Below are 57,671 nucleotides of genomic sequence, written 5' to 3' on the forward strand. Positions count from 1 at the left end.
AGCGCCTCCAGGCTATGTAGGCTACGAAGAAGCTGGACAATTGACAGAAAAAGTCCGCCGCAATCCATACTCTCTTATCCTACTTGATGAAATTGAAAAAGCCCACCCAGATGTCATGCACATGTTCCTCCAAGTCCTTGATGACGGTCGCTTGACAGACGGACAAGGTCGCACTGTTAGCTTCAAAGATACCATTATCATCATGACCTCCAACGCTGGAACAGGTAAGGTCGAAGCCAGTGTCGGTTTCGGTGCTGCTCTTGAAGGACGAACCCAGTCTGTCCTCGGTCAGTTGAGCAACTTCTTCAGTCCAGAATTTATGAACCGCTTTGACGGCATTATCGAATTCCACGCCCTCAACAAGGAAAACCTCCTTCACATTGTGGATCTTATGCTCCTTGATGTGAACAAACGCTTGGAAACAACAGGACTTACTCTCCACGTGACCGATAAAGTCAAGGAAAAATTAGTCGATTTAGGCTACGATCCGAAAATGGGTGCTCGTCCGCTTCGCAGAACCATTCAAGAGTACATTGAAGACCCATTGACTGACTTCTATTTGGAACATCCTGAAGAAAAGAACCTTCGCGCTGTTTTAACCAGCAAGGGTACGATTTCTATCAAAGCAAAATGATACTCAATAAAAATCAAACACTGGCTAGGCAACGAAACCGAAGATAGAACTGGAGTTCATCAAGGTGAGTTAACAACGCCAGCGTTTGATTTTTGAAGAGTATCGGCTTTCTTTTTCCTATATTTGTGTTATAATTGAAAAAAATCATAGTTGAGGAAGACCAATGACACAGGCTACATTTGGTAAAAAAGAAACAGGAGTGACCTATCAGAATCGCTACGGCGTCTACGCTGTCATTCCCGATACAAAAAAAGAGCAGATTATTCTCGTGCAAGCTCCGAATGGCGCTTGGTTCCTTCCAGGAGGGGAGATTGAAGCTGGAGAAAATCATTTGACTGCTCTCAAGCGTGAATTAATAGAAGAACTGGGCTTTACAGCAGAAATTGGTGAATATTACGGTCAGGCTGATGAATACTTCTACTCCCGTCACCGTGACACCCACTACTACAATCCTGCCTATATCTACGAAGTGATCAGCTACCACGAAATTGGCCAGCCCCTCGAAGACTTTAACCACCTAGCTTGGTTTGACATCGATACAGCGATTGAAAAGCTCAAACGCGGCAGCCACAAATGGGGCATTGAGCAGTGGAAATTGGCTCATCAAGACAACTAATACTCGTCAAATGTTGATTTTTATCGAGTATACGGCTAGTCAAATCCCCCTAAGAGTGCTATAATAAATGCAAAGAATGATTGGAGGTCAAGCATGAAAATCATCAACACGACAAACAGTCAAGCACAGCTCGTGCAAAACCAATTAGCAAACACAGATGCCTTTTTGGTAGAGACCTACTCTGCTGGAAATACAGATGTCATCTTCACCCAAGCACCCCTTCACTACGAACTCTTGATTAGCAACAAATACCGCGCTGTTCAAATGCTAGAAATCGAACAAATTCGGGACTTCTTCCTCAAACGCAAGATTGATACCAAGATTATTAATCAAGCAGGTATCCAAACCATTCATACTGACCGCTTGATTGAAATGTCGATTCCGATTGTGAAATAAGATGAACGAGGCTGAGACAAAAATGTCCAGCCTCGCTTCTTTTATAGTTTGAACAGTTTGACGTATATCAATAGTCAGGGGAGTGACTATTGATACCCGAGCCTAAAAACTAGAAAGCGAAGATGACAAAATCGATTTCTACGACATAACGATTTTTGTCTCATGCCCGTTTTACATAAAGCAGTATTTCAGAGCAAGCAAAAAGCCGAGACTTCTCGGCTTTTCTCATTATCAACTAGACATCTAGTGCGGGGATTTTTTCCTCCTCGCCCACCTGTAAAGACTTACGTTTTGTGTAGCGTTGGCGGATGACATTGAGCTCCTTGAGAAGATCGCTGAGCTCTCGCCTATCGGGATAGGCAGAAGTCATGATTGCTGTAAAATCGACAAAGAAGTTATAGAGTTCAAATAGTTGTGCCCGCAAAATCTTCACCTGACTAGGCATTTGCCCTTTTTCTTCTTCCAAATGCAGCTTATAGATACGGTCAAATGTCGCTTGTGCCGCAACCAACTGTTCCAGATAGGTGGTTAAATAGAGGCTCGACAAGGCTTGTTGGCAGTCTTTCCTTGCGAGAACCTTGAGCAGTTGAGTGATTTTGACACTTTCTTTCTCATAGCTATCTGTAACACTCACCTTGTACTCTTTGAAGACCGTCGATAAGGTGTCATAGGCAGACTTAGTTGCAGGTTCTGTGACACGAGAAAAGGCTCGAATCAAGTTTGACAGGGTTAAGACTGTAGCATCTCGTGCTCTATCTGCCGTCTCCAAAGACTGGGCCGTTTTACTGCTAGTTTTGATGAGGGAGACTTTTTGAAAGGTGTCAAGTACAGTCGAAAATTCCTCTAGCTTTTTGGAATAGACAGCCTCCACCTTATACTCTTTAATAAAACTTGCAATCGCTTCTCTACTTTCGATCATCAATTGAAGAAAGCTAGCGCTATCTAACCCTCTTACTGCCAAATGTTTAATACCATACGTATAAATCATAAAACTCTCCTTTATATTTTTTATGGTTCGCTTTATCTATTCGTAACTTCCTTCAAAAAATAATCAAACGTAAACATTCGGAAGCAAATCTTCAATGAAAAATAGCAGAATTCAAATCGAGGGAGATTAGTTACAACGAAAATCGTCAGACTTGGAACCAAGAGAAAGCAAAAAAACCGAGAAATCTCGGTTTTTGCTGTATCGTTTTTCATTTTCCGTTAGTTGGACACGACCTAGAAAAGGTAATCACATTGATTATCTATTTCGCTTCAAATCCTTCTGCAACCGCTTCTGAGAAGTTTGCTTCAAGGACTGAGGCACAGTGGTCACAGACGGTTGCAAGATGTGGATTACTATTCGTTCCGACACTTGTATCAAGGCGGCGGCAACGCTCACAGACTTCTCCTGCTGCACGTTCAACGCTAAAGGCTACATCTTCAAAGGTTACGCTACCCTCTGGTGCTTCTCCGTCTGCAATTGTCAAGTCTGACACGATAAGAAGCTGCGCCACATCACTACCAATCGCGTTTAGTAGCACCTTGGTCTCTTCGTTTGGATAAACTGTCAAATGTGCCTCAAGAGATTTACCGATGACTTTTTCAGTACGTGCTTCTTCCAAGGCTTTTTGCGCTTTAGTTCGGAATTCCATAAAGGCTGCCCAAGTGTCCAAGATTTCGTCTTGGTTAGCAAAGGTTTCTGCGGCTGGCAATTCTGCTAGTTGGACGAAGTCTTCTGCTTCATGCTCCAAGTAAGACCAGATTTCCTCTGCTGTATGCGGCAGGATTGGAGTCAAGAGCTTGGTCAATTTGACCAACATGTCATAGAATACGGTCTGCATTTGACGGCGCTCCAGCGATTTTGCCCCTTCAATATAGACAACGTCTTTGGCAAAGTCTAGGTAGAAGGCTGACAAGTCAACCGTAACAAAGTTCACAATAGTCTTATAAATATCCAAGAATTTGAAATCCGCATAGGCTTCGCGAATGCTTGCGACCACTTGATTGAAGCGGATAGTCATATATTTGTCCACAGGACGCAAGTCCTCATAAGCTACGCTATCTGTTGCTGGGACAAAGTCTGAGGTATTGGCAATCAAGAAACGAAGGGTATTGCGGATTTTCCGGTAGGTTTCTGAAACTTGACTTAAAATATCCATCGAAATCCGTACATCATTGCTTGAATCAACACTGGTTACCCAAAGGCGCAAGATTTCCGCACCAAATTGTTTTTCCACATCACTTGGCAAGATGGTATTTCCAAGAGACTTAGACATCTTCTCCCCTTTTCCATCCAAGGCAAACCCTTGCGAAAGAATCTGCTTGTAAGGAGCAACTCCGTTTGAGGCAACAGAGGTGATGAGTGATGAGTTGAACCAACCGCGGTACTGGTCAGAGCCTTCCAAGTAGAGGTCTGCTGGATAGCTGAGTTCTGGACGGGTATTCAAGACACCATTCCATGACGAACCTGAATCAAACCATACGTCCATGATGTCAGTTTCCTTGGTAAATGCGCCGTTTGGAGATCCTGGGTGAGTAAAGCCTGATGGCAAGAGATCCTTGGCATCTCGTTCCCACCAGATGATGGAACCATGCTCTGCAAAGAGTTCTGCGACATGTTCAATCGTTTCTTCTGTCATAATTGGTGTTCCATCTTCTGCATAGAAAATTGGAAGTGGCACACCCCACGCACGCTGACGAGAGATGACCCAGTCACCACGGTCACGAATCATGTTGTAAAGACGAACTTTCCCCCATTCGGTATGGAATTTAACTTTTTCGATTTCATCAAGAATATCCTGACGGAATTTTGATACGGAAGCAAACCATTGTGGCACAGCACGCCAGATGATTGGTTTTTTAGTTCGCCAGTCAAATGGGTAGGAGTGAGAGATTTCTTCTTGGGCAAGGAGAAGGTCGCCTAATTTTTCGATAACGGTTGGCACAACCTTATCATAGAATTGTCCTTCAAAATCAACTCCAGCATTTTCCATCATGATACCGCGTTCATTGACAGTAACAGCGACTTCCAAGCCATATTTAACACCGACATTGTAGTCGTCCTCACCAAACCCAGGTGCGGTATGGACGATTCCTGTACCAGAGTCAAGGGTAACATGGTCACCATTCATGACCAATTCGTCTTGTGCTTCGTCCCATGGGTGTGCAGTCACGATGCGGTCCAATTCTTGACCCTTATAGCTTGCGACTACTTGTGGATTCTCCCAGCCGAAACGCTCTGCGAGGCTGTTCAATAATTCTCCTGCTACGACAAATTGACGATTGTCATTTTCAGGTTTCACAACCACATACTCAAAGTCAGGCCCCACAGTCAATCCACGAGAAGCGGTAATGGTAAATGGTGTTGTCGTCCAGACAACGATATAGGTATTGGTATCTAAGATTCCTTTACCGTCTTTGACACGGTTGGCATAGTAAAGAGAGGTTGAAACCAAGTCATGGTATTCGATTTCAGCTTCTGCAAGAGCTGACTCAGATGACCATGACCAGTAGACTGGCTTTGCACCACGGTAGATATAGCCTTTTTTAGCCATTTCACCAAAGACACGGATTTGAGCCGCTTCAAAGTCTGGTGTCAAGGTCACATAAGGATTATCCCAGTCACCAGACACACCGAGGCGTTTGAAATCCTCACGCTGCTTGTCTACTTGGCTAAGAGCATAATCACGGCAGAGTTTGAGGTATTCCACCAAGTCCATCTCCTTGCGTTTCACACCTTGCTTAGACAAGACTTGCTCGATTGGTAGACCATGCGTATCCCAACCTGGAATATAAGGCGCATAGAAGCCTGACATAGACTTAGAACGCACGATGATGTCTTTTGAAATCTTGTTCATAGCGTGTCCAACGTGGATATTCCCATTGGCGTACGGAGGGCCGTCATGCAAGATAAAGTGCGGTTTGCCTTCGTTTAATTCCTGACGTTTTTGGTAGAGCTTTGCCTCTTCCCATTCCTTTTGCCAAACTGGTTCTTTGGTTGGCAAGCCAGCACGCATTGGAAAGGCTGTTTTTCCAAGATTAAGGGTTTCTTTTAGTTTCATAAGTTCTCCTTTTTAAAATTCTAATGTCATTACGATTTCATTGGTGGCTAGGCCTGTCGATTGAAAGCCTAGACTGTCTAAAATCCCACGCATCTTGTGATTTCCGACCACATAGCTGGTGACTAGACGCTTGCAAGTAGAATCATTCTTTGCATAGCGAATGACCCACTTCAAGGCTTCTGTACCATAACCACGATTTTGATAGGCTTGGTCAATCATCAAGCGCCAAATCAGATAACTTTCCTCCTCTTGCTGTTTCATCAAGAGCAGAAAGCCCACCACCTGATTTCCTGCTAGAATCGCCAAGGGCTCAAGCTCGTCCTTTTCACGATAGAGCCAGGCTTGTGCTAGCGAGTAGAGATTAGAAGCCAGACGGCGCTCGTCTTTTTGGGCGACAGACAGCCCAAGGACTGCATCAAATGTTGTCTCATCTACTAGTTGTAATTTTATCATATCACTATAACAATAAAAAAACCTCCGTCAGAAAGGACGAAAGTTCGTGGTACCACCTTAGTTCAGACAGGCAGACTTTGCCTATCCCTCAATTGCTCGTTAACGGAAAGCAAACCGTTTTTCCTTACTGCTTTCAGGAAAAATCAAATAGAATGATGATGAGATAGCTAGGGAATGTAGGTCTTCCACCGTCACCTACTCGCTGAAAATATTGTTATCTTTTCGTGTTTCTATTATCTGTTTTATTCTTCTGTTGTTGCTTCGTAATCTTCAACTGATGCTGCTTCTTGCTCAAGAGCTTCTGCCTGTCTTGCTAATTCAGCCATTTCTTCTGCTGACATTTGACGTGTTACATCCAAATCATCTTCAGGTGTATCCACTGACTCAGCCAAGGCTTCTTCTAGAACTTCACGGAAAGCTTCATCACTCGTTTGCAAGTAAGAAGCTGTTGGACGTAAAATTTCCTCCCATTCAGGCGAATCAACCAAGGCCAACTGGCTCTCAATAGTTGATTTGAGACGTTGATGGAAGACACGTGTCTTGTTCTTCAACTCTTCTGTCTCAACGGCCACTTTTTTGGCATTATCCGTTGCAGTACGTAGAATTTCATTAGCCTTGTCCTTCGACACATTGAGCAAGGATTGGCTGTCGTATTCTGCTTGCTTGATAATGTTAGCTGCTTGTTCTTTCGCAGCAACCTTCACTTTCTCAGCTGTATCCTGGGCCAAAATAACAGATTGACTGAGTGATTCTTTCAATTCGTCAAAGTAAGCAAGACGATCTTTCAAAGATTTGATTTCGATTTCTTGCTCATGATTTTTCCGAACGAGTTCTTCATAATCATCGGTGACAATGTCCAAAAATTCGTCTACTTCTTCTGGATCATATCCTCTAAATTTAGTGCCAAATGTTTTATCTTTGAGCTCTAATGATGTAAGTGCCATAGTTCCCTACTTTCTAATAACTTCTAATTCTAATTTTACTTTACCGTGTTTGGTGTATCCGATGATTTCTTTGAGACGAATTCTGCCAAAACCCCTGACACTGACTAACTGTCCTACTTCTAGGTTTTTCCCGACTTGTGTAACAGGAGAATAATCGACCTTGACTTGCTTTGTTTCAACCAATTGACTGGCCTTCAAGCGCCCCATCCGAAAGACTGCTGAGACGACTTTATCGAGCCGTAAACTCGACACAAGAATCTGCTCCAGACTGGCGTCTGAAAGAGAACCGACTGTCACCGATTGGATGTCTCGTTCCTGGAAGTTGACTGGTGTCCGACTAATCTTTTCAATATCGCTCATCAGAATCGGAACAAAGCGCTTGTCTAAGAGGACATAGGTATGTTCTTCTTCTAGCAGAATATCGCCGATATACTCACGTTTCACACCCAAGCGATTGACCAGGGTTCCTAAAATCTGAGAATGGGTCAAGGTCGCATATTTTCGTGGATAGAGAACCTCGACCATGGCCATTTCAAAATCATTTTCATCCAAGACGTAGTAGTCTGGTGCGATGATGCCACGTGAGTATTCTGTCACAATCAGGCTGCGACTACTCCAATAGCTAAGCTGAAAATGAGCAGCGATAGACTGTGCCATCTCATCCTGCTTGGGATTCAAAAAAGGAGTCAGTCGATAAGAATAGGTCATGTCCACCTGCTGACAGAGATCGATGACCTTTTCAATAAATGCTTTTTCTTCTTTTGGAAAATGCTGGAATAAGTGCTGATAGGTTTGATTCATAGCTTAGCTCTACAACAAATTGATTAAGATTCTCGACAAGAGCTGAATCAAAAAGTATAGCAAAAAGATGGTGAAATCTAATCCAAAAAATTGCAACTTCAAGCGTCTAAAAGGTTCCAAAACTGGTCTGACCAGACTGGTAATGAAACGGCCAATCGAGCTATCATAAGCACTTGGAATCCAGGAAAGCAAGGCGTAAGCAACCAAAACATAGGAATAAATCTTCAAAGCTCTCAATAGGATAAAAATAACAAACGCCATTCGTTCCTACCGTTTCATATCAAAGTCAAAAGCTGCCTCTGATGTATAATGAGGAGCACTTGAGCGAAGTTCTTCCATATTGACTGTTACTTTTGCTGGAGTCAAGAGCCACATGGTATTTGACACCTTTTTCAAATTGCCTGAAAGGACTGAACGGGCTCCATCAAGATAATCGAGACAGCGACGAGCTTGTGTTTCAGACATGTGCTGGAAGTCAATTAAGATACTAGCATCATCGATTAACAATTGGACAATCTCTGGTGCATCTTCGTACTTTTTAGGGTACTTAATATCAATCGTTGAGTTTCCAGTAGCCGTCTTCACAACGGATTGTTCTTCTAGCTGTCTGGTAACTGGTCTTGCACTTGCTTGAGAACGCGTAAACTTAGCTGGTTCTGTCGGTGTTGGCGTAGGAGCTACTCTCATCTTAGGTCCCTCGTTTTCTAATGCGTACGCTTCTTGCTCTCTGTCGTCGTCTATTTCAAAGTAATTAATTATATTTTTAAATGTATCTTTAAAAGCCACGTTTTTCTTCCTTATTTAAAAAATGCTGTCCCGATACGGATAAAGGTTGCTCCGCAAGAAATGGCCTCTGCAAAATCACCACTCATTCCCATACTGAGTTCCGTAAAGGGCATATGGGGTAGATTTCTAGCCTGCAATTGCTCTCTTATTGACTTTGCCTCTGAGAAAATAGTCATGAGTTCTGTATGACTGGCTTCAAAAGGGGCCATGGTCATCAAGCCGACAATTTCCACCTTATCAAGGGACGACAATTGTTCCAAGACCTCATCTAGCTCTTCCACAAGAAAGCCGTGTTTGCTTTCTTCCTTAGAAATATTGACTTGCAGGAAGCACTTCATGGGTTTTTCAGCTCGTTTTTGGATTTCCTGTGCCAGTTTGACCGAATCCAAAGCATGAAAATAATCGACATAATTGATCACATCTTTTACTTTTCTTCTTTGTAAGCTGCCAATTAAGTGCCAGGTGAGTCCTTGGTCTGACAAGGCTTGGTACTTCTCTAAAAATTTATCTACTCGATTTTCGCCAATATGCTGAATTCCAGTAGCAACCAAGTCTTTAGTAATAGAGCTGTCAACATACTTGGTGACAGCTATTACATTGACTAACTCTTGAGAACGATGTGCATGTTTCTTAGCTTGTTCAATAGCAACAAATACAGCATCTTTATTCTGTTGTAAATTCATCTTAACGATTTCTAAAGAATGGCGGAGTGTCTAGCTCATCCTCTTCTTCATCCATCGCAAACTTCTCAACTGAAACGGTTGAATGATTTGTATTTTCAGCTGGACGAAGAATGTTTTCGCGACGCAAATCCCATTCACCAAAGGCTGACGCCTTTGAAGCTGGAGCTTCTGTCTGCGCTACTGGTTGTGAAACAGGGCGACCGATTGGTGCATGTGCATAATCTACACGTTGACGTACTGGTTTTTCACCTGTTTCTTGACGAACGCCTGTTGCGACAACAGTCACACGGATTTCGTCTTTCATCGTCTCATCAATAGAAGTTCCAAGCCAGATATTGACACCTTGGCCAGCTGCTTGATGAACGATTTCAGATGCTTCTTCTGCTTCTGTCAAGGTCATGTCGTAACCACCTGTTACATTGACAATGACATCATTTGCACCATCGATAGTTGTTTCAAGAAGGGGTGAGTAGATAGCCTTACGAGCTGCTTCTACGACACGCTCTTCACCAGAGCCGATACCGATTCCCATGAGGGCATTACCCTTGTTTTCCATAACCGTCTTCACGTCTGCGAAGTCCAAGTTAATCAAACCAGGGTTGGTAATCAAGTCTGTAATTCCTTGAACACCTTGACGAAGGACGTTATCTGCTTCGCTAAGTGCTTCTAGAAGCGGAGTTTTCTTATCAACGATTTCAAGAAGGTTGTTATTTGAGATAATCAACAAGGTATCAACCTGCTCACGAAGGCCTTCGATTCCTTCAATTGCAAAGTTTCCACGTTTGTTTCCTTCAAATCCAAATGGACGAGTAACAACGGCAACTGTCAAGGCTCCCAAGCCTTTTGCAATACGGGCGATGACTGGCGCAGCACCTGTACCAGATCCACCACCCATGCCAGCAGTAATGAAGACCATATCTGCGCCTGTCAATACATTGGTAAGAGCCTCTTCGCTTTCTTCAGCTGCCTTACGACCAACTTCAGGTTGGCCTCCAGCACCGAGTCCACGAGTCAATTTTGGACCTAATTGAATAACGGTTTCCGCTTTTGAGCTGCTAAGCGCTTGAACATCAGTGTTCGCTGCAATAAATTCAACACCAGAAACGCCTTCTTCAATCATGCGGTTAATAGCGTTTCCTCCGCCACCGCCAACACCAATAACTTTAATGACAGCGCCATGAGCTGCTGCTGCTTCAAATGAAAATGTCATAGTTTTATCACCTTTTTTCTTTTCTTATTCAAACATGCTTCCAAACAATCCACGAATGCGATCTGTGATCTTCACTTTTGACTCGTCCTCTTCTGACTCTGAGTAAGGAACATAAGGCCGTTCTTCAACAGATTCAGTAACAACTTCCGTTGGTGCTTCTGATTGAACTGGCTGAATAGCTGGACGAACTTTCGGTGCACTCAATGGAATGTCGATTGGTTTTTGTCGAAGTGTAGCTTCACCGTTCACAGCTGCTTGCGCAATCATTTCAACTTCATCCAAGCTACCAACGTATTCCACTAAGCTAATGACATGAGCAAAGGCTGGGTTGCGGATACCAATCTGATTTGGTACGTATAGTTTGGTATTAACCCCAAAAATCTCTTGGGCAAGTTCTGTAATACCAGGCAATACTGCTACACCACCGACCAAGACGATACCCCCTGGCAAATCCAAGGCACGTGTTCGCTCCAAGTCTTGCTTCACACGGGTGAAAATCTGACGAAGGCGGGCAGAAATCACTTCTGACAAGTAGCGCTCTGTCACTTCGACTGGAGCTGATTCTCCAATCACTTCGACCATGAATTTTTCTTTTTCACTAGCTTCTTGTGGGTAAGCAATTCCGTAATTGAATTTCAAGCTTTCAGCAATGCTTTGAGAAGTTGTCAGCACCTTAGAAATATCTTTGGTGATGTAATCGCCACCTTCTTGATAGATGTTGGTGTATTGCAATTCTTGACCACGCATTACTGCAACAGTTGTCTGTCCACCACCAAGGTCAATGACGATGGCACCAAATTCTTTTTCACCTTCGTTGAGAACTGAACGAGCCAATGAAAGCGGAGAAATCACAACATTTTCTACTTGAACGCCTGCGCGTTCAACGGTCTTACGCAAGTTGTGCAAGATTGTACGCGGACCAGTATAGAGCATGCCACGCATCTCTAAACGAATCCCCATCATACCACGAGGGTCTTTGATGCCTTGGAACCCATCTACCACAAACTCTTCTGGTATAAAGGAAATCACTTCACGTTCTGGAGTCATGCTCTTTGTTAGAGCTGATTTCACAACATTTTGCACATCTACGTCTGTAATTTCTTGTGAATCTGTTGTTACTGGAATCATCCCTTGCGTAGGCTCGATTTGAAGGAGGTTTGCTGGCAAGCCAACATTTACCTTATCAATCCGAATACCAGCTTTTTCTTCAGCTTGTGCAATCGCTGTTTTAATCGCTTTTGCTGCGACGTCAATATTGACAATAATTCCATCTTTCACGCCTGAGCTTTTGACATTGCTCACGCCAATCACATTCATTTCGCCTTCTACATACTCTGCAACCAAGACTTTAACGGAGCTTGTACCGATATCTAATCCCGTAAAAAAGCCATTTCTAGCCATCTTGTCAGTCCTCTCTTACTTCTCAAACTTTTTAAGAATTTTTAGTTCAATGTTTTAAATATAATTATTCACTCTTCATTATACCATACAATATTAAAAAATGGTGATAGAAAAGCTTTTTTCTGTTATTTTTTTCTATTTTGTATAGCTAAATGCACCGACCTCCATGTCCACGACACTAGGGACAAAAAGTCGCTTGGCTATGTTAGGGTAGTAGGGAAGTTTTGTGTCAATCTCACTGAGAGGGATAATCAAGGTGTTCCCATCGTGCATGGTCATGGTCAATAAATCCGTAGTTACCTTGCTTGGGGTCAAATCGATACTCTCTATGTTACGTACTATTTCGGAATCAATCGTTGCTAATTGTAGTGCAAGTTCCTTAACCAAATCTTTATTTGTTAAGTTAATCAAGGTGTGTTGCTCTGGCAGTGCCTCTAGTGGCATGGCTGTTTCAGAAATGTTTCCACTCGATAGCACCAAGCGGTATCCATCCTTATCTTTTAGATAGCCAACTTCCGTGAATTCTTCCACATGAATCGTGAAACGATTAGGAAATTGGAAGGTCATCTGATCTGATTTAACAACGTTGCTGCTGTGTTTGATGTTGTCTTCAATGTTTTTGGTCTCAAGTAAAGTTGTCAAGGCGTAGTCCTTACTCGAAATTCTGCTGTAACGAAGAACAGTCTCTGTATCGATCCGCTGATTTCCAACAACTTCAATTTTCTTTTCTTTACTCAAAGGGCTGATGAAATAGACAGCTAACAAGATCCCCATCATGGCTACCGCAATAATTGGAACAGCTTGTAAGAGGGCCTTGCGGGGAATCGGAGTTCGCGTTACTACTGGCTTTACTTCTAGATCCTGAGAATGCCTGATACTATTTGCGTCCTTTACCTTCTTGGTTTTTACTTTCTGACTCAACTTAGGAGAATGCGCCGGGGCTTTTTCTTCTGGCTTTACTTCTTCTTGTTCTGATTCTACCTCTTGTTGGCTCGCCAAATAAGCCTGATGCCGTTCCTTCCATTGAGCAAGAAAATCGCTTTCTGCTTCTGGTTCCATCTTGGTCTCAGGTGCTTGTTCTTCTACTTGGCTTTCCGCTTCTTCTTGTAGGTCTTGCGGTTCCTGTGTGACTTCTTCCAAGGAGTCCTTTTCCGTCATTCTACGCCTTTCTTTCTATATCTTCTTTCAGCAATTGATAAAAATGATCCAGTGTTTGAATCTCAGTCGAATGTGCCATGTTCTCGATATAGCCTTCTTTTTCTGCCAATAACTGCTCTACTGTCGCCACTAAAGTATCAAAGGCAAGCTCGTCTTCATCTAACTGCTTGGCATAGCCTTTTTCTTCAAAATAACGGGCATTTTCCAGCTGATCGCCACGACTGGCCTTACGACCTAGAGGAACAATCAGATGCAGTTTTTGCATAGCAACCAGCTCAAAAATAGTATTGGAGCCACCACGAGTGATGACCACATCAGCCTCATTCATCAAGGGTTGATACAAATCTGTTACGTAATCTACACGGTATAGTCTCGGCGATAAGTGATTGAGACTACTATCTCCTGTTAGATTGATGATATTAAATCGCTCCGTCAATGCTGTTTGATACTGGCTAATCAGGTCATTAAAGACCTTAGCCCCACCTGATCCCCCCACAAAGAGCAAGGTTGGCAGGTTTTCATCGAGCTGGCTGATAATTTCAGGGAGCTGAATCAGAGTTACGTTTTTGGCTGTTGCTACTTTGGTCACGGCCCCCACATGCTTGACTTTTACTAAGTCACTACTTTGCTCAAAAGTACTGTACATGGTGGTCGCAAATTTGTAGGCGATTTTATTGGCCAAGCCCATGGACAAGTCCGACTCATGGATAAAGACAGGAATGCCTAATACACGCGAGGCAATGACAGGTGGCACCGACACAAAGCCACCTTTTGAAAAGAGGGCTTGTGGGCGGATAGATAATAAAATAGCAATCGATTGGACAATGCCCCAGACTACCTTAAAAACGTCTAGGAGATTTTGCCAGGAAAAATAACGACGCAATTTCCCCGTTGCAATCCCATGAAACTGAACATCTAGTCCTGACTGGATGAGCTGTTGGTATTCAATTCCCTTGCGATCACCGATATAGTGTACTTCCCATCCGTCCTTGAGAAATCGTGGAATCAACAGGAGATTCAAGGTTACATGACCGACTGTTCCACCCCCTGTAAAGACTATTTTTTTCATACATTATCTCTTTCTCTTCAATTCCTCAATGGTCTTAAGGAAACTATCACCACGGACCTCAAAGTTGGCATACATATCCCAGCTGGCATTGGCAGGGCTTAGTAAAACAATATTTCCTGCGGTAGCCAGTTGATAGGCTTTTCTCGTTGCGTCTGCGACATCTTGGGCATCTATATACGACACTCCAGCCTTATCCGCTGCACGTTTCACACGAGGGGCAGACTCACCTAGAACAACCATGTGTTTTAAGCCTACTAAATCTGGTACTAACTCGTCAAATTCATTGCCACGGTCAAGTCCACCCGCAATCAAGATGACCTTGCTATTGTCGAAACCAGACAGGGCTTTTTGGGTTGCTAAAATATTGGTTGACTTGCTGTCATTGTAGAAAGTCACTCCCTCTAGCTGACCTGCGTGTTGCAGACGGTGCTTCACTCCGCCAAAGGTTGACAGGGCTTCTTGAATAGCTTGATTGTCCACTCCCATAATCTTTGCAACCGCAATTGTCGCAAGCGCATTTTCAACATTGTGGCTACCTGGTACACCGATCTCGCTTGCCGCCATGATACGCTCCCCTTTAAAGTAGAGCTGGCCGTCTAAAAGATAGGCTCCATCAACCGTTTCTTGTGTTGAAATAGGTATCACTTGGGCCTTGGTCTTACTAGCCAACGAAGCCGCAATTTCCTGATTCATATTGAGGATAACCATATCATCTGCTGTCATCTCTTCTTGAATCCGCCACTTGGCTGCCACGTATTCTTCAAAAGAGCCATGGTAGTCGATATGAGTCGGCATCAGATTGGTAATGACTGCGATATGGGGACGAAAGGTTTCTGTTCCCATGAGTTGGAAAGAGGACAATTCCATAACGAGAACATCCTCTTTAGTCGCTTCTTGGGCAACAGATGAGGCTGGAAAGCCAATGTTTCCACAGAGCTTAGCTGGTCGTTGCCCCTGATTGAGGACTTCAGCAATCATGGTTGTGGTCGTTGTTTTTCCATTTGAACCAGTAATACCAATGATTGGTGCTTCTGAAATCAGATAAGCCAACTCCACCTCTGTCCAGACAGGAATGCCTTTTTGAAGTGCTTTTTCAACCATAGGATTATCATATCGAATTCCTGGATTTTTCACCAAAAGAGCAAAGTCTTCATCTAATAATTCCAAGGGATGGCTACCGCATATCACACGGATTCCTGCTTCTAAGAGAGCTTGGGCTGTTGGATTTTCCTCAAAAGGTTTTCCGTCATTAACCGTGACAATAGCGCCCAAGCGATCGAGCAGACGCGCCGCTGCCTCACCTGACTTGGCAAGGCCTAGAACCAATACTTTTTTGTTTTCAAATTGTTTTACGTGCTTCATCTTGATACCATACTTTCTATACCTAGCCTATCTATTTTACCTTGAATGCGCTCCTTTTTCAAGCGAAAGTAAAGAGGCTAGAGAAAATTTCCCTAGCCTCTTTGTTCTCTTGTTTAAAGAACTTCATACACCTTGTCTACCGATACCGATAGGGCCTTCTCTTTGGACCTACTGTTTTATCTGGCCTATCCAAGAAATAAATATCGCGCATGGCCCATAGCCCAACCACAACCATTCCGATAACGAGCCACATCTCTGGTGGAGATTGTAACACTTTCAAAAAGCCCAGTAGTAAAGCAATCAAGAGTCCAACCACAATAAAGACTGCCGCCACCACATTCATAGTGCCCTTGATATTGCTCGGTGCGGCGAAAATATAGAATAGTACCAACATAATGGCAACAATCAGATAAAACATAGGCTTAGCCCTCTTCGGCTGCTAATTTTTTCTTCTTAGCGGCTTTGTCACGTTCCGCTTTATTTAAAATTTGTTTGCGTAGACGGATAGATTCTGGTGTAACTTCCATGTACTCATCGTCATTCAAGAATTCAAGCGATTCTTCCAAAGTCAAGATGCGCGGTGTTTTAATCACGGCTGTTTGGTCCTTGGTTGCTGAACGCACGTTGGTCATAGCTTTGGCTGTCGTGATGTTCACTGTCAAGTCGTTTTCACGAGAATTTTCCCCGATAATCATTCCCTCATATACTTCTGTACCTGGGTTAACGAAAATCGTTCCACGTTCTTCAATCCGCATGATAGAGTAAGTGGTTGCTTTTCCTGCATCAATTGAAACCAAGGCGCCACGGTGACGACCACCAATTTCACCTGGAACGACTGGAAGGTATTGGTCAAAGGTATGATTCATGATTCCATAACCACGAGTCATTGAAAGGAATTCGGTTGAATAGCCAATCAAACCACGAGCTGGTACAAGAAAGACCAAACGTGTCTGACCATTTCCCGTTGCCTGCATATCAAGCATTTCACCCTTACGCTCAGAAAGACTTTGGATAACAGAGCCTTGATATTCTTCAGGAGTGTCAATTTGTACGCGCTCAAATGGCTCCATTTTCACACCGTCTACTTCCTTGATGATAACTTCTGGACGTGATACTTGAAGCTCATAACCTTCACGACGCATAGTTTCAATCAAGATAGACAAGTGCAATTCACCACGGCCTGATACCGTCCATTTATCTGGTGAGTCTGTTGCATCAACCCGAAGCGATACGTCTGTTTGCAACTCTGCTAAAAGACGTTCTTCGACCTTACGAGAGGTGATCCATTTCCCTTCACGACCTGCAAATGGTGAGTTATTCACAAGGAAGGTCATTTGAAGGGTTGGCTCATCGATACGAAGCACTGGTAGCGGCTCAATGACATCTGTAGGTGTCACAGTTTCTCCAACGAAGATGTCTTCCATACCAGAAACAGCAATCAAGTCTCCTGCTTTTGCTTCTTGGATTTCCTTACGTTCAAGACCGAAGAAACCAAAGAGTTTTGTGACGCGGAAGTTTTTCGTTGTCCCGTCTAATTTTGAAAGGGTTACTTGGTCACCAACTTTCACTGTTCCACGGAATACACGCCCAATACCAATACGGCCGACGAAATCATTATAGTCCAAAAGCGACACTTGGAATTGCAATGGCTCATCTGAGTTGTCCACTGGAGCTGGAATATGCTCGATAATGGTATCAAAAATTGGAGCCATGGTTTCTTCTTGATCTGCTGGATTATCAGAAAGAGACGATGTTCCATTGATAGCCGATGCGTAGACTACTGGGAATTCCAACTGGTCATCATCTGCACCCAACTCGATAAAGAGTTCTAAGACTTCGTCCACAACTTCTGCTGGACGAGCTGACGGTTTGTCGATTTTGTTGACCACGACGATTGGGGTCAAGTTTTGCTCCAAGGCTTTTTTCAATACAAAACGCGTTTGTGGCATGGTTCCTTCATAGGCATCGACCACAAGGACAACCCCGTCAACCATTTTCATAATCCGCTCTACTTCTCCACCGAAGTCCGCATGTCCTGGTGTGTCCATGATGTTGATCCGAGTTCCGTTATAGGCAACCGCTGTATTTTTTGCAAGGATGGTAATTCCACGCTCTTTTTCAATATCGTTTGAATCCATTGCGCGCTCATCTAACTGTGTACGCTCATCAAGCGTTTGAGATTGCTTGAGCAACTCATCCACCAAGGTCGTTTTCCCGTGGTCAACGTGAGCGATGATCGCGACATTACGAATATCATTTCTTAAATTTGTCATATCTGCCTCTACTTTGTTTAGTTTAACTAAAAAAGTATATCACAGATTTCCATAAAAAGCACTGATAAGCTGATTGTAAATGTTTTCAGATAGGGATTTGAAAATAGTACATCCATTCCTGTCTTCTTTTGCAGTTTGGAAAACGCTTTTATTCAGTTTATTTTTATGCTATACTAATCTCATAAATGAGAAAGAAAAAAGGAGAACCTGATGAAAAAGAGACTGTCTTTATTTCTAGTCGCTGTCTGCAGTAGCCTTGCATTATTTGGTTTTACTCATGTAAAAGCAGATACTCCTATCTATCGTCTTTATAACCGTACGAATGGGGGAGCTCCTCTATACGACATCTGAAAACGAAAAAGATGTTTTATTTAAACAACATGGTTGGGGATATGAAGGTATTGCTTGGAATGCTCCTGATTCTGGAACTCCTGTTTATCGCCTTTACAACGCTGGTTTACAAAATCATCTCTATACTTCAGATGTCAATGAAGTACAGACCCTAATCCGTAAGCATGGTTGGACTGCTGATAATAATGGTCAGCCCGTCTTTTACTCTGGTGGTTCTGCGCCAATCTACCGGGTCTACAACTTTAAATTAAGAGGCCTACATCATTGGACAACCGACGCTAATGAGTACTCTATCCTCCCGAGACATGGCTGGCAACAAGAAGGGGTTAAGTTCTACGCCAATTCCTTAGGAGCACCACTCCAAACTCAATATGCTACACCAGCACCAACGCCAAAACGGCCAAGCGCAGGAACAGGCGCAAACGCGTCTTACTATCCAAATTGTGCAGCAGTCAGAGCCGCTGGTAAAGCCCCTATTTATAAAGGTCAACCCGGTTACGGACCCCATCTAGATCGAGACGGAGACGGTGTTGCCTACGAGTAAAATCAGCAATAACTAAAAAGGGAGTAAAGCTCGATCGCCATTGTATAGAAATCGATTTTGTCAATTTTACTGGCTCATTTCTAGGTTCGGTACCAATAGTCACTCCCCTGACTATTGATATAGTGAATTGAATAAAGGTTAGGACATCGTTAAGTCACTTTGATGAACGCTAGTTCTAGCTGCAATTCCTTACCTTGTCTATTTCTTTCTCAATCCACTATATATGTCATATGTCAAACTGTTAAAACTACAAAATATGGGGCCACGGACTTTTGTCTCAGCCTAATATACGTCAAACTATCAAAGAAACGAGCCTAGGCACTTTTTGCCTAGGCTCGTTTTTTTCACTTTTCTTACAAGATATTCTCAAAGGTATCACGGACGTCTTGTGGCCAGACGCTGGATTGGACTTCGCCGATGTGCTTTTTGCGGAGCAGGAACATGGCAAGGCGTGATTGGCCAATTCCCCCACCGATTGAAAGCGGGAAGAGACCGTTTAGGAGGGCCTTATGCCATTCAAATTCCAGTCGATCTTCATCACCTGTAATAGCTACCTGACGTTTTAGGGCTTCTTCATCAACCCGAATCCCCATAGAGGACAATTCAAAGGCGGATTGCAACTGCTCATTCCAAACTAGAATGTCACCATTCAGTCCCTTAAAGCCATTTTCAGACGGCGTTGTCCAGTCATCGTAGTCCGGCGCTCTGCCGTCATGTGGTTTGCCGTCTGGTAACTCTCCACCAATTCCAATCAGGAAAACAGCTCCATACTCTTTTGCAATGGCGTTTTCTCGCTCTTTTGGTGTCAAATCTGGATAGTGCTCTGCCAATTCTTCCGAATGAATAAAGGTAATTTGCTTAGGCAGTACCGCTTCAATATCATAGCGAGCTTCAACAGCTAGTTCAGTTAATCGAATGGCCTTATAAATCAGCTCGACCGTCTCTTTCAAATAGGCGAGATTGCGTCTGCCGTCTGGAATCACCTTTTCCCAGTCCCATTGGTCTACATAGACTGAGTGAATCGGGTCAAGCGAGTCTTCATCTGGACGAAGCGCCTTCATGTGGACAAACAAGCCCTCCCCTTCATTGAAGCCAAAACGAGCCAAGGTATGGCGTTTCCATTTGGCTAAGGAATGGACCACCTCATAGGTCGCATCGGGAATCAACTTGACATTGACGGTCACCGCGTTTTCAACCCCTGAAAGATTGTCCTGCATCCCGTCTCCAACACGACTCAAAATCGGCCCTTGTACTTCTACAATTTCCAACTTGTCCTTTAAATATTGGGTAAAGGTATTTTTGACAAAGGAAATTTCTTCTTGCTGGTGGATAAAACTCTTCTTCATACTTTATAACCTCCAAAACTATACTCCTATTATAGCTTTTTTAAGGGATATGTAAAGCAAAATATTAAATTTTCTGATAATTTCATGTACCTACTAACATTACTCTTTCAGCAAGTTTTCAAGAGCCTCACAACACTCAGGCGTCGCAAGCCGTGGCCCCCGAACTGCTTTTACTCCTAGCTCCTTCATCCGTGACAAGGGAAAATCGTTGTCAGCAAGCTCGCGTAAGAGCTCTAGCTGCATATATTCCTTGTCTGCCTCAAGTATAAAGGACCTGGTCACACGACAAAGATAGCGAATCGCCTGAATCGGTGCAGTCATGTAAATACAGATTATGTCTCCTGCCTTGATTTTAGGCTTCTGAGCCCAGAGAATCGTACCTTTACTACGCAACTCAGTATCAATATCATAAACTTTGGGGTTGGCAGGGATAAGCCAGCAACAAGGACCAGATGAGACGTGCTTCATTTTCGGAGCGACCAAATCACGACTCTTACTGACGAGCTCAAACAAGACCTCATCTATCAAACTGCCGTCCAAGCTTATCGAAACCCAGGTTTTCTTAGACATGTGGTAGGCGGGATAAATACCCACTGTTGAAAGTAAATTCTTCATCTGCCCAGCTTCTACTTTGATATTGATGATTTCAACCACTCCCTCCTTGTTCGCAACCCCTAGAGCTGTCCACGGCACTTGGGTCACCAAGCCATACCATTTTTGATTGGCCGCATGCCGCAGAGTCGCAATCTCTGGCGCCTTGGTAAAGGGATAGTCAGGATCTTCTTGAAAGCTCTTTTCTATATAGCGGACCAGACGATTTCCTTGGGCAGAATGAAAGGGTTCCGTTTCGGTACAATGCTGCACCACTTGATGCAGAATCTCCGCATAGCGTTCCCGTACCTCACCGACAAAAGAGCCAACCGCACGCTGGATACGAAAGGCATGATATTCCTCATCCATGTCCAAATCCCAGACTTGACTAGTAGCCTTGTCTGGCAAGATTACCTGAATCCGTGCTTCAAAATGCCCCTCCATAAACAGCTGGTAAAAGGTTAAGTTTCCATTTTCTTCCTTAAAACCGTAGTCCAACAGGCGCTCTTTCTGCCAAATTCTATCCTTGAAAAAAGGTTCTTCAAACAACATCTTATCCTCCCCTCTTCTGTTTAAAAAAGAGTGTGGAGTCGCTTCAAAATCGACATTCCTCACTCTTTTAGGGTCTATGTAACGCTGCACTAGTTAGCTGTATCATCTTTATCTGTCTGCTCTCCTTGATCCATGGCTTTTTTAAAGGATGAAATCATCTTGCCAATGGATTCTCCCAACTCAGGCAGGCGTTTTGGTCCAAAAATCAAGAGGGCACCAAGGACCAAGATAATCATTCCCGGTGCTCCAATATCACGTAAGATTCCCATATTAGGTTCTCCTTTTTTCTTTTCTATAATAGAGCCATTTACTGATAGCAACACTAACTTCATAAATGAGAAGAAGCGGCACTGTCATAGCTAAATCACTTGTAAAATCAGCTGGTGTAATGACAACTGCAATTACCAACAAACTAAAGTAGGCATATCTTCTATATTGTATCAAAAATCGCGGACTAAGGATACCAATGGAGGTCAAAAAAGCCACTAAAACTGGAATTTCAAAGACGACTGCCATGGGTAGAGTCGTATGTAACAGGAAAGCCAGATAGTTCTGTGCAGTTAACTGGGTATCAAAGAGCCCCTCTCCAAAGGACAAGAGAACCTGTAAGAGAGCTGGACTGACCAGATAAAAACCAAATGCCAACCCCGCCACAAAACATAGAAAGACAGCTGGAATATACCAAAAAACGCTCCTTGCCTCAGCTTTCTCAAGCGCTGGGACAACAAAGGACCAGACTTGATAGGTCATAAAAGGCAGGGTCAGGGTAAAGGCCACAAGGCTTGCCAGATTGATATAAATCCATAAAATGTCATTAGGTCCTAGGACAATCAACTTCTGAGAAAATCCTTGGGTCAGAAATTGGTAGATACTGCTTGAAAAGTAAAGACTAATCAAGAAACTGAGAAAGAAGAAGGAAAGGGTCCAGATAAAGCGACTCCGAAACTCAGTCAAATGCTCGACAATGGTTAATTCTTGCTTGGTCTTCATGATGTTTCCTGATTCTTCCATGTTAAATAGCCAATCAATGCGATGAGTAGAACTTGTGGTAGGAGAACTTCCTGACTTGGATAAAGGCCGATAAGATCCACCGTTGGGACGCCTTTTATCACATGACTAGGCAAGATATTGGTCAACTGCAGAGCATGGATACTCACTCCAAGCATCTTAAAGGCTAGGGCATACAGCAGCCAAGTCAGATAGTAAAAGACCTTGTGCGGCTTGACAGTGCTGGTTGTTTTCAGCATAACAACGGCTAAAAGCAGCAAGATTAGAAAGGCTAGGGCAATCCCTAAGAGAAATTCATTGAGACTGATTTTCGGCAAAATCCCCGCATAAAAAAGAATGGTTTCTGCACCCTCACGAAAGACCGCTAGAAAGCTGAGCGCAAACATGGAAATGAAGCTACCGCTTGCCGTCACGACCCGCATTTGTTCTTCCATGTAAGCATTCCATTTCTTGACCGAAGACTTGCTATGAAGCCAAATTCCAACGACAATCATCATGATAACTGCCACAATTCCAACTATCCCCTCAATCATTTCACGATTGGTCCCCGATGAAAGGGCAGGGAAAAATTGTTGCAAGGCAATGGCTAAAATCGTACTAGCTAAAAGTCCTACGACTGCTCCGCCATAGACCCAGACAAGCCCTTTTTTCTGCTTGCTAGCTTTTAAAGTGGACACTAGGGCCATGACAATAAGGAGGGCTTCAACCCCTTCGCGAAGCAAAATCAACATGGCGTCAACAGCATTATAGCTTGCAGTAGTATCAATGCTCGACAAATTTGCAATCAGCTGAGCCAATTTTTCTTGATAGGCTACTTCCTCCCCCCGCACCATGATAACGGGTGATTCACTCTCGACACGAGTATAAAGGCTAGGATTTCGCGTGCTGACATCTCCTTCAATTGTCGGCCAAATGGTGATAAATTCCTTCATCAAGGAAGCTCCTTTGGTCTTATCTCCTGTCTCAAAGGCTGTCTTTGCCTGCTCTAGCAAGTCAATTCCATCTTTCAAGGTCAGGTTGGTCGTAACTTGCGCCACTTCCTTTCCATCCTTAAATGCCTGAATCGCATCTTTTAAGTCATCAAAGGAGGTTTGGATAGCGGCATAGTCAATTGGCTCGGTCTCAATGCTGCTGCGCAAGAAAGAAATAGCTGTTTCAATTTTCCCATAGTGACCCGTGCTGGTATCGCGGACAATACCTTCATTGACCGTCCACGTATTGTTGAGTTTTTTGTACCGCTCCTTGATTACTGCGATGTCCTTGCTATCAAGAGCCACCTGCAACTGCTCGTAGTAAGGTACGAGCTTATTCATCAACTTCTCTTTTTCGGCAGCAACATCAACTGGGTGTTGCTCGGCATCAAAATCCAAGAGAGCTTTTGAAACAGCAACTAAATTTTCTTCTGACGGTGTCTTTTCTAATTCCGAAAGACGTTTTATCACTAACTGACCCGCTTTAGAATCGTGGTTGTCGACCTGTGTGAAATCTGCCTGCAATTGAGTAATCAGCTGCTCCACTCTTTCCTTGTCCCCTTTGTTCAAGGCCGTGGTCGCATCTGTAATCATGATAAAGAGATGGCTATAGGATTCTTTTGCAAATACTGGGCTGGTAAATACAGTAAGCACCAATACGGCAGCCAGCACGAGTTTATTCAAATAAGGCTTGACCAATGTACTCTCCTTTTTTTACGCCAGCAAAGCAGGCAAATAAGCCACTTCCGACATGTGTGATATACTCATTTAACTTGTCCAGATTTCCGAGATTGTTCTGAATGGTGATAAACTGTTCTGGATCTTTTTGGAAAGAAATAAAGAGTAGGCCTGAGTCAAATTGCCCCGTTTTCTCATCAATTCCATCTGAATAGGAAAAGGCCCTACGATAAATTTCAATGCCTGTTTCCTTAGCCAGACGAACATGGGAATCAACAGGCACAACTGGCTCACCCTTATCGTCTTTTAAGTCCAAGTCCACCTCGTCAAATTCATCTTTTTGCCCAAAGGCTGCACCGTTTTCCTTGTAGCGACCGAAGGTGTTTTCCTGCTCTTTCAAACTCGTCCTATCCCACGTTTCTAGGAACATCTGAATCCTGCGGACCGCCATATAGGTACCACCCCGCATCCAGTTAGCCTCATCACACCAGATGACTTCCTTAAACTCTTCTTCCGTCTTCCCATTTGCCGTGCCGTCTTTAAACCCAAAAAGGTTGCGTGGCGTTTCCTTGCGATTGCCAATCGCTGCAAAACCAGCTTGACTCCATTTCATGGTTACGAGACTGCGACCTTTTCGGACTAGGTTTCGGACAGCATGAAAAGCAACTTGCGCATCGTCAGCACAGGCCTGAATGACAATATCTCCTCCAGTATAGGCTTCCTTGAGCTGGTCCCTTGGAAAGACTGGTAAATCTCGAAACTCTTTTGGTTTCTTACTTTCCAAACCTAGCTTAGTCAAAAAAGCAGGTGAAATCCCAAAAGTAAGGGTCAGGCGGTGGGGATTCAGACCAACCGTCTCTCCTGTGTCGAATGGTGGAAGATACCCGTTGTCCCCATCTTCTTTTACCAGCTTTCCAGCCACTAATTTCTCACTGTAATTTGTCCAATCTTTGAACATCTGAATGACTTCATCCTTGTCTGTTGAATGCAGGTCAAGTACAACGAAATACACATTTTTCTGGGTCGGAGTCACGATTCCTGCCTGGTGTTCCCCATAAAAAGAAATAGCTTCATTTCCTTCTACCTTTGCAGTTTCGCCAGTCACCTTATGCGCGAAAAAAGCAGACGCACCAGAGGCTCCAAGCGCAAGCCCAGCTCCTCCTATACCTGCTTTTTTTAAAAATTCGCGACGATCCATTTTTTTATCAAACCATTTTTCGTCTTTTGTCATTGTTTATTTCCCGTCCAAGATAATCCCCATTTGAGAAAGTGGCTCACCTAACTTGGTTACTGCTTCAGCCAGGGCTTTCGTATCTTCCTTGCTCAAATCTGTATAGAGTTTATAGTGCGTGTCATCTGTCATGTATTGATCCAGCAGACCATTCACATTCTTAAATTCTTTTTCAAGAGTCGTAACAAGGCTAGAATCTTTGTTCTCCAAGACTGGCTTAAAGAGTTCAAAAATCTTCTCTGCTCCTTCGATGTTGGCTCTGAAGTCATACAGGTCTGTGTGGGAATACACTTCTTCTTCCCCAGTAATCTTGCTTGTGGCTACTTCATTTAGCAAATCAACCGCCCCTGTCAACATGATCTCAGGTGTCACTTCTACAGTTGCAATTTTCGCTTTTAATTCCTTGATGTCATTGACTAATTGATCCGCATACTGTTCCGTACCTGTTGTGGTATTTTCTTCCCAAAGAATTTTTTCAATGCGGTGGAAACCTGACCAACCGTCTTCTGTTTTGTTTTCTTCCATATAGTCTACCAATCGGAAGTCAATTTTCACATCTGATTCGCCAAAGCTTTCTGCAATCGGCTCTGAACGCTCATAGGCCATCCGAATAACTGGATAGACTGTTTTCGCTTCTTCTAATTTGCCATCTTTGAGTAATTGGGCAAAATTTTCCGTATCGGTCAACAATTGTCCGATTTGTGCTTCTACAAATACTTTGTAATCAGTCGTTGCTTTGTCCAATGCTTTTTGGTCGACCTGCATCGTTGTGCTTTCTTGCGTTGTCTCCTGTGTCGATGTTGCCGTTCCACACGCTGTCAATAAAAGCGCTGATGATAATAGAACAATACCAAGTTTTTTCATCTTCATTCCCTTTCCTTAAAAACCTTTCTCTATTATAGCATAGCTTTTCTCATTTTTGAACAATTATCTGACAATTTTAATGCTGATTAGAATGATACTAATCAACATTATCCTGTCTGTACTCGCACAGTTTATCGACAGATATTCGTACGAAAAGTACGAACCTCTCGTCTAAAAGAAGAATACATGGCATTCAAAAAAGGATAGGAATCATCTCCTATCCTTTTACTCCTTTTATCATCCGCTAGGCGAAATTAATCTTTTTTGGCACGATATACAAATCCTGCAAGTCCTACTAAGGCAAGACCCACTACACCCATCCAGATAGAGGCAGCTTCACCTGTACGTGGAAGAATGGTTTTTGGTCTGACAGGTACTCTTCCACTTGGAGGTGGTGTTTGACTAGATGACATCGGAGTGGATGAACTGCTTGAAGGCTCTGTTGACGAACTTGGTTCAGTCGATGATGAACTTGGCTCCGTTGATGATGGCGGAGGTGTTTGCGTTTTCTTATTTGCAAACTTACCAAGGTCAACTGTCTGACCATCTTCTGAAACCGTCACTTCACGTGTTTCTGTACTCAAATCGTAACCAGAAATTGTTTTTTCTTCTGCAAGCGTATACGTTCCATAAGGAATTGACTTAAAGGTCGCAGTTCCTTTTGAATCCGTCGTTTCTCGAGCAACAACTGTATCACCCTGTTTCAAGACAAAGACAACACCTGGCAAGACTTTAAATTCATCGTCTGCATCAACTTTAGTGACAGTCACACTACCCTTGATTAGATGGTTCTCAAATGTTTTTAGATCAACCACTTGTCCATCTTTAGCAATCTTCACTTCACGTGTTTCTGTACTCAAGACATAACCATCTAGTGTTGATTTCTCAACAAGGGTATACTCACCATATGGGACAGCTTCAAAAATAGCTTCTCCGTTTTCATTTGTTTTTGCTGTTGCAACTTCTTTATCATCTTGTTTCAAAGCAAAGACAACGCCTGGCAATAATTTTGTTTTATCATCTGCATCGACTTTGGTTACTTTGACACTGCCTTTAATTGGACGATTTTCAAAATCAGAAACTTCTACCACTTGATCCAATTCTGAAATCATCACTTCACGTTTTTCATCGCTCAAGATATACCCATCAATAGTTGATACCTCAACTAATGTATAGGCTCCCTTCGTAAGATCATCAAAACGAGCTTCTCCGTTTGCATCGGTTTTCTTTCTTGCAATTTCTTTATCACCTTGTTTCAAGGCAAAAACAACACCTGACAATCGTTTTGCTTTATCGTCTGCGTCCACTTTAGTAACTTTAATACTGCCTTTAATTTGTTTGTTCACAATGTTGCCTAAAGAAATCACCTGATGATCCTCATCGATTGTCACTTCTCTTGGTTCAAAATTAAGAGCATAACCATCAACAGTTGATTTTTCAACAAGGGTATAGGTTCCTTCTGGGATTCCTTCAAACTGTACAATACCATTTGTATCTGATGTTGCAGTATATAATTCCTTATCGCCTTGTTTTAAAGCAAACTCAACTCCAGCTAAAGCATATACTGGCGTAGAAGAACTCCGTTCATTTACGACCGTAGCCGCGCGATCGACAACACCACCACCAGAAGGCGACTCTTGATACACAATAGAAGATGAAATATAACAACCTTTTGGTGCAGCTTCGCCTTCTTGATCCGCCCGTAGAGAGGCAGCAGAACGATCGACAACACCACCATGATTATAAATCGGAGGAGTGATTATACTAGAATGAGAGCCTGGAGGACATGGAACATCTGAAACTTTCCTAAATTCTATTACACCTGTGATGAGTTTCTTATTTGCAACCTGATAGTGAGCTGTTTGCACAGCCTCTTGATTCAAATCAATCGTCTGCGTAGGATTTTCAGGAAGCTTATAGCCATCTGGCGCTTCAATTTCTGTAACAGTATAGACCCCTAGAGGTAGGTTGCTCACAGTAGCTTTCCCATCACGATCAGTGGTTACACGTTTTACTTCTTGTCCATCTGCATCGGAAACTTGAAAGACAGCACCACCTAAATGTAGAGATTTATTCTTACTATCAACTTTTTCAATTTGAATATCTTTATGAGGGACACAGACTTCTTTTTGGGCATAACTATCCAAGGCTTTTGCCCACTCTTGAGTATCTTCTTTTTCTAATAAAACAATAATCCCTGACTTCTTGCTTTTTCCTGAAGTTTTATCTTTGTAAATTGCTTCTGGAACATACCAAATCCCTGTATCTACTAGATAATTTCCATGTGAGATGAACACATACTTCGTATGGGTATTGTTTTGAGTGGTATATTCAATACCATCGCTCTTGACAGTTTTTTCAAATAAATGTGTCACATCTTGCCATGTATCGCTGTGAGAACGATAGCCTGCAAGTTCTTCATCTTCTGGAACTGCATAGATTTCTAAGTGAGTATCATCATTAATCGGAACAGTTCGATCGTTTGGATAGCGGAATGTTAACTCACTTCCAGTACCTGATACCCTAACATTTGTTACGGTTTTAAACGACCTGTTGATAGGGTTGATTTCTGTCAATTTTGAGAGAAGCTCAACAGGGTTGTCCGGAGTCACACTATTGATTGAAGCGATGTCTTTCTGACTCCAGAAAACTACATTATAGGTATAGGAGTATTCTCGACCAGCATAAGTTCCTGTAAATGTATGAACCCCATTCTGTGATAATTTATCCTGATCCAGTGTTTCAATATACTCTGTATGAATACGAATGTCTTGGTGCTTTTCTACGTAATCAGTGAAGACGTAGGTAATGGCCTTAGTCGCTGGATCATAGTGAGCTGTTGCCACCAGTTCTCCGCCATTATCAGTCGTATAAATATCTTTTGCCCGAGCAATATTTTGTTGCATCAAGTCATTAAAACGAGTCTCTTGTGGCAACTGTACTGTGAAGAAGTCTCCTTTTTTCAAGGAAAGATTTTCATTCTTCAAAGTCCCATCAAAATGAGTCTGGATATTTTGGAAGGCATTGGCAGAATAATCTTCACCTGGTCCTGCCCATTTACCACCACCGTTATACTTATAATGGCGAATCGAAACATCCGTAAAGTCATTATTCACATTTCTACCAACTTTACAGGAATCACCATAAACATAGCTAATATTCGTATCTGATTCTGATGCATCTACTGCGAATACCTGGCCTACACTAGCAACATTACTGGCTAGCAATCCTAGTGTGGCACCAAGGTATACGAACTTTTTAAAAAACTTTTTCATATTGTTCACAATCCTTATCATTTAGCCTATAGACACATTCTCCCCCAAGAAGGGCAGTGTATCCCTACTTTTTCAGTTCTTGTAAAAATCAATTAGCCATATCTCCCCAACTAGGCTTGATTGTACGGGATAACTAAAGAGTTTTCCACCATTCTTACATGAAATGAAATACCTTATTTGAATCATCAGCTCATCTTAATCAATGCTCCAATAATTTAGAGTGTTCAAGCTACATACAGCTCGAATGACAATCTATCACTTTCTTCAGCCTCAAAAAGACTGAGTGATTTTTTCAAAACTATATTTACTTTTTTATATCTAATACAGTCCCCTTTCTCCCTGTATTTTTGCATCATCTTATTCCCGTTTAGTGTCTGCGACAAAAGCTAGACTTCATGATACCGCACAAAACCTAGCTTTTCTTTTATTTTTTGACACCTTCTTATATTATTATATCATATTTGACGGGGTATGTAAAACATTGATTATTCAACTTTAATTATCCCCCTGAATTTTTAAAAGCGTTTTTTGTAATCCTTTCCATGATTTGCTCCATCTGAACAAAAAAACTCCAAAAAATGAGCAAAACCCATTAGGAGATGCTCACTTTCTATACGATTGTTCATAAAGAAAAAAACAATAAAAACTACTATTTATTTGGTTCCTTTACCGAAAAGAAGAGAATTGGATTTCCTCTATCTGCTGACAAATCAGTTGAACAGCCGCCTCTAAACTCAGCTCAGCTGATAGCAAGACTTCTTCTTCCCAGCCAAGATAGTCCTTATCAATCCACCACCGTTTCATATCCTCCGGTGTAAAATCAGCCCTTTTGGAACGAGTAGCATGCCGCTTAACCGTTTCTTCAAAGGGGATGTCATAGTAATAGGCATAGACACGAGGAGCAAACAGCTGATGCAATTGCGCTAGCATCTCCCCATAAATATCAGCTTCATAAAAGCCTTCAACAATGACCAGCAAATCCTCTGCATGCCCGAAGCGTGCAATGGTTTCTGTTAGCCCAATGGATAAATTCCCTGGTTCAACCTTTTCTTTCAACATGGTTCTTCTAACATTATCTTGAGAAACCACCAAGGTTTTACGGCCATAGTGATGTTGCAAGGCCTCTGCCAGGCTCGTCTTTCCTGAACCAGAATTGCCGCGGATAATGACTAAAGTTGCCACTAGCTTACTCCTGTCATCAAGCGAACGTATTCTCGCTTGATACAACGATTCATCACCACATCGTCACGACCTGCGACTTCTAAAATAGCTGCTGCCTCTTCGTTTTGAAGCTCTAATTGGGCCCAGAAAATCTTGGCATTTGTTTCAACAAACTCACGCGCCACATCTGGCAAAAACTCACTTCTACGAAATACATTCACGATATCAATCGCTACAGGAACATCCGCCAGAGTCGCATAGACTGTCTCTCCTAAAATCTCGCTAGCAGCTAGACGAGGATTGATTGGGATAATCTGATACCCCATGTCCTGCATAAATTTCGCAATGCGGTTGCTAACCGTTTCTTCGCGATTGGACAGGCCTACCACTGCAATGGTCTTGCTATTAGCTAGATAACTCTTCACTTGTTCATCTGTTGGATTTTGAAATTCGTACATGGTACTTCCTCCTTTTTCTTTATTATATCATGAAAACCCTCACATTTTGCAAAAATAAAAGGCCTGAAATCAACAGATTTTCTGTCAACTTCAAACCCTTTAATTACCATTCACATTGTCCACTCTTGGCAACATGAAGCTAAAATCGTTCAACCTAATGCGCTCATTTTCCCATTTCTAGGCTCGGAGCTAAAGCACCTCACCAAGTTACTAGAGTACTAATACTTATAGGCACGAAGCTAAAATGGTTCACTGAACTGCCCTCGCTTTCGGGTTTCTGGACTCGGGGCTAAAACAGTCCACTGGACATTACTCGCGCTTTCCTATTTTTAGGCACGAGGCTAAAACAGTCCACTGGACATTACTCGCGCTTTCCTATTTTTAGGCACGAGGCTAAAATGGTTCACTGAACTACCCTCGCTTTCGGGTTTCTGGGCTCGGGGCTAAAACAGTCCACTGGACATTACTCGCGCTTTCCTGTTTTTAGGCACGAGGCTAAAACAGTCCACTGGACTGTTTTACTCCTCGACAAACTGGCTGTTGTATAGATTCGCATAGAAGCCCTGCTGAGTCATCAGAGTATCGTGGTTGCCTTGTTCGATGATATTGCCGTCTTTCATAACTAAGATGAGATCCGCATTTCGGATAGTGGATAGACGGTGAGCGATGACAAAGGAAGTACGGCCTTCCATCAGTTTATCCATGGCCTTCTGGAGTAATTCCTCCGTCCTTGTGTCAACAGAGCTGGTTGCCTCATCAAGGATAAGGAGAGGAGCATTTTTCAACAAGGCACGCGCAATGGTTAACAATTGTTTTTGCCCAACAGATAAAGTTACCGTATCATCTAGCAGGGTATCATATCCTTTAGGCAAGGTCATGATAAAATGGTGAACTCCAACTGCTTTGGCAGCTTCGATAACCGCTTCATCTGAAACATTGCTTTGGTTGTAAATCAGATTTTCCTTAATCGTTCCTTCAAAGAGCCAGGTATCTTGTAAGACCATACTAAAGGCAGCGTGGACTTCAGATCGTTTCATGCTTTTAATATCAATCCCGTCAATCAAAATACGACCTTGATTAATGTCATAGAACTTCATCAAGAGATTGACAATGGTCGTCTTTCCAGCTCCTGTTGGTCCCACAATGGCAATTTTTTGCCCAGCCTTAGCTGTTGCGGAGAAGTCATGGATAATGGTCTGATCAGGCAAATACCCAAAGGACACATGGTCAAAGGTCACATCTCCTTTTACAGAAGACAACTGTTGCGGTCTTGCTTGGTCATCTTCCATTTCTTGTTCACCCAAGAACTCAAAGACACGTCCCATCGCTGCACTGGCTGATTGTAAAACGGTCAAGCCCTGGGCAATCTGAGAAAGGGGTTGAGAGAAGATCCGCACATAGACCATAAAGGCCACAATCGTCCCCATGGTCGCATGACCATTTAGAGTCAAAGCAGCACCAGTCACCACAACCATGACATAGCCGAAGTTTCCGATAAACATCATCATGGGCATCATAATCCCAGAAATAAACTGTGATTTCCACATGCTGCCGTAGAGTGCTTGGTTGAGCATTTCAAACTGCCCTTTTACTTCTCCTCCCGCATGATAACTCATCACTACCTGATGACCAGAGTACATTTCTTCAACGTAGCCATTGACTTTGGCAAGATTTGCCTGCTGGCTCTTGAAAAAGCCCTTAGCACGCCCCATGATAATGCCAACAAAGACAAAGCCAAACAAGACCGATCCAATTGCTACAAAGGACAGAGTCACATTGGTTTTAAACATCATAATGAGCGCAGCAATCAAGAGAATACTAGAAAAAAGGACTGTCCCCAAACTTTGGTTGAGGGATTGGCTAGCCGTATCCACGTCATTAGTCACACGAGATAAGGTATCCCCTTGGGAATGACTATCAAAATAGCCTAGAGGAAGCTTGTTGATTTTTTCTGCAATAGCTGTCCGCAAGCGTTTTGAAAAATGCTGAACAATCGTTGAAATCGTAAAGGACTGAGCGTAGTTGACCACCGCACCAATTCCATAAAGAATAGCTAGGGTCATCGCGATTTCAGAAACTTTATCAGTATCAATCCCCGTCATCAAACCCTTAGTAATCAAGTCTGTAATCTCGCTGAGTTTATCAGGACCAATCACCGTGATAATGCCTGAGATAATCGCTCCAATCACCGCAACGACAAAAGGAACTTGGAAGCCTTTGATATAGGGCTTCATCTGGCTAAATAAAGAAGATTTTTTATTTTCCATTTTCCAATTCCTCCTTCGATAATTGTGAATAAGCAATTTCTTGATAAACTTCGTTCTGTGCAAGTAATTCCTGATGCGTTCCCTGACCGACTACTTTTCCGTTGTCAAGCACCAAGATTTGATCCGCATCCATAATAGTTGAAATCCGCTGTGCAACAATCAACTTGGTCATACCAGCAGTACGCTTTGCGAGTTCCTCCCGAAGAGTACGATCCGTACGATAATCAAGAGCTGAGAAGGAGTCATCAAAAATCAAAATTTCAGGCTTACGAGCAAGGGCACGGGCAATCGCGAGACGCTGGCGCTGCCCACCTGAGAAATTGCTTCCAGACTGGGCAACGTGGGAAGATAGGCCGTCCTCTTTTTCCTCGACAAAGCTTTTGGCCTGCGCTAAATCTAACGCCTCCCAAATGGCTTCGTCATTGAGTGGACTTTCCTTGCTTTCCCCAAAGTCGATATTGCTACGGATATCCCCAGAAAATAAAACCGCTTTTTGCGGAATATAGCCGACTTTGGCATGTAAATCCGCCTCACTGTAATCTCTCACATCGACACCGTCCAACAGAATGCGCCCCTCACTCACATCGTAAAAACGTGGAATCAAATTGACCAAGGTAGATTTCCCAGAACCTGTTGAGCCAATGAAGGCAACAGTATCGCCTGCTTTGGCGGTAAAGTTAATATGTTCAATGACTGCCTCTGAGGCGTCTGAATAACGGAAAGTCACATCATCAAAGACGATTTGATCTACATTTCCTTGTCCAACTTGCGACACTTGAGGCGAAGTAATGGAAGAGGTCAAATCCAAGACCTCGTTGATCCGCTTGGTCGACACTAAAACACGAGGCAAAATGATAAATAAGGCACTCATCATCATAAAGCCCATGACAACCTGCATGGCATAGGACGTAAAGACCACCATATCACTGAAAATTGGCAGCTTATCTGTTAGCTCAGCTTCGTTGATAAGATAGGCCCCAATCCAATAAATAGCCAAACTCAACCCACTTGAAATCGTCATCATAACTGGATTCATAATAGCCATTAAGCGACTGACAAACAAGTTAAGCGCTGTTAATTCTTCATTGGCCTGAGCAAACTTGCCGTCCTGATAGTCTTCAGCATTATAGGCACGAACGACACGGATACCGGTCAAACCCTCACGCGTCACACTGTTCAAACGATCGGTCAATTTTTGGACAATGGTTTGCTTTGGAAAGGCTAATGTCACCAAAATGGTCATCATGACAAGGTTAATCAAGACAGCCGCAATGACTGCCCACAACCAGTGGTCCGACTTCCCAACAATCTTGCTCAACGCCCAAACGGCCATAATCGGCCCACGAGTCGCTACCTGCAGACCCATGGTAAACAAGAGCTGAATCTGGGTCAAATCATTGGTCGTTCTCGTCAACAAACTAGGAACGCTAAAGCGTTTGACCTCCGCATCCGAGTAATCTAAGACACGATGAAAAATGTCCTTCCGCAAACGGGTCGTAAAACTCGCTGCTAAGCGCGAAGCCATAAAACCGACCATGACGGAAGCACCAAAACTGGCTAACGATAAGCCCAGCATTTTAAGTCCAGGCGACCAGAGATCTGAAGTCGTCGTATCTGGTAATTGCAAGAGCTTGGTGATTTCTGACATGTAGCTTGGCACTTCTAACTCCAACCACACTGTCAGACAGACAAAGGCAATACTAGCTAGAATCATCAACCACTCTTTGCTATTTAAGCGTTTAAATAGTTTACTCATTCTTTCTCCTTCTGCTCAATTTTCTCTAAATTATGATGAAGTTGTTGGATAACGTTAGAAAAGACTGCTAGATCTTCTGTTGCAATTCCCGCGATAAGTTGCTTGCGCACATTGCCCCAAAAATCACTCATTTTCTGACTCTTTTCCTTTGCACTATCAGACAAGCGCACGATTTTCTTGCGCTTGTCCACCTTGGACGACTCAACTACGATAAAGCCATTTTTTTCCATACGCTTGATGAGGTTGCTCGTCACAGACTTGGAAATTTTCAGATGATGTTCAATATCTTTTATAAAAATCTCTTCATCTTGGTGCATCGCAAGATAATGGAGAACATGCCCTTGCGGGCCTCCTAGCAATTCCATGTCGGCATCTCGCGCGACAGAATGAATCGCAGATCCCATCTTATGGGCTAGTCTTTTAAATTCTTGAAGTGGATCTGTTGTCATGATCATCTTCCTTTCAAAATTCGTTATCACGAGAACAATTTTAGCACTTTCCAATCAGATGTCAAGAAAAAAGTTCTCGTGAGAACGATTTCTGTTTGCGAGTATTTCCAGTCTTTTCTAGGTCGATGAATGATAACATAACTCCATTACTATCAAAATTAGCATTTTTCGATACTTTATTAGATAGTGCAGACACAAGCAATCTCCTTAGGAGTTTTATTGCTAAATGTTAAGGTTACGGTCTCAAAATTTCCCTTATTCGTAACAATATAAGTATTGTGAATCATACCACTTCAGATTAAGTGCATAACAAAAAAGAGCCAAACAGCTCTTTTTGTTATGCACTTTCTTCTTTTTTTGCGAATTGACTAGTGTAGAGGTCATAATAGAAGCCTCTATCAGCTAGAAGACTTTCATGATTTCCCTGCTCGATGATTTGCCCGTCTTTCAAGACCAAAATCTTATCCGCTTCTTGAATCGTTGATAAGCGGTGGGCAATGACAAAGCTTGTTCGACCTTTCATCAGATGTTTCATTGCCTTTTGAATCAAAAGCTCAAGACGGGTATCAACCGAGCTAGTCGCCTCATCTAAAATTAAGATTTTTGGATCTGCTAGAAGAGCCCGTGCAATGGTCAATAGTTGCTTTTGCCCCAGCGAGATATTGCTCGATTCTTGGTTCATCTCCATGTTGTAACCACCAGGAAGCGTCCGAATGAAGTGGTCAACATTTGCGGCCTTGGCTGCTGCGATGATTTCCTCATCTGTTGCCGCTAAATTTCCAAAACGAAGATTTTCCTTGATCGTTCCCTCATAGAGCCAAGCATCCTGCAAGACCATGCCAAATTGCTGGCGGTATTTCTGACGAGAAAGATGGCGAATATCATGTCCGTCCACAGTAATCGCTCCACTGGTCACATCATAAAAGCGCATCAAGAGATTGATAAGCGTCGTCTTTCCAGCTCCTGTTGGTCCAACAATCGCAACCATCTCCCCCGGTTTCACTTCTAGATTAAAATCTCGAATCAAGGGTTTGTTTTCTACATATTGGAAATCCACATGCTTGAAGCTGACTTGGCCTGTCAAATCCTGCGTCAACTCTTCTTTCTCTTCCATTGCCTCATCTGTCTCATCTAAGACTTGGAAAATCCGCTCAAGCGATGACTGAGCACTCTGCAAAGGCCCCGCTAACTGTGTCAAATTCTGAATGGGCTGACTAACCTGCCACACGTATTGGACAAAAGCTTGCATATTTCCGATTGTCAAACGTCCTGCGATGACCTGCAGACCACCGACAACGGCAACAATCAAATAAGTCAAATCAGACACCGCATGTAGGACAGGCATCATCAAACCTGAAATAAAGCTCGCCTTAAATCCTACATTCTGTAAAGTATGCGTAATTTCTTGAAAATCTTCCGTTGATGCTTCCTCACGACCATAAAGCTTAAGAACATTGAAGCCAGACAAGTTCTCCTGCACAAACCCATTGAGCCGTCCCAAGATAGCTGCTTGCTCCTTGAAATAGGGTTGCGATTTTTTAAGGATAAATTGAGCACCAAAGTAAGTCAGAGGAATGCTGACCATGACAATCAAGGCCAATTTAAAATTCAAAAAGAGCATCATGGCTACTACAAGGGTAATGGTAAATACCGCATTCACCAACTGAAGCACACTTTGCTGGAGAGCATTTGATACTGTCTCGACATCGCTCGTGAAACGTCCCAGAACATCTCCAAACTGCTGCTTGTCAAAATAAGACACCGGGATACGGTTGATTTTGCGACTCAAATCATTGCGCAAATCCGCCACCGTCTGCTGAACTGCATTGGTCATGAAATAGTTGGAATAATAAGCCCCGATTTCATAAAAGAGCGCACGGACAACATACAGCAGCAAAATCCAGAAAATATAGGTCACATTGATTCCTGCACCTGCCACACCTCTTGCCATGTCCATGAGATTTTTGGTCAATTCGGTAATCGCAAGCCCTAAGACAAAGGGCTCTAAGACACTCATCACGACACTCATAATCTTGAGGAAAATGGCTACAAAAAGCGCCAGTTTATACACTTTCAAATAGCTCCATAAACGAGCAAAACTAGATGATGGTTTCATGTCTCCTCCTATTCTTCTGTCAATGATTGGCTGTTCAGCTGAGAATTGGCAATTTCACGGTAGATATCATTACTTTCCATGAGCTCCTCATGCGTACCGCGACCGATGATTTCCCCCTTATCAAGTACGATAATTTGATCAGCATCCATAATAGTTCCCACACGCTGTGCTACAATCAGCACAGTCGCATTTTCCGTTACTTCTTTCAAACGGCGACGCAAAATCGCATCTGTCTTATAGTCCAAGGCTGAAAAGGAATCGTCAAAAATATAAATGTCTGGTTCTTTGACCACCGCACGAGCAATCGACAAGCGTTGCTTTTGCCCACCAGATAGGTTACTGCCTCCTTCTGCCAAGTGAGTATCAAACTGCTCTTCCTTGCTTTCGATAAACTCACGTGCCTGCGCCACATCGGCAGCCTGATGCAATTCCTCATGACTGGCATCTTCTTTTCCGTAACGGAGATTTTCTGCAATCGTTCCTGTAAAGAGTAGTGCCTTCTGCGGAATAAAGCCAATTTTTTGACGGAGCGCCTTGAGATTATATGCACGCACATCAACTCCGTCAACTAGAATTTTTCCAAGAGTGACATCATAAAAACGTGGAATCAACTGCACCAAAGAGGATTTTCCAGAACCTGTTGAGCCGATAAAGGCAATGGTCTCCCCTGGTTTTGCTTTAAAGGAAATATTGTGCAAGACTGGACTTTCTGTCTCTCCTGGATAGGCAAAGGTCACATTGTCAAACTCTAGATAACCCTTAGTCTCTGTCTCCGTAATCCCATCTTCATTTGGGCTAATCGAAATTGGCATATCCATGACCTCTTTCAAACGCTCGCTTGACACAGCCGTCCGAGGATACATGGTAAAGAGATTTGATAACAGAAGAAATGACAAGAGCGCATGGAAACTGTACTCAATAAAGGCCACCAAGTCCCCAATCTGCAACTCCCCGCGACCAAGTGGCGCTAGGGCAAACCAGACGATAGATACAATCATAGCAATGATAATTTGGACAAACAAGGGCTCTGTCAAGCCTGTTAACTTGAACAAACGATTGGAATTTTGCGCATACAGATCATTTTGCTCTGCAAAGCGTTCTTCTTGAAATCCCTCTCTAGCAAAGGCACGAATCACCCGTAATCCTGTCAGATTTTCCCGTGCATACTGGTTGATTTTATCCAAGGTTTTCTGTTGTTTTTCAGATAGGGGGCGGGTTTTTACGGCCACATACCAGACCACCATGGCTAAAAATGGCATGGCAAAAGCCACAATCCAAGCCATAGAGGGACTAGTCAAGAAAATCATCATCACACTTGAAATCATCATCAAAGGGGTGATGATACCTAATTTCAAAACCTGTTCTGCAAACTGCATCAAAACAAAGGCGTCACTCGTCATCCGTGTCACCAAGGATGAAACCCCGATTTGTTCATATTCATGATGAGAATATTCCTGCAACTTAGCATAGAGGTCATTTCGCATATCGCGGACCATGCTAGTGGTCAATTTACTAGCCCCATACGACAACACAATCCGCCCCATTGTTCCAAGAACAATCACCACGAGCATCATCATCGCCCAGAAATACAGACGCTCTGTATCTCGGCTATTGACACCCTCATCAATCATTCGGGCTAAAACGGTTGGTAGACCAAGGTTAACAACCACGAAAAAAATGGCACCGATAAAGTCCAAGACCAACCATTTGGGATATTTTTTCAAATAAGACCAGATGTAGTTCATTTCTCCTCCTTCACATAACAAGAAAAAAGCACTAGACAGCACTTTTTTCGATTTATTTATACCCAGTATAACAGAGTTTTCAGAGAAACTCAACCGTTCGACTTTCTGAAAACCTTCTCTTTTTTCACTGATTCAAGGAAATCCCTTTCAGATTGACAATACCTGCATTCGCATAATCTTTCCGTAGAAAGGCTTGAATGTTTTCCATATTTTCTCTGACACCATGCAGAAAAGCTTCTTGGGAATAAAAGGCAATATGGGGTGTCAAAAGGACATTATCCATTGCCATAAACGGCAAGGCGGTCAAATCAGGATCCTCACTCGAGACCACATCTAAAATGGCATAGGAAAGCGTACCGTCTGACAGGGCTGTAACCAAGTCTTCTTCCTTTACAACGCCTCCACGAGATGAATTGATAAAGACTGGAGCTTTTGTGGCCAAACTAAACAAGGATTGATTGAGCAACTCCTTCGTCTTATCATTTAATGGCAGATGACTCGAGATATAGTCACTCTCTGTAAAAACCGTCTCAAGAGAGACTGCCTCTACTCCTGTTTGAGCAAAGACTTTTTCAGCCACAAAAGGATCGTAGGCAATGACGCGACAGCCAAAAGCCCGCAGCCGCTCCGTAATCAGCCTTGGAATATTACCAAATCCGATTAGACCCACGGTCAGAGAAGACAAGCGGCGCATATCTGGAAAAAGCTCATAGTCCCATTTTTTATCAACTTTAATCGATTGGTTAAAATCATGCAAACGACGGTTGTGCATCAAAATGGCTGCAACAACATAATTGGCCACTTCATCTGTACAGTAACTGGCAAGATGAGACACGGGCAGCTTCTTCTTGGTCGCGTAGCCTAGATCAATACTATTAAAACCAATAGAGCGATAAAGAACCAACTTCAGATTGGGGAGATTTTCTAGAACACGCTGTGTCAGGGGTTCATAGACCGCAATCACCACATCCGCATCCTTGGCATTTGCGATTATCTCCTCTTCTGTCTGGCTTACCTTGACCTCGATTGTCACATCAAGTCCCAGTTCACCTATCACTTCCTGTTCATAATCCAGCATATGATCTTCAAATAGTCTAACAATTTTCATAAAGAGCCCTTTCTCTTACACAAACCATTTCGCCATTAAAATAATGAAAATCAGTGAAATAAAGGTTCTTTCTAAAAAGATAACCACCACATCAATGAAGGACATTTTTTTGTTGGTCGAGGTGAGCAAAGTCGCAGTTTCTGACAAATAGATAATCTGCATAATACTCATTGTAGCAATGATGACACGGCTGACATCTGACTGGATGGATTGTCCTAGAATAACCGGTAGATAGTTGTCCGCAAAGCCAGACATAATCGCACTCGCTGTTTGCTTGGCTTCTTCTACTCCAAAGAGGGCTAAAATTCCTTCTACTGGAAGAGAAATCCATTTCAAGAGTGGAGTGTAGAGAGACACAACCAAGGCCAAGGTTCCCCAGCAGACGATAATTGGGGTTAACCAGAAGACGTAGAAGCCCATATTGTCTACTTTCGCAGTGAAATTGGATAGACTAGCCGAGTTGGCACGAAAGATAGCCTTATCCAAACCTCTAGCAAATACATTCCCTTCTTTATGCAAATCAACTGTCATCTCGGTTGAACCATTCGCATAGGTATTCGGATAATTTGAAATAGGTGGAATACGCACACCGATAAAGGCTACAAGGGCTCCAATAACTGTCAGACCCATGAAAATTAGACCAAAATGATCAATAACACCGAGAACTGAACTCACTAGCACAACCCATCCGACACTTCCAGTCGCAAATTGTGACCCGATGATAGCCATTTCTTTCACTGTAAAATAGCCTTTTTCAAACAATTCTTCTGTTGCCATGATAGCCGCATTACCAGGGCCAATCCAAGCGCTAATAATGTTTACTGCACAAATTTCAGATACTTTAAATAAGGGCTTCATTACAATTCCGACTAGCTCACCGATGAATTCCATTGCACCAAATTCCAAGATAAAGGTCTGAAATAGGAGCATCACAGGCACCAACACAGACAATTGCGTAGCCAACGACAGCATCGCCCCTCCCGTATCTGGTGAGGTGATAAAGTCTGGACCTACTTTAAAGTATACCATGAGAGCGATGACCGCACCGATGACACGATTCAAAGTGTAAAACGGAGTTGTTGAAAAGAACTTTTTCAACAAGCGTTGTTTACGGATGATTGTGTCTGGCTTAATCTGATCTACCACTGCTAAAGCTGCACTCAATACAATAAAGAAGATGACGATAACTGTCAACGGAGCATTAAAGTTTGCTACAAATTGTTTTAAGTAGTAAAAGAGAATGGTATCAATTTTCCCTCCAAAGTTAAAAGGGAACAAGACAAAAAGTACACCGAAAAGCGTACAGCTAATAAATTTGAATAGACCCATTAGTCTATTTTGGGAAATTGCTTGGTTCATGACAAAACTCCTTTTTCGTTTTTGGAACACCGTTCCATTTTATTATAAAACTTTGTGAATTTTTTGTCAATCTTTTTTTGAAAATGATTTCATTTTTTGATAACAGAAACCTTTTTCATGATATAATAGTAAAACAAAGGAGGCTTTATGACTGACCATCGTATCAAAACCTTAGACAGTGCTGTTCTCATTCTAGATAGTTTGGCAGAGCAGGCTCCACTTGGTGTCTCTGAAATTGCGAGACAGACCGGTCTTTCTAAAACGACTGTTTTTCGACTACTCAAGGCTCTTGAATATCATCATTTTGTCATTCAATTGGACCAAGAAGAATATGCGTTAGGCTACGGTACCTTAAAATATCAACCTCCAATAATTCATAATCGTCAGTTGATTGACCTAGTCAAGCCGCACATGAGACGATTTACTGAAAAGACTGGGGAAACCATCAATCTTGCAGTTCACTATGACCAAACTGTTTATATTATTCATACGGAAATCGGGGAACAGTACCTCTTACAATTTTCTCTGACTCCTTCTGCGAAGCTTTATTGTTCTTCTATCGGAAAAATATTCCTCAGTCAGATGAGTGACAACGAACTAAGAGACTATTACTCTCAAGAACTAACAGCAAGGACACATCATTCTATTACCAACTATGAAGACTTTCAAGCTGAAAAGACCAGTATCTTAACAACTGGCATTGCCTATGATCGGGAAGAATATGAGTACGGCCTAACCTGCCTTGCGACAGGCTTATTCCAAAATGGCAAAGTCATTGCCGCAATTGGTTGCTCTGGTCCAAGCAGTCGCCTAGCCTTCAAAGGCTTTGACTACCTCGAAGAACAACTCACAGAAACCGCCACTGCCATCAATCAATTATTGTCGTAAACGAAAGAACCAGCGCCCGATTGGGTGCTGGTTTCCTTGATTATAACAGCTTCACTCTTCAATCCGAGTGATAAGTGCCACATCCTTGATTGGGTTGTCTAGCTGTTTACCCCCATTCTCTTTCAACACAGCCTTGACTCGCCAATCGTATGATCGTTTCTGATATAAAAATCCTCGTGCTCGTTTTTCATTCATAAACAACAGGATACCGATACAGTTACAACTCTGCCCTTAGCAAGCTATCATTTCACTAACCCTGTTTTTGAGGAAACAAGGGAATGACATTCTCAAACTTAGAGATACTCTCTCGGTAAGGATCAAAAAATTGGTCATCAAATCCAAATAGTTGGCTGATGTACTTAGTCGAAACCTTAGAGTATCTTGTTAAATCAGCTAAAGTCAGTAAATGATGAGATAAGATAACATCTAGAATACTTCTAATTTTACTTGGATGCCTGAGAGGAATATCTAGATCCAAAGGTTCGACCACTTTATAGTCTTTTTTGGAAATTTGTCTATAGAAATATGCATTTTGCTGAGGTGTCAGCAATCCTAATTTATAAGCTCTATATTCTAAAGCTTGAATCGATACATTATATTTTTGCTTCAATAAAACATACTGATCAGGATTACTGGTCCGTGTTCCAACCAAGGCCTGAAAATCATGCAGGAATGGTTTTTCTGGCAACAGGAAATAGGAAGCAAATTGATTGGCTTCTCTTTCTTTTTCATCTAATTTAGTTGTCGAAAGCTCCTCAAAATCAACTCTTTGATGCAATAGCAAATGCCCTAACTCATGTGCCAAATCAAAATTTCTACGCACGGACGATTTTCCTACTCCTAGTATAATAAAGGGGCGCCCCTTCTTTGACCAGGCACTGTAGGCATCTGCTTGCCCATTAATTAATCTTTCTGAAATATAGATCCCTGATTTTTCTAAGCGATAGAGAAGATTACTGTTATCAGGAGTGATTTCTAATACATCACGAGCAATCATCGCAATCTCATGAATTGCCACACCATCTTGAAAAAGCTGATTGGTCTGATGGCACAATTCATAAATCGTTTGATGAGGAATCTCTACAAACTGTTCGAGATAATCAATCATCTGATTTAATTTTTCAAGGTAAATACTCTGGATACGAATCGCCTTTTTTGTTTCCAAATCAGCATTTCGAAAAGCAATTTGACTCAAATCAAATTGAGGTAGCTGCTCTTCTTCGTTAAAATAATCAATTGATATATGGAAAAGATGCGATAAAGTCATCAGGTGCTTCATTTTCGGCGACGTTTGATTGTTTTCAAACTGCCAGATTGCCTGCTCGCTCACCTGCAATTTTTCTGCCAATTCAGAGCGACTCAGTCCATTTAATAAGCGCATCTCCTCCAAAATATGACCATTAAACATGGAACATCCCTTTCTAATGCAACTATCCTTGTTTCTGAATAGCTACGCGTGGTACAATACCAAACTCCTCAATGTCCTTGATGTCAGACAAATCAGTCAAACCTTGATACTTGTCATCATTGAAATCAACTGGACTTGAAGCGATGTATTCAGATAGATCTTGTAATAGTAACAACTTTCCTTGACGCGCATCAGGCATAACCACTTGAATGAGCTCTAGTTGAATATTACCTAGTTTTACCCCACTAAAATTCACTTAAATCTCAAACTGTTATTCAATATTTATATCTACCAACTCAAACAAATGAATAAAAGGAACTTTAAGTGAAATTTCAAAATGGATTTTCTGTTCACAAAAAATATTTCCTTCAAATTAGATATTGATACACTTCATCCTTAAAATCAATCAATTTTTTTCTATATGCATCCAATTCATCTTCATAAATAATTACCCCAGGATGAGATTCAGACCTAATAAAGAAACAATTCTTACCTGGTCTTGAATCAAATGCCTCTTTTACATGGGCTAAGGCATTTCTTAATTTTCGTTGTTCTTCCCATCTCTCTTTGGTTTCTTCTGGTATGTCATACATTTTACAAAAAGTATCAATTTTTTGCTCGTAATTTCCGTAAATACTTTTATTATCAAGCTTTTGTTCGATTTCAGCATGCTCACTCATATACATTCCTCGAAGCGCATTCAATTCATCCCACCTCGATAGACCAATATCTATACATTCTTTAAATTTATTTTCGATATCATCTATAGTATAATTGTCGTCTGCAGCAATTGAAATAAAAGAAAAATTTGTGAATAAATTTATATTTTTTTCAAATTTCAATTTTTCAATGACCTTCTCTGAAATTGTGCTATATTCATTCCTAGAATACAACACAAAAAAACGTCTATAATTTTCTGACTTTCGAACATCAACCAAATAGTCCAGACCTTTTTCAGCTTCGATTCCACCACCTAAATCAAAATCTGAAATAAAAAAATCATATCTCTGTTCTCCACCTCTAAATAATAACTTTTTCCTTGCTTCAGCGATATCACTCACCACATTAATATTAGGAGAATAGCCTTTTTCTATAATACGCTCCTTAACAGCTTTAACTCTACTTTCATGAGGACGTTTATTGGAGCCGGTTATTTTATCTTCTAACCAAATAATATTAACTTTGCTTCTCACTGTTAACCTCTTTCATATTAATACTAAAACTCACAAACTCTCCATCGTCATCTACCCGAATAGCCCATCCGTAGTCATCACAAATTTCCTTTACTATAAACAATCCTACACCTGTTCCATATTCTTTCGACGACACACCTAGATCAAAAATTTTTTCAACTGGGGCATTTTTTTTTGAAATTGGAGAGGTATCTGAAGAAATATAAAGCGTATTATTTAGTTCCTCAAATCCAACTGCAATTTGATTTGCACCATTATCCGCTGCATTTGTAATAAGATTATCTAATAGTACCGCAAATTCAAAAACATCTACCTCTATTCCAAACTCATCACCACTTATTTCAGTAATTATTTTGTCTCTATGAGGACTCACTTTTAGATAGCTTTTAACATATGTTTTCATATCAATGACTTGCTTGCCAATTAAATCATAAGAACCCAATTTTAAAAACTGACGTTTGATGGTGCTCAATCTATCAGCACTTCTTTTAAAGTCAATAACATATTCACTGATTCTTTCGTATTCATTAGTCCTATGAAAATCTTTTGACAAATCGCTGATCGTATACATTAAACTGTCACTAACTGTATTCAATTCATGCACAAATAATTCTTGCTTCTCCGGGTCTTTTTCCTCTAATAGTACTTTTTGAATAGCATTTGTACTTTCAAGTTGATTGTTTTCAATTTTCAAGTCTTTATTTTCTCGAGTAAGATCTGCAACTTGTCTGATAGCCTCCCTTTTTTCCTGTGCCTCTCTTTCTCTTTCTCGTCTTTCCCTCCTTCTCTCTGCGCGTTCTACTTCTAAACGGCGTTCCTCTTCTTCGCTATCCTCTATTCTAATCACTGTAGATATTGCATTCCTATCATTAATAAGTTTATTAACAATGGGGTTCAAAATATCTTTCAATAATTTAACACGGTCATCCTCTTTTGGAAATCCTTCACGTGATGGTGTTGATATATCCTCTAATTCATTATTATCTAAAATATCAAATGTAATTTCTCCTTCAATATAAGGTCTCATGGCCGAATTATTTCCTAAATATTCATAAAAATTATCTACAGCTAATTTATCACGTACATACAAGCGAATAGCACTTGGATTATATACATCATTCTTTAGAAATTTGTTATCATTTTTCCGAGCTTCTTGAGTGTCAATTGTAGTATGTACACCTATCCAACCAGTTAATTCATAATCAAATTCTTTTTTTTCACCATTTTGAGTAATAAATTCTTTCTTACCTTTTATTTGTGGAAATTCAGTTGCCTCATGTATTTTGACATCTCTTTTTCTATCCCTAAACTCTTTATATCTACTATTCTGTATATAAACTTCACTTGATAAATTTTTAACTATATCGTCAACATTATTTGCAAAGAAAGAATAAAAATTTTTAAACGCTATATTTTTTTCAACTGGCTCATATTTAACTTCCTTACTCTTATCATCAGTAAAAGCAACCTCTATTGTTGCACCTAAATTTTCTAGAATATAGAATTTTGCTAAAGAATGTTTTAAAGATTTTAACCTAGTCTCTGCAAAACCAGACATATTAACATCAACCAACTTTAATAGAGTACCAGAGTCATATTTATCCCATATTTTTTTATTCTCTATATTTACTTCATTAATATCCACACTAATTAATTCGGGAATATCATTTTCTGAAGCATTAGTAGAATCTAGGACCCAGGCTGTAGAAATCCCATTTTTTTTTGTAACTATATAATATTTTTTTGTTAAATATAGAGTAGCTAGTTTACCAATTCCTTTTCTTCCCTTAGTTTTTTCAGATAATTCACTTTCTGAAAGACGCTTATTTCGACCTATCATTGCATATTTCTTAGATAAATCATCAATTGACATACCACTACCGTTATCTATAATTTCAAGAATAGATTTTTGTTTATTTTCTCCATTGATATATAATTTTACATTATTTGCACCTGCATCTAAACCGTTAGCAACCAATTCTGAAATAGCACCCCATCTATTGGTATATAATTGTTTTCCAAGAAGATTTAATGCATAGTATGAAAAGTTAAATTGAATTTTACCATTTTCTATCATAAATTTGCCTCTTATAAATTATTTTCTTCAAAAAACATACTTATTCTATCTGCCAAATGAATACTAAGAATAGGAGGCACGGCATTTCCAATTTGTGTATTTACTGCCTCAAACCCACCAATAAAAATATAATCATCAGGAAAAGATTGAATTCTCGCACCTTCTCTTGCAGTGAGAGCTCGATTTTGACTAGGATGGATACATCTCAATGATGATGGAGTAGATAGATTATTAGTTATTGTTGTTGAGGGTCTATCCCACCACAATCTTCCGTATGTATTACTATACCCAGAAGTAAGAAACAGCTCATTAGGTAATTTTCCCTCTTCAACCATTCTATTAATGTCATCCTTCCCTTGTCCTTCTTCCAATGCTTCCATAATTTTAATCATTCTATCACCATGTCGCCTACTAGAGTGATTTTTTAAATCTACTGCATTATTTCTCATTAACTGTTGATAAGTGCTTTGTGGCTCCTCTTGATAATCAGATTTTGTCTCATTATTTCCTAGAGGAGGTAAATCACTTATTGCTTCTCTTAATGTTACTGGATTTTCAGTAATTAGTCCATTAGGGAATTGCCAATCTACATTGAGTTGCAAATCATTTCTCACACCAATAATAAAAACACGTTCTCTATTTTGAGGAACTCCAAAATCTTTTGCATTTAATACCTGAATATGTAGATTATAGCCATTCGCATCATTAAAATCAGAAAGATCTCGAAAACTCTCCTGCACATCATCTAAAACAGGATTTTTATCATCATTCTTCATTGTTAAGAGTCCTAATACATTTTCGAATACAAACATTTTAGGTTGTAAAATCGATAACAGCCTTCTGTATTCCTTATACATCTTTGCCCTATTATCATATTGGCGTTTTCCAACAGTACTAAAAGATTGACACGGTGGGCCTCCTATAACTAGATCAACATCATTTATATCAAATCCTAGATTGACCAAATAATCAACATCAAGTTTAGCAATATCTCCTTCTATCATGGGAACATTGGGATAATTTTGTCTAAATGCTTCAGCAGCATTCTTATCAAACTCATTCGCAAAGTTAATTGTAAAATCATCTCTATCAACAAAAGTATTATTAACTATTCTTTTTTGAAAACCAAATGTCAATCCTCCTGCACCAGAGAATAAATCAACAACATTAACCATAAATTATCCTTATCGTTTTATAATTTGAATATCAAATTAAATATATTTTCGAAAATATACAACAATTCTATTTTATCATTATACCATAAAACCCAGTCTTTTAGGCTGGGCTTTATGCATTTATTTCACCAACTTCTCCATCTCTGCAATGCGTTCTTTGGTCGCATCGTATTTGGTTTGGTAATCAAGCTGTTTAGCGCGTTCTTTTTCGACAACTTCTGGTTTGGCGTTGGCAACGAATTTTTCGTTGGCGAGTTTTTTGCCAACCATGTCGAGTTCTTTTTGCCATTTGGCAAGTTCTTTTTCAAGGCGAGCCAATTCTTCGTCAACATTAAGCAAATCTGCAAGAGGCAGATAGATTTCAGCTCCTGTGATGACGCTTGACATGGCAAGTTCTGGTGCGGTTAGGCTTGCGTCAATTTCTAAATGCTCAGGATTTGTAAAGCGTTTGATGTAGTTGACATTTGCCTTGAAGAAATCTTCTAACTGGCTATCAGTTGGCTTAATTAAGAGCGTGATGGGCTTACTTGGAGCAACGTTGACTTCGCTACGCGCATTTCGAACGGCACGAATCACATCTTTCAACGCTTCTACGCCATTTGCCGCTGCATGATTTTCAAACTCAGGACGAACCACTGGATAGCTTGCAGTCACAATGCTTCCTTCTGAGATTTGACCAAAGATTTCCTCCGTCACAAATGGCATGATTGGGTGGAGCAAGCGCAAGATTTGATCCAAGGTATAGAGCAGAACAGAGCGGGTCATGACTTTTTCTGCCTCATTGTCGCTATAAAGCACTTCCTTGGTCAACTCGACATACCAGTCCGCAAATTCATCCCAGATAAAGTTATAGAGGATGTGCCCAGCAACACCGAACTCAAATTTGTCAAAGTTTTCAGTGACTTTAGCAATGGTTTCATTGAGGTTATGGAGAATCCAGCGGTCTGTCACGTTTCCAGCCTCGCTTGCAGCTACTTTTGAGACATTTTCACGCGCCTCATCAAGATTCAAGCCCTCATTATTCATGAGAATGTAGCGGGAGATATTCCAGATTTTATTGATGAAGTTCCAGCTGGCATCCATTTTCTCATAGCTAAAGCGGACATCTTGCCCTGGGGCAGAGCCGTTAGACAAGAACCAACGGAGACTGTCTGCCCCGTACTGGTCAATCACATCCATAGGGTCAATCCCATTTCCAAGAGATTTGGACATTTTCCGACCTTGCTCGTCGCGAATCAAACCATGAATCAAGACATTTTTAAATGGACGATGGTCTGTAAATTCAAGGGATTGGAAAATCATCCGTGACACCCAGAAGAAAATGATGTCGTATCCTGTGACGAGGGTTGAGGTTGGGAAGTAGCGTTTGAAGTCTGCGTTGTCCTCATCTGGCCACCCCATCGTTGAAAACGGCCAAAGGGCAGAGCTGAACCAAGTATCAAGTACATCTTCATCCTGAGTCCATCCGTCACCTGCTGGTGCTTCTTCCCCAACATAGATGTCACCTTCTGCATTGTACCAAGCTGGGATTTGGTGACCCCACCAAAGCTGACGTGAAATCACCCAGTCATGGACATTTTCCATCCATTGAAGGAAGGTGTCATTGAAACGTGGTGGGTAGAATTCAACCTTGTCATCGGTTTCTTGGTTACAAATAGCATTTTTCGCCAATTCATCCATTTTAACAAACCACTGAGTAGACAAACGTGGTTCAACAACAGCACCGCTACGCTCAGAGTGTCCGACAGAATGCACCCGTTTTTCGATTTCTACAAGGGCACCAAGCTCTTCTAACTTAGCTACGACTGCCTTACGAGCTTCAAAACGATCCATGCCTGCAAATTCACCTGCCAAGTCGTTCATGGTTCCATCATCGTTCATGACGTTGACTTGTGGGAGGTTGTGGCGTTGTCCTACGAGGAAGTCATTTGGATCGTGGGCAGGTGTGATTTTTACGACCCCTGTTCCAAATTCTGGATCCGCATGTTCATCGGCTACGATTGGAATGGCTTTATTGACAATTGGCAAGATAACGTTTTGCCCAATCAAGTCCTTGTAGCGTGGATCTTCTGGGTTAACTGCGACCGCAACGTCTCCAAACATGGTCTCAGGACGTGTTGTTGCAACTTGAAGCGCACGAGAGCCGTCCTCAAGCATATAGTTCATGTGGTAGAAAGCACCCTCGACATCTTTGTGAATCACCTCGATATCAGAAAGCGCGGTGCGGGCTGCTGGATCCCAGTTGATGATAAATTCCCCGCGGTAAATCCAGCCTTTTTTATACAAGTCAACAAAGACCTTACGAACAGCCTTTGACAAGCCCTCATCAAGGGTGAATCGCTCACGCGAGTAGTCAAGCGATAGGCCCATTTTGCCCCACTGTTCCTTAATGGTCGCAGCATACTCGTCTTTCCATTCCCAGACTTTCTCTAAGAATTTCTCACGACCGAGGTCATAGCGGGTAATGCCTTGCTCGCGCAAGCGCTCCTCGACCTTGGCTTGAGTGGCAATCCCTGCATGGTCCATTCCTGGCAACCACAAGGTGTCAAAGCCCTGCATGCGTTTTTGACGAATAATAATATCCTGCAAAGTCGTGTCCCAAGCATGGCCAAGATGGAGTTTACCAGTCACGTTTGGCGGTGGAATCACGATGGAGTAGGGCTTAGCCTTCTCATCTTCAGATGGCTTAAAGACATCTGCCTCCAGCCATTTAGCATAACGTCCAGCCTCAACCTCGGCTGGATTGTATTTTGGTGATAGTTCTTTTGACATATCTTGTCCTTTCTATATTGTTTCAATATCCTTTAACTTTTGTAAAATAAGCTGTGCTGATTCATAAGCTGACAAATTTGTATTATTGATTTTATAATAATGCTTCAGAAATTCTGGTGACGATTCTGGATTAAATTGTGCGAAATCCATCGTCGATAAAATATCCTGTTCAGACCATTCAACATCGCGTTTCAAAGGCTTACACTGCATACGATGCTCTGTGCGATTTCGTCGAAGCCTCTCTTCTATGTCTGTCTCCAGTTCAACAAACAAAACCTCTCTTTTATAAGAGTGAAAAACATCTTGAATTTGCTTTAAGAAATCAAGGTCATGCGAATCATTAAAATTGATAACAACTGTAAAAATGAGAGAGTGACTATTTTTAGCAAAGACTTCAAAAAAGTCCATTCTAATTTTTTGAATCAATTCAGTAGCTGCTGAACCATATTCCATAAAGCGCATCACAAAATCAATACTATCATGGTTATGAAATAACGTCATCTTTGTCAATTTTTCAATTTCTTGACCAATTGTCATTTTACCTGACGCTTGGGCACCAATTATAACCAAATTCATGTTCTTACCTCCCACACTACCTCAATTTTCAGCCTATCTGGGTCTTCAAAAAAGACAGCATAATGGTCTGGTCCTCCAGCATGTGGGTAGTTTTCTTCATAGAGTAGAGTTACACCCTCCGAGCGTAAGCGTTCGTGTAGGGAATCAACTTTTTCCTTGGTTAGAAGCACAAATGCAAGATGATTAAGTCCCGTTCGCTTCCTGTGATAACTTGGCTCTCTGTAATCTTCCTCGGTCTGGACAAAGACGAGGTAGGTATCCCGATAGCGATAGCTAAAACCCTCTTCCCACTCTTGATCCAGTTCATAGCCCAAGTCTGCAAAAAGCTTATCATAAAAGGCACGGCTAATTGCGAGATTGGCCACATTGATTTCGATATGATGAAGCATGCTATCTCCCACCTTTCTTAACTAGCTGGCACATGCCGATTCGCCTCCCACTCTTTCCTCAACAATCCGTAAACCAACTCATCACAACGATTACCTTCCACATCCTTTCGGTCACGAATCGTCGCTTCCAAGGTGAAACCGAGTTTTTCAGCAACACGTTTGCTCTGCTGGTTCGAGCTGTAACAACGGATTTCGACCTTGTGGAGATGAAGAAGAGTAAAAGCGACTTCAATCAGCGCAGCAACTGCTTCTGGCACATAGCCCTTACCCCAAAAGTCTGGGTGAAGCAAATAGCCAATCTCAAAGACATCATCCGCACGGCGGTGGTTAAAATCACAAGAGCCAATGATACGATCACTCCCTTTGACGGTAATCCCGTAGCCAGACGGCAGGTCTTTTTCTGCTAGATTCTTGAAATACTTCTTTTCAAGATAATCCCGTTCCTCCTCAAGCGTCGCTACCGGCGGAAATCCAGCAGGATGACATACTTCAGGCCGGATTTCATAAGCAAACAGATCCTCTACGTCCGCAAGCGTTCGCTGGCGCAGAATCAAACGCTTGGTTTCCACTTTTGGCAAGGATTTTCCGTCATAAGATTCTAGGATATTAATCATCATCTGCCTCTCTTTCTTTCATCACGATACAAAAAATCGTCCCTGCCGTATGACAGGGACGAAAGTTCATTTCCGCGGTACCACCCAGATTCGGGACATGCCCGCTCTTATTCTTATTTCTATTCTCAATCCTCAGCAACAAATACTGACATCTGTGCGGATTTCTCAACACCACCGCTTTCTGTAACAGACAAACTCATTATCCCTCTGATTGGCTTTATTGTAGCAGATTTTCCTAGAAATTGCAACTGCTTATGTTGTGAAAATAGCCTTCTCATCTGTCTCACTCGTTTTTCCCTTGCCAATCTCTGACCTGCTCCGTATGGTCTTTTACCCATTTCTGAGCAGCCTTCTTAGCATCCATTCCTTGGTTGATGTCAAGCATGACACTTTCCATATCTTCCTGCGACCAGGTAAAACGATCCAAGACTGCTACAGCTTCTGTCAGGTCCTTATCCAAGTCTTTTCGAGTCAGGGTATGAATTTCTTCTTCCTGTCCCATACTACCTTTGGGATCTTCTAAGTATTTCAGGTCATATTTTGAAAACATCCAGTGCGGAGACCAGCCTGTCAGAACAATCTCTTCCTTGTTCTTGATGGCACGCTCTAATTCTGTTGTCATCGCTCCTGTTGAGGCAGAAATCAATTCCCAATCTGATAAATTACTATACGTTTTCACCGTTTCTTCTGCCGAGGTCATAATCCCTGCACCGGGCTCGATTCCGGTAATTTTTTTACCAGCTTGAGCATTCAAATCTGCGATGGAAGCAACGGACATATAGCTTGGTACAACCAAACCAGTCTTGACACCTGTCATATTAGGACCAAGATCGGTCAGTTTGTCCTTGTATTGTTCGTACAAGGCTCCGTGAGTCGTCGGTAACCAGGCAGATGTTGAAGCATCTACTTCCCCATTTGCAATCGATTGCCATAAGACCGCATTGTCAAGTGGGGTTAACGCGACCTTGTAGCCCATATCCTCTAAAACAGCGGCTACCACATGGGTGGATGCAATCTCAGAATCCCACTGGACATAACCAAGCGTAATCGTTTCTTTCTTTTCAGTTGAAAATGAGGTCACTACACGCGCGCCAATCAAGAGAACAAGCCCTGCTAAAGCGGCAAGCCAAGCTAAACGCTTGCGTTTTTTCTCTTTGGCTGTTGTAGGAGCCTTACGAGAAACAGGTTGATTGAGGGCTTGGGTCATACGATCCATCATCATAGCGAGAATGACTAGCGAAAGACCAGCGACAAATCCTGTACCAATATCTGCATGTTGGAGAGCTGATAAGACATCTCGACCAAGGCCTGGCGCTCCAATCATAGAGGCTGTTACCACCATCGACAAGGCTAGCATAATGGTTTGGTTAATCCCTGTAAAAATAGTCGGTTTAGCGAGAGGTAACTCGACCTTCATTAATTTTTGGCGGGCTGTTCCTCCAAAAGAATCCGATGCCTCAATCAACTCACTTGGAATTTGGCGAATCCCGTGATGGGTCATCCGAACGGTTGGCGGTAGGGCAAAGATGACGGAAGCAAGGACCCCCGGTACCATCCCAATACCAAAGAACGCCACCGCTGGGATGAGATAGACAAAAGATGGCATGGTCTGCATGAAATCCAAAATCGGACCGGTCACAGTGGCAACCTTCTTGCTTTTTGCCATCCAAATCCCTAGCGGTACCCCAATCACAATTGAAATCAAGCTAGAGACAATGACGAGGGTAATAGTACTCATCAGGTGTTCCCACAACCCCTGGTTCCAGATAAAGAGCAAACCGAGGGCAGTTAGAACAGGCAACTGCCATTTTTTCTGGCTAGCTAGATAGGCTACAAATGTCAAAAGGGCGATGAGAATGACAGGATGAATAAACAAGAGAGTATCTGTCACTCCTCCCATCAGATCATTGCCGACATGCTGAATCAGGCTAAAAAAGCCTGAAAATGTTTGCGTTAACCAGTCTGTAAAGGACTGAATCCATTCTGCAACTGGTAATTGATACTTATAATTCACATGAATCTCCTTTCCACTCTACTTACTTGAAGCAAGTGCCTCAATGACACGACCACGGATAATCACTCCGACCAAGCGTTCCTGATCATCTACCACCGCAAGCGGGGTAGGTGAATCGTGAATCAAGTCAAAAATATCCGTAATCAAGGTATCTGGATGCACCCTTTTTACATTCTGATCAAGGACACTTGATAAGTTCAGTCCAGCTTGTCTCGCATCACGCGCAGCTTCTGCCGTGATAGCTCCTTTCAAGCGTCTACGTTTATCAACCGCTAAGAGCATGGATGTTTCTTCTTTTCGCATGCGGTTAAGCGCTACATTTGGACCGTCAATTTCAATATTCGTTGTAAAAGGGGTGGTCATAATATTTTGAGCTGTCAAGACTTTTGATCGGTCTACATCTTCTACGAATTCTCGGACAAAATCATTGGCTGGCTGGGTCAAAATTTCTTCCCCTGTTCCAATCTGCATAATCTTACCGTCTGCCATAATGGCAATCCGGTCACCGATACGGAGAGCCTCGTTCAAATCATGGGTGATAAAAATAATGGTCCGTTCTTGCTCAGATTGCAAGTCCAATAATTCATCTTGCATTTCCCGACGAATCAAGGGGTCAAGAGCTGAAAATGCCTCGTCCATCAGCAGAATATCGGGGTTATTTGCCAGCGCCCTAGCCAGTCCAACCCGCTGTTGCATCCCTCCTGATAACTGCTCAGGATATTGGTGTCTAAAATCATATAAAGAGGAATTTTTCAAGGCCTGTTCAGCCAAAGCCACCCGTTCTTCCTTAGGAACTCCTCTAACTTCTAGACCAAATTCTGTATTTTCTAAAATCGTGCGATGGGGAAAGAGTCCAAAGTTCTGAAAGACCATGTTGATTTTTTCCCGACGGATCTGACGAAGAGACTCTTCATCCATCACTGAGATATTGTTACCATCAATCAAAATTTCTCCTGATGTCGGCTCAATCAAGCGATTCAACATCCGGACTAAGGTTGACTTCCCAGAACCTGACAAGCCCATGATGACAAAAATCTCCCCTGCATTGACTGAAAAATTGGCATCATAGACACCGACAGTTGCGCCGGTCTCTTTCAAAATCTCCTGCTTTGATTGACCAGCCTTGACCATCTCCAAAGCTTGTTTCTGCCGCTTTCCAAATAGTTTTGTCAAGTGTCTGACTTCTAACTTTTTATTCATTAATACTCCTCCTTTTCTGGAACAACATGTGACAACCTTAACAAAAATAAAGGTTGTCACATGTGACCATCTAATAATAACAATAAGTTGTCACTTTGTCAACCCATACGCTTGCATCAAAAAAACAACCCTGCCACCAACCGCATGGTTTGGTACAGAGTTGCAGGTTATCATTCATACTGCTTCTACTCGCAAGATAGCTAAGAAAAGAGATTTCTCATTCGACTTTCTGACAGTTCATCCCCTACAAAATATAAGGTGTCATGGCGTTCTACCTTGGTGTAAGGACCTGGGGAAACCAAGAGTTGGTCCTCATGGCTAATTGCTACAATGGTCGCCCCTGTTGAATGCCAGATATTTAACTCACTGAGCGACTTACCATAATTTTCCGATGGTTCTGATAGGGTAAGCTCCATGGGCACAAAGGGTAGTTGTTGCTGAATATGCTTCGTGCGATTCAAAAAACGATCCATCAAAGAAGTCAGATGGTCAAACTCTCTTTTTTGGGTCTCAATGCTCTGAAAAAGCTCTTTTTTCATATCCTGAAGCGAGGCAACATCTTGATAATTGGCTAAAAATTCTTTGGCTTTTGCAATCGAGGCAACGAATGCCCCACTTCCATGGCGAACTTCCATAATCTCTAAATCCACTAAGACATTAATGGCCTTTCGAGCTGTTTCAGAAGACACACTAAAATTGCTAGCCAGAGTCGATCGTGCTTGCAATTTTGAACCCACAGGATATTTACCACTGACAATACGTTCCGCAATCTCAACGGCTATCTGCTGGTACCTTGGAAATGAAATCTGTTTTTTCGCCATCGCTACTCCCTATCCTGCAATTCTATTCCCCATCATTATAGTATAATACGCAACAAAAATCAAAGTCTAACGTCCTCTTACTCAGAGAGAAACAAACATCGCTCCTGAGATTAGGAGCGACGAGAAATCTTATTAACTAAACATCAACTCCAGCAATTCCTCTGCTGAAACCTTGCCGAAATAGCGGGCCACATCGATGGTCTCCAAGACAGCACGAATGTCGTCTTTTTCCATTTTATGTCCCACCAAAGCCTGCTCGACTTCTGTCACATCTCCTTTTCCGAAGAAATCTCCGTAGATTTTGCAATGGGCAATTCGACCCTTGTCAATATCCAAATGAATCTCAATGGTTCCTGCTGCAAATCGACCGTCTCTGTGATAACTGTATTGAGGGGAATTGCCATAATTCCATTCCCAGTTTTTGTATTTATCTGCGACCAACTGATCAATGGCAGCCCAGTCTTCATCGGTTAACACATAGCGTTTGGCTTCTTCCATGCGTTCAATTCCCAACAACTTGCAGGTCATTAGGTTTTTAAATTCATCGGTTGTGATGTTTTGGTACTCTTCTGCCAAATAGGGACGAATGCTGCCAACACGACTTCTGACCGATTTAATGCCTTTGGATTCAATTTTCTTCCGATTTGGATGAAGCACGCGCTCCATCGCCTCATAGTCTACATCCAAGAGGAGCGAGTACCCGCCGTAGACCCGATTGTTAGAAATGGTCATGGCAGCACCAGAAACCTTTTTACCTTCAATCACCAAGTCATTGCGACCTGTCTGCTCGACCTGTGTCACGCCTAGTTCATTGAGAGCACGGATAGCAGGGGCGTAAGCCCGTTTGAAATCTCCAAAAATGCCATTGTCCTGAATCAAATA

General features: G+C 42.1%; 51 protein-coding genes and 1 other annotated feature (2 of these 52 only partly in view). Of the genes, 5 read left to right on the top strand and 46 right to left on the bottom strand.

Annotated features, from left to right (window positions below):
- The 3 genes from CHF41_RS09425 to CHF41_RS09435 form a co-directional block, all read left to right on the top strand.
- Positions 1-634, top strand: the end of a protein-coding gene (locus CHF41_RS09425) for an ATP-dependent Clp protease ATP-binding subunit (RefSeq protein WP_119877034.1). 1,580 nt of this gene lie to the left of the window's left edge; 634 of the gene's 2,214 nt are visible here — the last part of the coding sequence; its start codon lies beyond the left edge, outside the window; it ends in the stop codon at positions 632-634.
- Between the two features lie 163 nt (positions 635-797).
- On the top strand, positions 798-1,250 hold the full coding sequence (locus CHF41_RS09430; RefSeq protein WP_119877035.1) for an NUDIX hydrolase: 453 nt from the start codon (positions 798-800) through the stop codon (positions 1,248-1,250).
- A gap of 93 nt (positions 1,251-1,343) precedes the next feature.
- A complete protein-coding gene (locus CHF41_RS09435; protein WP_119877036.1) occupies positions 1,344-1,646 on the top strand; it encodes a DUF1827 family protein in 303 nt (100 codons plus the stop codon).
- A gap of 235 nt (positions 1,647-1,881) precedes the next feature.
- On the opposite strand, the gene CHF41_RS09440 is transcribed toward CHF41_RS09435, so the two are convergent.
- The 15 genes from CHF41_RS09440 to typA form a co-directional block, all read right to left on the bottom strand.
- Positions 1,882-2,634 (bottom strand): DUF6261 family protein, encoded by a 753-nt coding sequence (locus CHF41_RS09440; protein ID WP_119877037.1) that lies wholly within the window; start codon positions 2,632-2,634, stop codon positions 1,882-1,884.
- Positions 2,635-2,893: 259 nt separating this feature from the next.
- Entirely contained in the window at positions 2,894-5,692 is a 2,799-nt protein-coding gene (ileS, locus tag CHF41_RS09445; protein WP_119877038.1) for an isoleucine--tRNA ligase, read from the bottom strand.
- 12 nt (positions 5,693-5,704) lie between these two features.
- Positions 5,705-6,145: a GNAT family N-acetyltransferase gene (locus tag CHF41_RS09450; RefSeq protein WP_119877039.1), complete on the bottom strand. Its 441-nt coding sequence runs from the start codon at positions 6,143-6,145 to the stop codon at positions 5,705-5,707.
- Between the two features lie 29 nt (positions 6,146-6,174).
- Positions 6,175-6,391, bottom strand: a binding site (T-box leader).
- Entirely contained in the window at positions 6,388-7,089 is a 702-nt protein-coding gene (locus CHF41_RS09455; protein WP_119877040.1) for a DivIVA domain-containing protein, read from the bottom strand. (Overlaps the previous feature by 4 nt.)
- A gap of 6 nt (positions 7,090-7,095) precedes the next feature.
- The gene (locus CHF41_RS09460; RefSeq protein ID WP_119877041.1) at positions 7,096-7,890 is read right to left on the bottom strand and encodes a YlmH family RNA-binding protein; all 795 of its coding nucleotides are present in this window, start codon (positions 7,888-7,890) and stop codon (positions 7,096-7,098) included.
- A 9-nt stretch (positions 7,891-7,899) separates the two neighbouring features.
- Positions 7,900-8,151 (bottom strand): YggT family protein, encoded by a 252-nt coding sequence (locus CHF41_RS09465; protein ID WP_119877042.1) that lies wholly within the window; start codon positions 8,149-8,151, stop codon positions 7,900-7,902.
- 6 nt (positions 8,152-8,157) lie between these two features.
- Positions 8,158-8,577, bottom strand: coding sequence for a cell division protein SepF (locus CHF41_RS09470; protein WP_240622956.1), 420 nt, complete (start codon positions 8,575-8,577; stop codon positions 8,158-8,160).
- A gap of 110 nt (positions 8,578-8,687) precedes the next feature.
- Entirely contained in the window at positions 8,688-9,359 is a 672-nt protein-coding gene (locus CHF41_RS09475) for a YggS family pyridoxal phosphate-dependent enzyme (protein ID WP_119877044.1), read from the bottom strand.
- A 1-nt stretch (position 9,360) separates the two neighbouring features.
- Positions 9,361-10,569 carry a cell division protein FtsZ gene (gene ftsZ / locus CHF41_RS09480; RefSeq protein WP_119877045.1) on the bottom strand — a complete coding sequence of 403 codons (1,209 nt, stop codon included), beginning with the start codon at positions 10,567-10,569 and terminating at the stop codon, positions 9,361-9,363.
- Between the two features lie 24 nt (positions 10,570-10,593).
- The gene (gene ftsA, locus CHF41_RS09485) at positions 10,594-11,970 is read right to left on the bottom strand and encodes a cell division protein FtsA (RefSeq protein ID WP_119877046.1); all 1,377 of its coding nucleotides are present in this window, start codon (positions 11,968-11,970) and stop codon (positions 10,594-10,596) included.
- 135 nt (positions 11,971-12,105) lie between these two features.
- Entirely contained in the window at positions 12,106-13,128 is a 1,023-nt protein-coding gene (locus tag CHF41_RS09490; RefSeq protein ID WP_119877047.1) for a cell division protein FtsQ/DivIB, read from the bottom strand.
- Between the two features lies 1 nt (position 13,129).
- The gene (locus CHF41_RS09495) at positions 13,130-14,197 is read right to left on the bottom strand and encodes a UDP-N-acetylglucosamine--N-acetylmuramyl-(pentapeptide) pyrophosphoryl-undecaprenol N-acetylglucosamine transferase (protein WP_119877048.1); all 1,068 of its coding nucleotides are present in this window, start codon (positions 14,195-14,197) and stop codon (positions 13,130-13,132) included.
- A 3-nt stretch (positions 14,198-14,200) separates the two neighbouring features.
- Positions 14,201-15,559, bottom strand: coding sequence for a UDP-N-acetylmuramoyl-L-alanine--D-glutamate ligase (murD, locus tag CHF41_RS09500; RefSeq protein ID WP_119877049.1), 1,359 nt, complete (start codon positions 15,557-15,559; stop codon positions 14,201-14,203).
- A gap of 136 nt (positions 15,560-15,695) precedes the next feature.
- Complete coding sequence (locus CHF41_RS09505) at positions 15,696-15,977, bottom strand: DUF3165 family protein (RefSeq protein ID WP_119877050.1); 282 nt, start codon at positions 15,975-15,977, stop codon at positions 15,696-15,698.
- 4 nt (positions 15,978-15,981) lie between these two features.
- A complete protein-coding gene (gene typA / locus CHF41_RS09510; protein WP_119877051.1) occupies positions 15,982-17,832 on the bottom strand; it encodes a translational GTPase TypA in 1,851 nt (616 codons plus the stop codon).
- A gap of 322 nt (positions 17,833-18,154) precedes the next feature.
- Between typA and CHF41_RS09515 the strand changes: the two genes are divergently transcribed.
- Positions 18,155-18,727: an excalibur calcium-binding domain-containing protein gene (locus CHF41_RS09515; protein ID WP_119877052.1), complete on the top strand. Its 573-nt coding sequence runs from the start codon at positions 18,155-18,157 to the stop codon at positions 18,725-18,727.
- A 353-nt stretch (positions 18,728-19,080) separates the two neighbouring features.
- On the opposite strand, the gene asnA is transcribed toward CHF41_RS09515, so the two are convergent.
- From asnA to CHF41_RS09600, 17 genes are all read right to left on the bottom strand, one after another.
- Positions 19,081-20,073, bottom strand: a complete 993-nt coding sequence (asnA, locus tag CHF41_RS09520; protein WP_119877053.1) for an aspartate--ammonia ligase — start codon at positions 20,071-20,073, stop codon at positions 19,081-19,083.
- A 99-nt stretch (positions 20,074-20,172) separates the two neighbouring features.
- Positions 20,173-21,216 carry an MmcQ/YjbR family DNA-binding protein gene (locus CHF41_RS09525; RefSeq protein ID WP_119877054.1) on the bottom strand — a complete coding sequence of 348 codons (1,044 nt, stop codon included), beginning with the start codon at positions 21,214-21,216 and terminating at the stop codon, positions 20,173-20,175.
- An 89-nt stretch (positions 21,217-21,305) separates the two neighbouring features.
- A complete protein-coding gene (locus CHF41_RS09530) occupies positions 21,306-21,485 on the bottom strand; it encodes a twin-arginine translocase TatA/TatE family subunit (RefSeq protein WP_119877055.1) in 180 nt (59 codons plus the stop codon).
- A gap of 1 nt (position 21,486) precedes the next feature.
- A complete protein-coding gene (tatC, locus tag CHF41_RS09535; protein ID WP_119877056.1) occupies positions 21,487-22,206 on the bottom strand; it encodes a twin-arginine translocase subunit TatC in 720 nt (239 codons plus the stop codon).
- Positions 22,203-23,894, bottom strand: coding sequence for an FTR1 family iron permease (locus CHF41_RS09540; protein WP_119877057.1), 1,692 nt, complete (start codon positions 23,892-23,894; stop codon positions 22,203-22,205). Before CHF41_RS09540 ends, tatC begins: the two co-directional genes overlap by 4 nt.
- A complete protein-coding gene (gene efeB, locus CHF41_RS09545) occupies positions 23,872-25,104 on the bottom strand; it encodes an iron uptake transporter deferrochelatase/peroxidase subunit (RefSeq protein ID WP_119877058.1) in 1,233 nt (410 codons plus the stop codon). The genes CHF41_RS09540 and efeB overlap by 23 nt, the downstream gene beginning before the upstream one ends.
- Positions 25,105-25,107: 3 nt before the next feature.
- On the bottom strand, positions 25,108-25,968 hold the full coding sequence (gene efeO, locus CHF41_RS09550) for an iron uptake system protein EfeO (protein WP_119877182.1): 861 nt from the start codon (positions 25,966-25,968) through the stop codon (positions 25,108-25,110).
- 254 nt (positions 25,969-26,222) lie between these two features.
- On the bottom strand, positions 26,223-29,243 hold the full coding sequence (locus tag CHF41_RS09555) for a SpaA isopeptide-forming pilin-related protein (RefSeq protein ID WP_162911946.1): 3,021 nt from the start codon (positions 29,241-29,243) through the stop codon (positions 26,223-26,225).
- A 666-nt stretch (positions 29,244-29,909) separates the two neighbouring features.
- Positions 29,910-30,425, bottom strand: a complete 516-nt coding sequence (locus tag CHF41_RS09560) for a kinase (protein ID WP_119877060.1) — start codon at positions 30,423-30,425, stop codon at positions 29,910-29,912.
- Entirely contained in the window at positions 30,425-30,862 is a 438-nt protein-coding gene (locus tag CHF41_RS09565; RefSeq protein ID WP_119877061.1) for a CoA-binding protein, read from the bottom strand. Before CHF41_RS09565 ends, CHF41_RS09560 begins: the two co-directional genes overlap by 1 nt.
- A 518-nt stretch (positions 30,863-31,380) precedes the next feature.
- Positions 31,381-33,129, bottom strand: coding sequence for an ABC transporter ATP-binding protein (locus CHF41_RS09570; RefSeq protein ID WP_119877062.1), 1,749 nt, complete (start codon positions 33,127-33,129; stop codon positions 31,381-31,383).
- Positions 33,119-34,885, bottom strand: coding sequence for an ABC transporter ATP-binding protein (locus tag CHF41_RS09575; RefSeq protein ID WP_119877063.1), 1,767 nt, complete (start codon positions 34,883-34,885; stop codon positions 33,119-33,121). Before CHF41_RS09575 ends, CHF41_RS09570 begins: the two co-directional genes overlap by 11 nt.
- Positions 34,882-35,334, bottom strand: coding sequence for a MarR family winged helix-turn-helix transcriptional regulator (locus CHF41_RS09580; protein WP_240622957.1), 453 nt, complete (start codon positions 35,332-35,334; stop codon positions 34,882-34,884). The genes CHF41_RS09575 and CHF41_RS09580 overlap by 4 nt, the downstream gene beginning before the upstream one ends.
- 337 nt (positions 35,335-35,671) lie before the next feature.
- Positions 35,672-37,450, bottom strand: a complete 1,779-nt coding sequence (locus CHF41_RS09585) for an ABC transporter ATP-binding protein (protein ID WP_119877065.1) — start codon at positions 37,448-37,450, stop codon at positions 35,672-35,674.
- Positions 37,451-37,458: 8 nt separating this feature from the next.
- Positions 37,459-39,195: an ABC transporter ATP-binding protein gene (locus tag CHF41_RS09590; protein WP_119877066.1), complete on the bottom strand. Its 1,737-nt coding sequence runs from the start codon at positions 39,193-39,195 to the stop codon at positions 37,459-37,461.
- Between the two features lie 124 nt (positions 39,196-39,319).
- Positions 39,320-40,303, bottom strand: a complete 984-nt coding sequence (locus CHF41_RS09595) for a C-terminal binding protein (RefSeq protein WP_119877067.1) — start codon at positions 40,301-40,303, stop codon at positions 39,320-39,322.
- Between the two features lie 15 nt (positions 40,304-40,318).
- A complete protein-coding gene (locus tag CHF41_RS09600; protein WP_119877068.1) occupies positions 40,319-41,662 on the bottom strand; it encodes a YjiH family protein in 1,344 nt (447 codons plus the stop codon).
- Between the two features lie 147 nt (positions 41,663-41,809).
- Here CHF41_RS09600 and CHF41_RS09605 point away from each other — a divergent pair, with 147 nt between their 5' ends.
- On the top strand, positions 41,810-42,550 hold the full coding sequence (locus tag CHF41_RS09605; RefSeq protein ID WP_119877069.1) for an IclR family transcriptional regulator: 741 nt from the start codon (positions 41,810-41,812) through the stop codon (positions 42,548-42,550).
- 51 nt (positions 42,551-42,601) lie between these two features.
- Here the strand turns inward: CHF41_RS09605 and CHF41_RS10115 are convergent, their stop codons facing one another.
- The 14 genes from CHF41_RS10115 to CHF41_RS09670 form a co-directional block, all read right to left on the bottom strand.
- Positions 42,602-42,745 (bottom strand): hypothetical protein, encoded by a 144-nt coding sequence (locus tag CHF41_RS10115; RefSeq protein ID WP_162911947.1) that lies wholly within the window; start codon positions 42,743-42,745, stop codon positions 42,602-42,604.
- A gap of 55 nt (positions 42,746-42,800) precedes the next feature.
- On the bottom strand, positions 42,801-43,958 hold the full coding sequence (locus CHF41_RS09610) for a spr1629 family repressor/antitoxin (RefSeq protein ID WP_119877070.1): 1,158 nt from the start codon (positions 43,956-43,958) through the stop codon (positions 42,801-42,803).
- A 22-nt stretch (positions 43,959-43,980) separates the two neighbouring features.
- A complete protein-coding gene (locus CHF41_RS09615) occupies positions 43,981-44,214 on the bottom strand; it encodes a hypothetical protein (protein WP_119877071.1) in 234 nt (77 codons plus the stop codon).
- Between the two features lie 112 nt (positions 44,215-44,326).
- Positions 44,327-45,151, bottom strand: a complete 825-nt coding sequence (locus CHF41_RS09620) for a hypothetical protein (RefSeq protein WP_119877072.1) — start codon at positions 45,149-45,151, stop codon at positions 44,327-44,329.
- Positions 45,135-47,228 carry a sensor histidine kinase gene (locus tag CHF41_RS09625; protein ID WP_119877073.1) on the bottom strand — a complete coding sequence of 698 codons (2,094 nt, stop codon included), beginning with the start codon at positions 47,226-47,228 and terminating at the stop codon, positions 45,135-45,137. The genes CHF41_RS09620 and CHF41_RS09625 overlap by 17 nt, the downstream gene beginning before the upstream one ends.
- Positions 47,229-47,239: 11 nt before the next feature.
- Positions 47,240-48,403, bottom strand: a complete 1,164-nt coding sequence (locus CHF41_RS09630; RefSeq protein WP_119877074.1) for a DNA cytosine methyltransferase — start codon at positions 48,401-48,403, stop codon at positions 47,240-47,242.
- Between the two features lie 120 nt (positions 48,404-48,523).
- A complete protein-coding gene (locus CHF41_RS09635) occupies positions 48,524-51,175 on the bottom strand; it encodes a valine--tRNA ligase (RefSeq protein ID WP_119877075.1) in 2,652 nt (883 codons plus the stop codon).
- Between the two features lie 12 nt (positions 51,176-51,187).
- On the bottom strand, positions 51,188-51,751 hold the full coding sequence (locus tag CHF41_RS09640; RefSeq protein WP_119877076.1) for a shikimate kinase: 564 nt from the start codon (positions 51,749-51,751) through the stop codon (positions 51,188-51,190).
- A complete protein-coding gene (locus CHF41_RS09645; RefSeq protein WP_119877077.1) occupies positions 51,748-52,140 on the bottom strand; it encodes a VOC family protein in 393 nt (130 codons plus the stop codon). Before CHF41_RS09645 ends, CHF41_RS09640 begins: the two co-directional genes overlap by 4 nt.
- A gap of 17 nt (positions 52,141-52,157) precedes the next feature.
- Positions 52,158-52,751 carry a GNAT family N-acetyltransferase gene (locus CHF41_RS09650; RefSeq protein ID WP_119877183.1) on the bottom strand — a complete coding sequence of 198 codons (594 nt, stop codon included), beginning with the start codon at positions 52,749-52,751 and terminating at the stop codon, positions 52,158-52,160.
- A 286-nt stretch (positions 52,752-53,037) separates the two neighbouring features.
- Entirely contained in the window at positions 53,038-54,768 is a 1,731-nt protein-coding gene (locus CHF41_RS09655; protein WP_119877078.1) for an ABC transporter permease/substrate binding protein, read from the bottom strand.
- A gap of 18 nt (positions 54,769-54,786) precedes the next feature.
- Positions 54,787-55,968, bottom strand: a complete 1,182-nt coding sequence (locus CHF41_RS09660; RefSeq protein WP_119877079.1) for a quaternary amine ABC transporter ATP-binding protein — start codon at positions 55,966-55,968, stop codon at positions 54,787-54,789.
- Between the two features lie 200 nt (positions 55,969-56,168).
- Complete coding sequence (locus tag CHF41_RS09665) at positions 56,169-56,789, bottom strand: GntR family transcriptional regulator (RefSeq protein WP_119877080.1); 621 nt, start codon at positions 56,787-56,789, stop codon at positions 56,169-56,171.
- A 132-nt stretch (positions 56,790-56,921) separates the two neighbouring features.
- Positions 56,922-57,671 carry the 3' portion of a lipoate--protein ligase gene (locus CHF41_RS09670; protein ID WP_119877081.1) on the bottom strand. 270 nt of this gene lie beyond the right edge of the window, so 750 of the gene's 1,020 nt are visible here — the last part of the coding sequence; its start codon lies beyond the right edge, outside the window; the stop codon is at positions 56,922-56,924.

It is taken from the genome of Streptococcus respiraculi (genome assembly GCF_003595525.1).
In the GTDB taxonomy this organism is placed as follows: Bacteria; Bacillota; Bacilli; order Lactobacillales; family Streptococcaceae; genus Streptococcus; species Streptococcus respiraculi.

Bases quoted from the DNA above. Each gene is read 5' to 3' on its own strand.
- CHF41_RS09430 (WP_119877035.1), top strand. From the start codon at position 798: ATGACACAGGCTACATTTGGTAAAAAAGAAACAGGAGTGACCTATCAG.
- CHF41_RS09435 (WP_119877036.1), top strand. From the start codon at position 1,344: ATGAAAATCATCAACACGACAAACAGTCAAGCACAGCTCGTGCAAAAC.
- CHF41_RS09440 (WP_119877037.1), bottom strand. From the start codon at position 2,634: ATGATTTATACGTATGGTATTAAACATTTGGCAGTAAGAGGGTTAGAT.
- ileS (WP_119877038.1), bottom strand. From the start codon at position 5,692: ATGAAACTAAAAGAAACCCTTAATCTTGGAAAAACAGCCTTTCCAATG.
- CHF41_RS09450 (WP_119877039.1), bottom strand. From the start codon at position 6,145: ATGATAAAATTACAACTAGTAGATGAGACAACATTTGATGCAGTCCTT.
- CHF41_RS09455 (WP_119877040.1), bottom strand. From the start codon at position 7,089: ATGGCACTTACATCATTAGAGCTCAAAGATAAAACATTTGGCACTAAA.
- CHF41_RS09460 (WP_119877041.1), bottom strand. From the start codon at position 7,890: ATGAATCAAACCTATCAGCACTTATTCCAGCATTTTCCAAAAGAAGAA.
- CHF41_RS09465 (WP_119877042.1), bottom strand. From the start codon at position 8,151: ATGGCGTTTGTTATTTTTATCCTATTGAGAGCTTTGAAGATTTATTCC.
- CHF41_RS09470 (WP_240622956.1), bottom strand. From the start codon at position 8,577: ATGAGAGTAGCTCCTACGCCAACACCGACAGAACCAGCTAAGTTTACG.
- CHF41_RS09475 (WP_119877044.1), bottom strand. From the start codon at position 9,359: ATGAATTTACAACAGAATAAAGATGCTGTATTTGTTGCTATTGAACAA.
- ftsZ (WP_119877045.1), bottom strand. From the start codon at position 10,569: ATGACATTTTCATTTGAAGCAGCAGCAGCTCATGGCGCTGTCATTAAA.
- ftsA (WP_119877046.1), bottom strand. From the start codon at position 11,970: ATGGCTAGAAATGGCTTTTTTACGGGATTAGATATCGGTACAAGCTCC.
- CHF41_RS09490 (WP_119877047.1), bottom strand. From the start codon at position 13,128: ATGACGGAAAAGGACTCCTTGGAAGAAGTCACACAGGAACCGCAAGAC.
- CHF41_RS09495 (WP_119877048.1), bottom strand. From the start codon at position 14,197: ATGAAAAAAATAGTCTTTACAGGGGGTGGAACAGTCGGTCATGTAACC.
- murD (WP_119877049.1), bottom strand. From the start codon at position 15,559: ATGAAGCACGTAAAACAATTTGAAAACAAAAAAGTATTGGTTCTAGGC.
- CHF41_RS09505 (WP_119877050.1), bottom strand. From the start codon at position 15,977: ATGTTTTATCTGATTGTTGCCATTATGTTGGTACTATTCTATATTTTC.
- typA (WP_119877051.1), bottom strand. From the start codon at position 17,832: ATGACAAATTTAAGAAATGATATTCGTAATGTCGCGATCATCGCTCAC.
- CHF41_RS09515 (WP_119877052.1), top strand. From the start codon at position 18,155: ATGGGGGAGCTCCTCTATACGACATCTGAAAACGAAAAAGATGTTTTA.
- asnA (WP_119877053.1), bottom strand. From the start codon at position 20,073: ATGAAGAAGAGTTTTATCCACCAGCAAGAAGAAATTTCCTTTGTCAAA.
- CHF41_RS09525 (WP_119877054.1), bottom strand. From the start codon at position 21,216: ATGTTGTTTGAAGAACCTTTTTTCAAGGATAGAATTTGGCAGAAAGAG.
- CHF41_RS09530 (WP_119877055.1), bottom strand. From the start codon at position 21,485: ATGGGAATCTTACGTGATATTGGAGCACCGGGAATGATTATCTTGGTC.
- tatC (WP_119877056.1), bottom strand. From the start codon at position 22,206: ATGAAGACCAAGCAAGAATTAACCATTGTCGAGCATTTGACTGAGTTT.
- efeB (WP_119877058.1), bottom strand. From the start codon at position 25,104: ATGACAAAAGACGAAAAATGGTTTGATAAAAAAATGGATCGTCGCGAA.
- efeO (WP_119877182.1), bottom strand. From the start codon at position 25,968: ATGAAAAAACTTGGTATTGTTCTATTATCATCAGCGCTTTTATTGACA.
- CHF41_RS09555 (WP_162911946.1), bottom strand. From the start codon at position 29,243: ATGAAAAAGTTTTTTAAAAAGTTCGTATACCTTGGTGCCACACTAGGA.
- CHF41_RS09565 (WP_119877061.1), bottom strand. From the start codon at position 30,862: ATGTACGAATTTCAAAATCCAACAGATGAACAAGTGAAGAGTTATCTA.
- CHF41_RS09570 (WP_119877062.1), bottom strand. From the start codon at position 33,129: ATGGAAAATAAAAAATCTTCTTTATTTAGCCAGATGAAGCCCTATATC.
- CHF41_RS09575 (WP_119877063.1), bottom strand. From the start codon at position 34,885: ATGAGTAAACTATTTAAACGCTTAAATAGCAAAGAGTGGTTGATGATT.
- CHF41_RS09580 (WP_240622957.1), bottom strand. From the start codon at position 35,334: ATGACAACAGATCCACTTCAAGAATTTAAAAGACTAGCCCATAAGATG.
- CHF41_RS09585 (WP_119877065.1), bottom strand. From the start codon at position 37,450: ATGAAACCATCATCTAGTTTTGCTCGTTTATGGAGCTATTTGAAAGTG.
- CHF41_RS09590 (WP_119877066.1), bottom strand. From the start codon at position 39,195: ATGAACTACATCTGGTCTTATTTGAAAAAATATCCCAAATGGTTGGTC.
- CHF41_RS09595 (WP_119877067.1), bottom strand. From the start codon at position 40,303: ATGAAAATTGTTAGACTATTTGAAGATCATATGCTGGATTATGAACAG.
- CHF41_RS09600 (WP_119877068.1), bottom strand. From the start codon at position 41,662: ATGAACCAAGCAATTTCCCAAAATAGACTAATGGGTCTATTCAAATTT.
- CHF41_RS09605 (WP_119877069.1), top strand. From the start codon at position 41,810: ATGACTGACCATCGTATCAAAACCTTAGACAGTGCTGTTCTCATTCTA.
- CHF41_RS10115 (WP_162911947.1), bottom strand. From the start codon at position 42,745: ATGAATGAAAAACGAGCACGAGGATTTTTATATCAGAAACGATCATAC.
- CHF41_RS09610 (WP_119877070.1), bottom strand. From the start codon at position 43,958: ATGTTTAATGGTCATATTTTGGAGGAGATGCGCTTATTAAATGGACTG.
- CHF41_RS09625 (WP_119877073.1), bottom strand. From the start codon at position 47,228: ATGATAGAAAATGGTAAAATTCAATTTAACTTTTCATACTATGCATTA.
- CHF41_RS09630 (WP_119877074.1), bottom strand. From the start codon at position 48,403: ATGGTTAATGTTGTTGATTTATTCTCTGGTGCAGGAGGATTGACATTT.
- CHF41_RS09635 (WP_119877075.1), bottom strand. From the start codon at position 51,175: ATGTCAAAAGAACTATCACCAAAATACAATCCAGCCGAGGTTGAGGCT.
- CHF41_RS09640 (WP_119877076.1), bottom strand. From the start codon at position 51,751: ATGAATTTGGTTATAATTGGTGCCCAAGCGTCAGGTAAAATGACAATT.
- CHF41_RS09645 (WP_119877077.1), bottom strand. From the start codon at position 52,140: ATGCTTCATCATATCGAAATCAATGTGGCCAATCTCGCAATTAGCCGT.
- CHF41_RS09660 (WP_119877079.1), bottom strand. From the start codon at position 55,968: ATGAATAAAAAGTTAGAAGTCAGACACTTGACAAAACTATTTGGAAAG.
- CHF41_RS09665 (WP_119877080.1), bottom strand. From the start codon at position 56,789: ATGGCGAAAAAACAGATTTCATTTCCAAGGTACCAGCAGATAGCCGTT.